General features: G+C 60.3%; 56 protein-coding genes and 1 pseudogene. 12 read left to right on the top strand and 45 right to left on the bottom strand.

Going from position 1 to position 42,713, the window contains the following annotated elements; translation table 11 throughout:
• Window positions 1-118: 118 nt before the first annotated feature.
• The 3 genes from ACKTSJ_RS08830 to lipB are packed head-to-tail and all read left to right on the top strand — an operon-like array spanning window position 119 to window position 1,930.
• Window positions 119-973: a D-amino acid aminotransferase gene (locus tag ACKTSJ_RS08830; protein ID WP_407899402.1), complete on the top strand. Its 855-nt coding sequence runs from the start codon at window positions 119-121 to the stop codon at window positions 971-973.
• A complete protein-coding gene (locus ACKTSJ_RS08825; RefSeq protein WP_407899401.1) occupies window positions 970-1,239 on the top strand; it encodes a YbeD family protein in 270 nt (89 codons plus the stop codon). Before ACKTSJ_RS08830 ends, ACKTSJ_RS08825 begins: the two co-directional genes overlap by 4 nt.
• A gap of 40 nt (window positions 1,240-1,279) precedes the next feature.
• Window positions 1,280-1,930: a lipoyl(octanoyl) transferase LipB gene (gene lipB / locus ACKTSJ_RS08820; RefSeq protein WP_407899399.1), complete on the top strand. Its 651-nt coding sequence runs from the start codon at window positions 1,280-1,282 to the stop codon at window positions 1,928-1,930.
• Here the strand turns inward: lipB and motD are convergent.
• The 7 genes from motD to ACKTSJ_RS08785 form a co-directional block, all read right to left on the bottom strand.
• Entirely contained in the window at window positions 1,913-2,680 is a 768-nt protein-coding gene (gene motD / locus ACKTSJ_RS08815; protein WP_407899397.1) for a flagellar motor protein MotD, read from the bottom strand. The two genes, lipB and motD, sit on opposite strands and share 18 nt — an antisense overlap.
• 1 nt (window position 2,681) lies before the next feature.
• Window positions 2,682-3,422 (bottom strand): flagellar motor protein, encoded by a 741-nt coding sequence (locus ACKTSJ_RS08810; RefSeq protein ID WP_407899395.1) that lies wholly within the window; start codon window positions 3,420-3,422, stop codon window positions 2,682-2,684.
• Window positions 3,422-4,132 carry an RNA polymerase sigma factor FliA gene (locus ACKTSJ_RS08805; RefSeq protein ID WP_407899393.1) on the bottom strand — a complete coding sequence of 237 codons (711 nt, stop codon included), beginning with the start codon at window positions 4,130-4,132 and terminating at the stop codon, window positions 3,422-3,424. The genes ACKTSJ_RS08810 and ACKTSJ_RS08805 overlap by 1 nt, the downstream gene beginning before the upstream one ends.
• Window positions 4,133-4,227: 95 nt before the next feature.
• A complete protein-coding gene (locus ACKTSJ_RS08800) occupies window positions 4,228-5,424 on the bottom strand; it encodes a MinD/ParA family protein (RefSeq protein WP_407899392.1) in 1,197 nt (398 codons plus the stop codon).
• A gap of 45 nt (window positions 5,425-5,469) precedes the next feature.
• Window positions 5,470-6,732 (bottom strand): flagellar biosynthesis protein FlhF, encoded by a 1,263-nt coding sequence (gene flhF, locus ACKTSJ_RS08795; protein ID WP_407899390.1) that lies wholly within the window; start codon window positions 6,730-6,732, stop codon window positions 5,470-5,472.
• Window positions 6,729-8,813: a flagellar biosynthesis protein FlhA gene (flhA, locus tag ACKTSJ_RS08790; RefSeq protein ID WP_407899388.1), complete on the bottom strand. Its 2,085-nt coding sequence runs from the start codon at window positions 8,811-8,813 to the stop codon at window positions 6,729-6,731. Before flhA ends, flhF begins: the two co-directional genes overlap by 4 nt.
• Window positions 8,814-8,991: 178 nt before the next feature.
• Window positions 8,992-10,971: a putative bifunctional diguanylate cyclase/phosphodiesterase gene (locus ACKTSJ_RS08785; protein ID WP_407899386.1), complete on the bottom strand. Its 1,980-nt coding sequence runs from the start codon at window positions 10,969-10,971 to the stop codon at window positions 8,992-8,994.
• Window positions 10,972-11,083: 112 nt separating this feature from the next.
• Here ACKTSJ_RS08785 and ACKTSJ_RS08780 point away from each other — a divergent pair, with 112 nt between their 5' ends.
• The gene (locus tag ACKTSJ_RS08780; RefSeq protein WP_407899384.1) at window positions 11,084-11,965 is read left to right on the top strand and encodes a tetratricopeptide repeat protein; all 882 of its coding nucleotides are present in this window, start codon (window positions 11,084-11,086) and stop codon (window positions 11,963-11,965) included.
• Here ACKTSJ_RS08780 and ACKTSJ_RS08775 read toward each other — a convergent pair.
• On the bottom strand, window positions 11,846-12,439 hold the full coding sequence (locus ACKTSJ_RS08775) for a bacteriohemerythrin (RefSeq protein WP_407899382.1): 594 nt from the start codon (window positions 12,437-12,439) through the stop codon (window positions 11,846-11,848). The two genes, ACKTSJ_RS08780 and ACKTSJ_RS08775, sit on opposite strands and share 120 nt — an antisense overlap.
• Window positions 12,440-12,558: 119 nt before the next feature.
• Complete coding sequence (gene flhB, locus ACKTSJ_RS08770; protein ID WP_407899380.1) at window positions 12,559-13,746, bottom strand: flagellar biosynthesis protein FlhB; 1,188 nt, start codon at window positions 13,744-13,746, stop codon at window positions 12,559-12,561.
• A 203-nt stretch (window positions 13,747-13,949) separates the two neighbouring features.
• Between flhB and ACKTSJ_RS08765 the strand changes: the two genes are divergently transcribed.
• From ACKTSJ_RS08765 to ACKTSJ_RS08755, 3 genes and pseudogenes are all read left to right on the top strand, one after another.
• Complete coding sequence (locus ACKTSJ_RS08765) at window positions 13,950-14,468, top strand: PAS domain-containing protein (protein WP_407899379.1); 519 nt, start codon at window positions 13,950-13,952, stop codon at window positions 14,466-14,468.
• Window positions 14,443-15,387: pseudogene (locus ACKTSJ_RS08760) on the top strand (methyl-accepting chemotaxis protein); the annotation flags it as partial. The gene ACKTSJ_RS08765 and the pseudogene ACKTSJ_RS08760, both read left to right, overlap by 26 nt.
• Entirely contained in the window at window positions 15,364-15,912 is a 549-nt protein-coding gene (locus tag ACKTSJ_RS08755) for a CZB domain-containing protein (RefSeq protein WP_407899404.1), read from the top strand. The pseudogene ACKTSJ_RS08760 and the gene ACKTSJ_RS08755, both read left to right, overlap by 24 nt.
• Window positions 15,913-15,969: 57 nt before the next feature.
• Here ACKTSJ_RS08755 and hda read toward each other — a convergent pair whose 3' ends face one another.
• Window positions 15,970-16,659 (bottom strand): DnaA regulatory inactivator Hda, encoded by a 690-nt coding sequence (gene hda, locus ACKTSJ_RS08750; protein ID WP_407899377.1) that lies wholly within the window; start codon window positions 16,657-16,659, stop codon window positions 15,970-15,972.
• Window positions 16,656-17,714, bottom strand: coding sequence for an AI-2E family transporter (locus ACKTSJ_RS08745; RefSeq protein ID WP_407899375.1), 1,059 nt, complete (start codon window positions 17,712-17,714; stop codon window positions 16,656-16,658). Before ACKTSJ_RS08745 ends, hda begins: the two co-directional genes overlap by 4 nt.
• 63 nt (window positions 17,715-17,777) lie before the next feature.
• On the opposite strand from ACKTSJ_RS08745, the gene purM reads away from it, so the two are divergent.
• The 4 genes from purM (at window position 17,778) to ACKTSJ_RS08725 (ending at window position 21,532) form a co-directional block, all read left to right on the top strand.
• A complete protein-coding gene (gene purM / locus ACKTSJ_RS08740; protein WP_407899373.1) occupies window positions 17,778-18,818 on the top strand; it encodes a phosphoribosylformylglycinamidine cyclo-ligase in 1,041 nt (346 codons plus the stop codon).
• Entirely contained in the window at window positions 18,819-19,466 is a 648-nt protein-coding gene (purN, locus tag ACKTSJ_RS08735) for a phosphoribosylglycinamide formyltransferase (RefSeq protein WP_407899371.1), read from the top strand. It begins immediately after the preceding gene.
• Between the two features lie 4 nt (window positions 19,467-19,470).
• A complete protein-coding gene (locus ACKTSJ_RS08730) occupies window positions 19,471-20,169 on the top strand; it encodes a DUF3108 domain-containing protein (protein ID WP_407899369.1) in 699 nt (232 codons plus the stop codon).
• 94 nt (window positions 20,170-20,263) lie between these two features.
• Window positions 20,264-21,532: an RsmB/NOP family class I SAM-dependent RNA methyltransferase gene (locus ACKTSJ_RS08725; protein WP_407899367.1), complete on the top strand. Its 1,269-nt coding sequence runs from the start codon at window positions 20,264-20,266 to the stop codon at window positions 21,530-21,532.
• A gap of 14 nt (window positions 21,533-21,546) precedes the next feature.
• Here the strand turns inward: ACKTSJ_RS08725 and ACKTSJ_RS08720 are convergent, their stop codons facing one another.
• The 4 genes from ACKTSJ_RS08720 to ACKTSJ_RS08705 all read right to left on the bottom strand — a co-directional run bounded on the left by ACKTSJ_RS08720 (window position 21,547) and on the right by ACKTSJ_RS08705 (window position 25,170).
• Window positions 21,547-22,623, bottom strand: a complete 1,077-nt coding sequence (locus tag ACKTSJ_RS08720) for a calcium:proton antiporter (RefSeq protein WP_407899366.1) — start codon at window positions 22,621-22,623, stop codon at window positions 21,547-21,549.
• Window positions 22,624-22,633: 10 nt separating this feature from the next.
• Window positions 22,634-23,203 (bottom strand): transcription elongation factor GreB, encoded by a 570-nt coding sequence (gene greB / locus ACKTSJ_RS08715; protein ID WP_407899364.1) that lies wholly within the window; start codon window positions 23,201-23,203, stop codon window positions 22,634-22,636.
• A 71-nt stretch (window positions 23,204-23,274) separates the two neighbouring features.
• Window positions 23,275-23,733, bottom strand: coding sequence for a single-stranded DNA-binding protein (locus ACKTSJ_RS08710; RefSeq protein ID WP_407899362.1), 459 nt, complete (start codon window positions 23,731-23,733; stop codon window positions 23,275-23,277).
• 78 nt (window positions 23,734-23,811) lie between these two features.
• Window positions 23,812-25,170 carry an MFS transporter gene (locus ACKTSJ_RS08705; RefSeq protein WP_407899360.1) on the bottom strand — a complete coding sequence of 453 codons (1,359 nt, stop codon included), beginning with the start codon at window positions 25,168-25,170 and terminating at the stop codon, window positions 23,812-23,814.
• 88 nt (window positions 25,171-25,258) lie between these two features.
• Between ACKTSJ_RS08705 and uvrA the strand changes: the two genes are divergently transcribed.
• Entirely contained in the window at window positions 25,259-28,075 is a 2,817-nt protein-coding gene (gene uvrA, locus ACKTSJ_RS08700) for an excinuclease ABC subunit UvrA (protein ID WP_407899358.1), read from the top strand.
• 80 nt (window positions 28,076-28,155) lie between these two features.
• On the opposite strand, the gene rplQ is transcribed toward uvrA, so the two are convergent.
• The 30 genes from rplQ to ACKTSJ_RS08550 form a co-directional block, all read right to left on the bottom strand.
• On the bottom strand, window positions 28,156-28,548 hold the full coding sequence (rplQ, locus tag ACKTSJ_RS08695; protein WP_407899356.1) for a 50S ribosomal protein L17: 393 nt from the start codon (window positions 28,546-28,548) through the stop codon (window positions 28,156-28,158).
• 45 nt (window positions 28,549-28,593) lie between these two features.
• On the bottom strand, window positions 28,594-29,565 hold the full coding sequence (locus ACKTSJ_RS08690) for a DNA-directed RNA polymerase subunit alpha (RefSeq protein WP_407899354.1): 972 nt from the start codon (window positions 29,563-29,565) through the stop codon (window positions 28,594-28,596).
• Between the two features lie 17 nt (window positions 29,566-29,582).
• A complete protein-coding gene (rpsD, locus tag ACKTSJ_RS08685) occupies window positions 29,583-30,212 on the bottom strand; it encodes a 30S ribosomal protein S4 (RefSeq protein ID WP_407899352.1) in 630 nt (209 codons plus the stop codon).
• 12 nt (window positions 30,213-30,224) lie between these two features.
• Entirely contained in the window at window positions 30,225-30,614 is a 390-nt protein-coding gene (gene rpsK / locus ACKTSJ_RS08680; RefSeq protein WP_407899350.1) for a 30S ribosomal protein S11, read from the bottom strand.
• Between the two features lie 20 nt (window positions 30,615-30,634).
• Window positions 30,635-31,000 carry a 30S ribosomal protein S13 gene (gene rpsM, locus ACKTSJ_RS08675; RefSeq protein WP_407899348.1) on the bottom strand — a complete coding sequence of 122 codons (366 nt, stop codon included), beginning with the start codon at window positions 30,998-31,000 and terminating at the stop codon, window positions 30,635-30,637.
• A 59-nt stretch (window positions 31,001-31,059) separates the two neighbouring features.
• Complete coding sequence (rpmJ, locus tag ACKTSJ_RS08670) at window positions 31,060-31,176, bottom strand: 50S ribosomal protein L36 (RefSeq protein ID WP_407899347.1); 117 nt, start codon at window positions 31,174-31,176, stop codon at window positions 31,060-31,062.
• Between the two features lie 31 nt (window positions 31,177-31,207).
• Window positions 31,208-31,426 carry a translation initiation factor IF-1 gene (gene infA, locus ACKTSJ_RS08665; protein ID WP_407899346.1) on the bottom strand — a complete coding sequence of 73 codons (219 nt, stop codon included), beginning with the start codon at window positions 31,424-31,426 and terminating at the stop codon, window positions 31,208-31,210.
• A gap of 7 nt (window positions 31,427-31,433) precedes the next feature.
• Entirely contained in the window at window positions 31,434-32,732 is a 1,299-nt protein-coding gene (gene secY, locus ACKTSJ_RS08660; protein ID WP_407899344.1) for a preprotein translocase subunit SecY, read from the bottom strand.
• A 9-nt stretch (window positions 32,733-32,741) separates the two neighbouring features.
• Window positions 32,742-33,176 carry a 50S ribosomal protein L15 gene (rplO, locus tag ACKTSJ_RS08655; protein ID WP_407899342.1) on the bottom strand — a complete coding sequence of 145 codons (435 nt, stop codon included), beginning with the start codon at window positions 33,174-33,176 and terminating at the stop codon, window positions 32,742-32,744.
• The gene (gene rpmD / locus ACKTSJ_RS08650) at window positions 33,177-33,362 is read right to left on the bottom strand and encodes a 50S ribosomal protein L30 (RefSeq protein ID WP_407899340.1); all 186 of its coding nucleotides are present in this window, start codon (window positions 33,360-33,362) and stop codon (window positions 33,177-33,179) included.
• Window positions 33,363-33,364: 2 nt separating this feature from the next.
• Complete coding sequence (gene rpsE, locus ACKTSJ_RS08645; protein WP_407899338.1) at window positions 33,365-33,889, bottom strand: 30S ribosomal protein S5; 525 nt, start codon at window positions 33,887-33,889, stop codon at window positions 33,365-33,367.
• A 14-nt stretch (window positions 33,890-33,903) separates the two neighbouring features.
• Window positions 33,904-34,260, bottom strand: coding sequence for a 50S ribosomal protein L18 (gene rplR, locus ACKTSJ_RS08640; protein ID WP_407899336.1), 357 nt, complete (start codon window positions 34,258-34,260; stop codon window positions 33,904-33,906).
• 11 nt (window positions 34,261-34,271) lie between these two features.
• A complete protein-coding gene (gene rplF, locus ACKTSJ_RS08635; protein WP_407899334.1) occupies window positions 34,272-34,805 on the bottom strand; it encodes a 50S ribosomal protein L6 in 534 nt (177 codons plus the stop codon).
• 10 nt (window positions 34,806-34,815) lie between these two features.
• Window positions 34,816-35,211, bottom strand: coding sequence for a 30S ribosomal protein S8 (gene rpsH / locus ACKTSJ_RS08630; protein WP_407899332.1), 396 nt, complete (start codon window positions 35,209-35,211; stop codon window positions 34,816-34,818).
• Window positions 35,212-35,221: 10 nt separating this feature from the next.
• Complete coding sequence (rpsN, locus tag ACKTSJ_RS08625) at window positions 35,222-35,527, bottom strand: 30S ribosomal protein S14 (RefSeq protein WP_407899330.1); 306 nt, start codon at window positions 35,525-35,527, stop codon at window positions 35,222-35,224.
• A 7-nt stretch (window positions 35,528-35,534) separates the two neighbouring features.
• Window positions 35,535-36,074, bottom strand: coding sequence for a 50S ribosomal protein L5 (rplE, locus tag ACKTSJ_RS08620; RefSeq protein ID WP_407899328.1), 540 nt, complete (start codon window positions 36,072-36,074; stop codon window positions 35,535-35,537).
• Between the two features lie 10 nt (window positions 36,075-36,084).
• Entirely contained in the window at window positions 36,085-36,396 is a 312-nt protein-coding gene (gene rplX / locus ACKTSJ_RS08615; RefSeq protein WP_407899326.1) for a 50S ribosomal protein L24, read from the bottom strand.
• Window positions 36,397-36,416: 20 nt separating this feature from the next.
• The gene (gene rplN / locus ACKTSJ_RS08610; RefSeq protein ID WP_407899324.1) at window positions 36,417-36,785 is read right to left on the bottom strand and encodes a 50S ribosomal protein L14; all 369 of its coding nucleotides are present in this window, start codon (window positions 36,783-36,785) and stop codon (window positions 36,417-36,419) included.
• Window positions 36,786-36,938: 153 nt separating this feature from the next.
• Window positions 36,939-37,184, bottom strand: coding sequence for a 30S ribosomal protein S17 (gene rpsQ / locus ACKTSJ_RS08605; RefSeq protein ID WP_407899322.1), 246 nt, complete (start codon window positions 37,182-37,184; stop codon window positions 36,939-36,941).
• Window positions 37,181-37,375: a 50S ribosomal protein L29 gene (rpmC, locus tag ACKTSJ_RS08600; RefSeq protein ID WP_407899320.1), complete on the bottom strand. Its 195-nt coding sequence runs from the start codon at window positions 37,373-37,375 to the stop codon at window positions 37,181-37,183. The genes rpsQ and rpmC overlap by 4 nt, the downstream gene beginning before the upstream one ends.
• A 2-nt stretch (window positions 37,376-37,377) precedes the next feature.
• On the bottom strand, window positions 37,378-37,794 hold the full coding sequence (gene rplP / locus ACKTSJ_RS08595) for a 50S ribosomal protein L16 (protein ID WP_407899318.1): 417 nt from the start codon (window positions 37,792-37,794) through the stop codon (window positions 37,378-37,380).
• Window positions 37,778-38,491, bottom strand: coding sequence for a 30S ribosomal protein S3 (gene rpsC, locus ACKTSJ_RS08590; protein ID WP_407899316.1), 714 nt, complete (start codon window positions 38,489-38,491; stop codon window positions 37,778-37,780). Before rpsC ends, rplP begins: the two co-directional genes overlap by 17 nt.
• Window positions 38,492-38,495: 4 nt before the next feature.
• A complete protein-coding gene (gene rplV / locus ACKTSJ_RS08585; RefSeq protein ID WP_407899314.1) occupies window positions 38,496-38,825 on the bottom strand; it encodes a 50S ribosomal protein L22 in 330 nt (109 codons plus the stop codon).
• A gap of 9 nt (window positions 38,826-38,834) precedes the next feature.
• Window positions 38,835-39,116, bottom strand: coding sequence for a 30S ribosomal protein S19 (gene rpsS, locus ACKTSJ_RS08580; protein ID WP_407899312.1), 282 nt, complete (start codon window positions 39,114-39,116; stop codon window positions 38,835-38,837).
• Between the two features lie 13 nt (window positions 39,117-39,129).
• Complete coding sequence (gene rplB / locus ACKTSJ_RS08575; RefSeq protein WP_407899310.1) at window positions 39,130-39,957, bottom strand: 50S ribosomal protein L2; 828 nt, start codon at window positions 39,955-39,957, stop codon at window positions 39,130-39,132.
• A 3-nt stretch (window positions 39,958-39,960) separates the two neighbouring features.
• On the bottom strand, window positions 39,961-40,278 hold the full coding sequence (gene rplW, locus ACKTSJ_RS08570; RefSeq protein WP_407899308.1) for a 50S ribosomal protein L23: 318 nt from the start codon (window positions 40,276-40,278) through the stop codon (window positions 39,961-39,963).
• A complete protein-coding gene (gene rplD, locus ACKTSJ_RS08565; RefSeq protein WP_407899306.1) occupies window positions 40,275-40,901 on the bottom strand; it encodes a 50S ribosomal protein L4 in 627 nt (208 codons plus the stop codon). Before rplD ends, rplW begins: the two co-directional genes overlap by 4 nt.
• Entirely contained in the window at window positions 40,901-41,545 is a 645-nt protein-coding gene (rplC, locus tag ACKTSJ_RS08560; protein ID WP_407899304.1) for a 50S ribosomal protein L3, read from the bottom strand. Before rplC ends, rplD begins: the two co-directional genes overlap by 1 nt.
• A 64-nt stretch (window positions 41,546-41,609) precedes the next feature.
• Window positions 41,610-41,921: a 30S ribosomal protein S10 gene (gene rpsJ, locus ACKTSJ_RS08555; RefSeq protein WP_407899302.1), complete on the bottom strand. Its 312-nt coding sequence runs from the start codon at window positions 41,919-41,921 to the stop codon at window positions 41,610-41,612.
• A gap of 188 nt (window positions 41,922-42,109) precedes the next feature.
• Window positions 42,110-42,713 (bottom strand): EF-Tu/IF-2/RF-3 family GTPase (locus tag ACKTSJ_RS08550; RefSeq protein WP_407899300.1); only part of this gene is annotated, 604 nt, incomplete at its 5' end.

Genomic DNA, 42,713 nt, shown 5'->3' with positions numbered 1-42,713 from the left:
GCCCGCAGGCAGAAGTCCAGCTTGCAACAAGGCCGGATATAAGACTGCAGCCGATTTCTGGTTTTACCAAAACACGACAAATCTCTTGCTAAACCGGGAGGCGTCCATATAGGAAATCATGACGATCTATTTCAACGGCAGTTTCATGCCGCTCGAACAGGCGAAGGTGCCGGTGCTGGATCGCGGTTTCATTTTCGGCGACGGCGTGTACGAGGTCATCCCGGTCTATTCGCGCCACGCCTTCCGGATGCGCGAACACCTGACACGGCTGCAACACAGCATGGACGGCATCCAGTTGCCCAATCCGCACAGCATGGACGCGTGGGTCGCCATCCTCACCGAACTGATCGCGCGCAACGCGCCGGAAGACCAATACTTGTATCTGCATATCACGCGCGGGGTGGCGCCGCGCGATCACGCCTTTCCCAAACCGCCGGTGGCGCCCACCGTGTTTGCCATGAGCAATCCGCTCGTCCACCCGCCCGCCGCGCTGTTGCACAGCGGCGTCGCCTGCATCACCGCCACCGACAACCGCTGGCTGCGCTGCGACATCAAATCCATCGCCCTGCTGCCCAATGTGCTGTTGCGCCAGTCCGCCGTTGCCGCCGGCTGCGCCGAAGCCATCCTGATCCGCGACGACGCCTTCCTGACCGAGGGTGCGGCGAGCAACATTTTCGTGGTCAAGGACGGCGTGCTGCTCGCCCCGCCGAAAGACAACCTGATGCTGCCGGGCATCACCTACGACGTCCTGCTCGAACTCGCCGCCGCCAACGGCATCCCGCACCAGGTGCGCCGGATCCTGAAGGCTGAATTGTTCGCGGCGGACGAACTGCTGCTCACCTCTTCCACGCGCGAGGTTCTGGCCGTCACCACCCTCGACGGCAAGACGGTGGGCGACGGCAAACCGGGGGCGATGTTTGCGCGCCTGCACGAGCTGTATCAGACCTTCAAGCGCGAGGTGATGCGCAAATGAGCGAACCCAAGGAATCCCTGATCGATTATCCCTGCGACTTCCCGCTCAAGATCTTCGGCGAAGCGCAGCAGGGTTTCGCGCAGGCCATGGCCGCCGTGGTGCAGGCGCACGCGCCGGATTTCGATGCCGCCCGCCTCACCCTGCGCGCGAGCAGCAATGCCCGCTATCTCTGCCTCACCTGCACCATCCGCGCCACCTCGCGTGAACAACTGGACAATCTCTACCGCGACCTGTCCAGCCATCCGCTGGTGAAGATGGTGCTATGAACGTGCCGCGCACTGACTGCCGAGTGCCGAGGGCTGAACCGTGACCACGCCGACCCTCCACATCCGCGCCCTCGGTCTGGTCGAATACGAACCGACCTGGCACGCGATGCAGCGTTTCACCGCCGAACGCACGCGCGACACCCAGGACGAGCTCTGGCTGGTGCAGCATCCGCCGACCTACACCCTGGGGCAGGCCGGCAAGCCGGAACACCTGCTGCACCAAACACCCATTCCGGTCGTGCAAATCGACCGCGGCGGCCAGATCACCTATCACGGCCCCGGCCAGATCGTCGCCTATCTGCTGCTCGACCTGCGCCGCTGGCGGATCAACGTGCGCGAACTGGTCTGCCTCATGGAACAGGCGGTGATCGACCTGCTGGCGGGATACGGCGTGGCGGCGGTCGCGCGCCGCGACGCGCCCGGCGTGTATGTCGGCGGGGCCAAGATCGCCGCGCTCGGACTCAAAATAAAAAACGGCTGCAGTTACCACGGCCTTGCCCTCAACGTGGACATGGACCTCGCGCCGTTCGGCAACATCAATCCCTGCGGCTATCATGGACTGCGCGTCACGCAGTGCGTGGAACAGGGTATCGCGCCTGAATTCGAGGCGTTGCAGGCGGAACTGACGCAGAACCTGGTGCACGGTTTGCAGCGGCATCTGCTGGAGAAGGGATCAGTCAGCGCCGGTTGAGGTGGCCGCTTCCGGTGGCGCGGCCAGCACGGTGACCGTGACGCGGCGGTTGCGCGCGCGACCTTCCGCCGTGTCGTTGGACGCGAGCGGGGCATTGTCGGCGTGCCCGATCGCTTTCAGGCGGTCGGCGCCAATGCCCTGCTCGATGAACAGGCGTACCACGCTGCTGGCGCGCGCCGAGGACAGCTCCCAGTTGGACGGAAACTGCACGGTGCTGATCGGCAGATCATCGGTGTAACCCTCGACCTCGACCGGCAATGCTTCGTTCACCAGAATCTGCGCGACCTCCTTCAGCGTCGCCACCGCGGCGGCTTGCAGCGCGGCATCGCCCGGCAGAAACAACAGGCTGGCATTGATGTCCAGCGTTACCCCGCGCTCGCTCTGGCTGACGCTCATCGCCCCTTTGTTGACGAAACCCGCCAGTTTGTCGGTCAGTCGCCGGCTCAAATTCTGCAGGCGCTCGTTCTGCTTGCGCTGCTTTTCCGCCAGGCGCGCGTTGCGCTTGTCCACCAACGCCTTGAAATACATTTCGTCTTCTGTCAGACGGATCGCGCCATCTTCCGCCGCCATCCCGTTCTGGCCGAATACTTGGCTCATCGACACGCTGAAATCCTGGTACTTGCCCTCGTTCACCGAGGAGATGCCGTACATCACCACGAAGAAGGCGAACAGCAGCGTGATGAAGTCGGCGTAGGACACCATCCAGCGCTCGTGATTGTCCGGCCCCTGTCTTTTTGCGCGGCGTGCCATGTCAGGAAATGTAACCCTTCAATTTGTTTTCGATGAAGTGCGGATTTTCCGCGTTGGCGATCATGCACAGGCCGTCGATCGCCATCTCGCGCAGCACCACTTCCCGGGCAATGAGGATCTTCAGTTTGCCCGCGATGGGCAGGAACACCAGATTGGCGAACCCCACACCGTAGATGGTGGCGATGAACGCGACGGCGATGCCCGCACCCAGTTTGGCCGGCTCGCCCAGGCTCTGCATCACGTGCACCAGCCCCAGCACCGCGCCGAGGATGCCGATGGTCGGCGCATAACCGGCAGCGGCTTCCCACACCCGCGCCGCCTGCCAGCGCAGGGTTTCATAGGTATTGAGGTCGATGTCGAGCACAGCGCGAATCTTCTCCGCGCTGTTGCCGTCCACCAGCAGTTGCAGGCCCTTTTGCACAAACGGATCGCCCGCCGTCTTGATCTGCCCCTCCAGCGCCAGGATGCCGTCCTTGCGCGCGACATTGCCCCAGGCGGTCATGCGGTAGAGCAACTGCTGCTTGTCGATTTTCGGCGTGACGAACACCCAGCGCGCCATTTTTATTCCGGTCAGGAATATGTTCAGCGGGTGCTGCACCATCACCGCGCCGAGGGTACCGCCGATCACGATCAGAAAGGCCGCCAGTTGCAGCAGCACATTGATCGAGCCGCCTTCCAGAAACTGGCCGCCGAGGATGCCGGCGACGGCGACGACCAGGCCGAGCATGCTCAGAATGTCCATCAATATCCCCGCAGATAGGTGCGCAGCCGCGCCACCGCCTGGCTGTGCACCTGGCACACGCGCGATTCCGACACCCCCATCACTTCGCCAATCTCGCGCAGGTTCATGTCCTGCTCGTAGTGCATACCCATCAGTTGCCGCTCGCGCTCGGGCAGACGCTCGATGGCCGCCACCAGTGCCGCGCGGAAGCGTTCGTCCTGCAGCATCTCCAGCGGATTCGCCGCGTCGCTCAAGTCGTGCCGGTCGAAGAAACTCTCCTGTTCCTCGTTGCGGAAATCCTCGTAATACATCAACTGCGAACCGCGCGCTTCCTGCAACATCTGCTGGTAGTCCGGCAGGCTGATGCCCATCTCACGGGCGATCTCGGACTCGACCGGCGCGTGCCCCAGTTTCTGTTGCAGGCGGCTGATCGCGTTCTCGATGCGGCGCGCGTCGCGGCGCAAACTGCGCGGCAGCCAGTCCGCCCCGCGCAACTCGTCCAGCATCGCGCCGCGGATGCGTTGCGCGGCATAGGTTTCGAACTGCGCCCCGCGCAATTCATCATAGCGGCTGGCCGCGTCGAGCAGGCCGATCATGCCGGCCTGGATCAGGTCGTCCACTTCCACGCTGTTCGGCAGCTTGAGCATCATGTGATGCGCAATGCGTTTCACCAGCGGCGCATGCTCCTGCAGGCACTGGTTCTTGTCGGTCAATCCGTTGGCGGTGTACATGGTTCTTGTTGTGCCGGAACTCGCTGCGTTCGTTTTTCCATTGCTGTCTGCGGGCGACCGGGACCGCGATTCGCTGCGCGCGGCAAGGGCGGTATTCATGCCAGGGATACCCGCCCGCAGTGCGGGTCGGGCGTGTTTGTCAGACTGAAGTCCGACCCACCCAGCCACGCCGCTTCCCGTGGGTCGGGTTTCAACCCGACAAGTTGCCGTCCGATTTCGGGCACGCTCGTCGGACTGAAGTCCGACCCACCTAGCCACGCCGCTTCCCGTGGGTCGGGTTTCAACCCGACAGGTTGCCGTCCGGTTTCAGGCGCCCTTGTCGGACTGAAGTCCGACCCACCTAGCCACGCTGCTTCCCGTGGGTCGGGTTTCAACCCGACAGGTTGCCGTCCGGTTTCAGGCGCCCTTGTCGGACTGAAGTCCGACCCACCAAACGTCCGCTGCCCCATCAAAAGCCCAATCACGCCATCCAGCCCGTCCGGTCCGGGTGCTGCCGGTGCGTGAAGCAGTCCCTGCGCGACTTCGCGCAACGCCAGCGACGACGCGGCTGCAGGGAAGGAATCCACCACAGGGCGGCGCAATTGTGTCGCACGCTTCAGTTTTTCATCAAGCGGAATATAGCCCAGATAGTCGAGGCGCACCTGCAAATGATGATGCGCCACCCGCGCCATGTTATCGAACACGGTCAACGCTTCACGTTCGCCAGTGACCCGGTTCACCACGATGGCAAATGCCTGACGGCCATTCTGCTGCGCCATCTGTTTCAGCAGCGCATAGCTTTCGGTGATGCCGCTGGCGGTCGGATTCAGCACCAGCAGCAGCGGCTCGTCGCCGGACAAACCTGCGCACAGCGAAGCGCCAACGCGCGCCGCATCGACCAGCACCACATCGCGCCCGGCCGTTGCCGCCAGCAGCGATTCGAGCAGGCGCGTCCGTTCCGCGACCGCCAGTTGCGGCAATTTTTCCATCGCGCGCGCCAGCGGCAGCAGCGCCACCCCGGCGTCATCCTGCAGCAGCACATCGTGCCAGGTCTTGTCCCCGCGCGCCGCCTGCAGCAGGTCGTAGCGCGCGCGCAAGCCCAGCGTCTGCGCCACATTAGCAGGTGACAGGTTTTCGTCCAGCACCAGCACCTGCTTTCCGATCCGCGCAAATATCGCCGCCAGATTGGTGACCAGGCTGGTCGCCCCCAGCCCGTCGCGCGCGCCAAGCACCGTGATCACCCGCGCCCGGCTGCGCGTCAGCAACGCGCGCAAGCCTGCTGCCTGATCGTGAGAATGAAAATTGTTTTTCACGTTTACCGCCTCTTCCGCCAGGGGAGGATTGAGGCGGGGAAGATATTAGAGCGCATATTCCCTCCCCGTCGCCGCGCCGCTGGCCACGCCCGCCATGAAGGCCGGGAATTCCATGTCCTGCAAGGCAAAGGCGGACGGCTTGCCGATCTCCTTGAACGCGCGGTGCAACAGATAGTCCACGTTCACTTCGTGCAGGTCCTCCGGCACGCGCTGGCCGCTGGCGATGTAGTGCAGCAGCAGCTTGTGCCGCGCCACCACATCCAGCACGGTGCCGAGCTGCACCGCCTCGTCCAGCTTGGTCGGGATGCAGCCGATCACGCCCGCCCCGCCATACCGCTTCACCACATCGTCCAGCGTGCCGCCGGCGCTGGTCGCGTTCAGCAACAGCAAACGGCGCACGCCAACCTCGTCGAACATGCGCGTCTGTTCCGCCACGCGGCTGTCGCGCTGGCCGACGCCCATGGTATCGATCAGCACCAGATGCTTGTGCTTCAGCCCGGACAAGGTCAGCCGCAGGTCGTTGGCATCGCGCACCGCGTGCACGCTGACGCCGAGAATATTGGCGTAGATGCGCAACTGCTCGAACGCGCCGACGCGGTAACTGTCGGTGGTGACCAGCGCCACCTTGTCCGCGCCGTAGCGCACCACGGCGCGCGCCGCCAGCTTGGCGGTGGTGGTCGTTTTGCCGACGCCGGTGGGGCCGACCAGCGCCACCACGCCGCCGCGCACCACCACCTCTTCTCGTCCGCCGACCACGCCCAGGTTGTGCGCCAGGATCCGTTTCACCCAGGAAATATCGGCAGCGGGCGGCATCTTGTCCAGCAACAGGCGCGACAGTGCCGGGCTGAAGCCCGCATTGACCATGTCGCGCAACAGGCCGCTACGCTGCGGATCCTGCTGCTGCAAAGTGCTCCAGGCCATGCCGGCCATCTGCGCCTGCATCCGGTCATGCATGGACTTCAATTCCGCCATCAGGTGCTGCGCCTCGCGGTTCGCCGGCGGGGTTTCCGCGCGCGCCGGGGCTGCCCGTTCCGCCTGCGCCGCCAGCACTTTTGCGCCGAGGGCGTGCGCCTGGTTCAGCCCCCGCGCCGACACCGATTCGCGCGGCGCGGAACGCGGCTGCTCGGCGTGGTGCGACCGCATGCGCGTCTCGTTCAGGTGCGCCAGCTCGCTGCCCGCCATCGCCACGACCTCGACGCCCTCCGCCGACTTGCGGTTGGACAGGATCACGGCGTCCGCACCCAGTTCCGCGCGCACCAGTTGCAACGCCTCGCGCGAACTCGCGGCGATGAATTTTCTTGCGTTCATGCTCTACCTCCCACCATGGATGTCACCCGGATGGTCTTGAAGCCGGGCACTTCTTCCTGCGAAATCACCTTGAGCTGCGGCAGCGCGCGGCGAAGGAAACGCGCCAGCAGATCGCGGATGCCGCCCGGCACCAGCAGCACGGTGGGCAAGCCCAGCCGTTCCTGCTTCTCGGTGGCGGCGCGCGTCTCGTTCAGCAGCGTGTTGGCCAGCCCCGGCTCGATGGCGGAGCCGCCGGCCTGCAAGGCCTGCCCCAGCACGTATTCCAGCTCCTTGTCCATGCCGATGACCTGCAATTCCTGCGCCGCCGGATAGAACTGCTGCACGATGGCGGGGCCGAGGGCGACGCGCACCAGTGCGGTCAGCACGCCGGCGTCCTGCGTCTTCGGCGCATGCTCCGCCAGCGTCTCCAGAATGGTGCGCATGTCGCGGATGTGCATGCCCTCGTCGAGCAGGTTCTGCATGACTTTTTGTACCGTGGTCAGCGGCAGCAGATCGGGAATCAGCCCCTCCACCAGCTTGGGCGCGATCTTGGCCAGGTGATCGAGCAACTGTTGCAACTCCTGGCGCCCGAGCAGTTCCGCCGCGTTCTGGTGGATCAGATGACTCATGTGCGTCGCCACCACCGTGCCCGCATCGACCACGGTGTAGCCCATCGCCTGCGCCTGTTCGCGCAGCGCGCTATCGATCCAGAACGCGGGCAGGCCGAACGCCGGGTCCTTGGTCGGCGTGCCGGGCAGGGTGCCGCTCACATTGCCCGGATTGATCGCCAGCAACTGTTGCGCGTGCGCCTCCGCCGTGCCGATCTCGGCGCCCTTCAGGGTGATGCGATAGGCACTCGGCGGCAGATCGAGATTGTCGCGGATGTGCACCGCCGGCGGCAGGAAGCCCATGTCCTGGGTGAATTTCTTGCGGATGCCCTTGATCCGCCGCAGCAGGTCGCCGTCCTGCGCCTTGTCCACCAGCGGGATCAGGCGGTAGCCCACTTCCAGCCCCAGCACATCGACTTGCGCCACATCTTCCCAGCTTGCTTCGCCTCCGTCCGTGACCGGCGGCGCCACTACCTCTGCCTGTTGCGCGTTGGCGCTCGCCGCCTGCGCGCGCCGCAGCAGCGCATAGGCGAACCAGCCGAGCGCGCCCGCCAGCAACAGAAAAGCGAAATGCGGCATGCCGGGGATCATGCCCAGCATGCCGATGATGGCGGCGGTCAGAATGATCACCTGCGGACTGGACACCAGTTGCTTCGCCAGTTGCTGGCCGATGTTGTCTTCGCTGGCGACGCGGCTGACCACCATGCCGGCGGCGGTGGAAATCACCAGCGCCGGAATCTGCGCCACCAGCCCGTCGCCGATGGTGAGCAGCGTGTAGTTTTTGGCGGCGGTCGCCAGATCGAGGTCGTGTTGCAGCACCCCGACCACCAGTCCGCCCACGATGTTGATCAGCATGATCATGATGCCGGCCACGGCATCGCCGCGCACGAACTTGGAAGCACCGTCCATCGCCCCGTAGAACTCGGCCTCCTGCGCGATCTCGGCGCGCCGCTTGCGCGCCACGTCCTCGCCGATCAAGCCCGCGTTCAGATCGGCATCGATCGCCATCTGCTTGCCCGGCATCGCATCCAGGGTGAAGCGCGCGCCGACCTCGGCGATGCGTCCCGCGCCCTTGGTGATGACCACGAAGTTGATGATGACCAGGATGACGAACACCACCAGACCCACGGTGTAATTGCCGCCGACCAGAAAGTGGCCGAACGACTCGATCACCTTGCCCGCCGCGTCCGGCCCGGTGTGCCCTTGCAGCAGCACCACCCGGGTGGAGGCGACATTCAGCGACAGGCGCAGCAGGGTGGAGATCAGCAGCACGCTCGGGAACACGGCAAAATCCAGCGGCCGCGTGGTGTTCATCGCCACCAGCAACACCATGATTGCCAGCGCGATATTGAAGGTGAACAGGATGTCGAGCAGGATCGGCGGCAGCGGCAGCACCATCATCGACAGGATCATCACGATCAGCAGCGGCCCGGCGAGGCCGCGCACACCGCCGTGCAGCAACAAGTCCTTCAGAGTTTTCAGAATCCCGTTCATCTCGCGTCCCGATCTTTGCGCTTGCCGCCCTCCACAGGGATGGAGGGGCATGCGTATTATCGGAAACGCCGGTCAAAGCAAAGACGGGAATAGAGGGGGATTCGCGCGGCTATTCAGGGTGCGTCGGACGCAGACATTTTCCGGCGTCCGGCCCTGCGTCCGCAGGGGGGTGCCCCGTTCAGGCGGCGGCCAGCAGTTTCTCGAATTCGGCGGCGGGGACGGGTTGGCTGGTCAGATAGCCCTGGAACAGATCGCACCCCTGGTCCCGCAAAAAATCGAGCTGGCTCCGGTTCTCCACACCTTCGGCCAACACCTTCAACCGCAAGGAATGGCCCATCGCCACAATGGCGGCGACGATCTCCATGTCGTCGCGATGCAGGGGCACGTCATCGATGAAGCGCTTGTCGATCTTCAGGATATCCAGCGGGAACATCTTCAGATAAGCCAGCGAAGAATAGCCCGTGCCAAAATCGTCAATGGCCAGTTGCACGCCCAGGGTCTTGAGCCGGTTCAGGATCCCGATGGATTCGACCTCGCGCTGCATCAGCGCGCTCTCGGTCAGCTCCAGTTCGAGCTGCGACGCAGCGAATCCGGTTTCACTCAACACCCGGGCCACCGTGTCGCCAATATCGCCTTGCAGGAATTGATAGGCGGACAAATTGACCGCCAGCGTGAGCGGCGGCAACCCGGCCTCCCGCCAGCATTGCCCTTGCCTGCAGGTCTCCCGCAACACCCAGTCGTCAATGGCGCCGATCAAACCGCAGGATTCCGCAACATGAATGAAACGGGCGGGCGGAATCAGCCCCTCGGCGGGATCTTGCCAGCGCACCAGGGCCTCCGCGCCGACGATGCGGCCGCTGCCGATGTCCACCTGCGGCTGATAGTACACACGCAATTCCCCCTGGCTGACGGCGCGGCGCAAACGCACCTCGAGATCGATGCGTTCGCGCGCGGCGCTGGTCAGGCTCTCGGTAAAATATTCGAAGCGTCCACGCCCTTCGGTCTTGGCCTGGTACAGCGCGCTGTCCGCCTGCTGCAACATCTGCTCCGGGGTGGTGCCATAGCCGGGAAACAGACTGATGCCGATGCTGGCACCGATGCGCACTTCCACGCCGTTGGCCAGCCGGCACGGTTCACTCAAATCCTGGATGATGTCGCTCGCCACACGCGCGGCGTCCGCGGCATCGGCGACCTGTTCCAGCAACACGGCGAACTCGTCTCCCCCAAAACGGCAGACCATATCGATCTCGCGCGACTGGGACAGCAGTCTGACCGTAACCGTCCGCAACAATTCGTCACCCGCCAGATGACCAAAACTGTCATTCACATCCTTGAAACGGTCCAGGTCGATCATGAGCAGCGCCAGATTCTGTTTGTTGCGCTGGGCGATTTCCATGCTGTGCTGCAATCTGGACAGCAGCAGCGGGCGGTTGGGCAGCCCGGTCAAGGGATCGTGGTGGGCCAGAAAATCGAGTTCTGCCTGGGTGCTCTTCAATTTCGAAATGTCGGTGAAGACCGAAACGTAATTGCACACCGTGCCCGATTTATCCTTGATGACGTCGATACTCATCAATTCGGGATAAATCTCGCCATTCTTGCGGCGATTCCAGATCTCGCCCTGCCAATGTCCCGTCAGGTTGATGCTGGCCCACATGGCCGCGTAAAACTCAGGGTCGTGACGCCCCGAGCACAGCAATTCCGGTTTCTCCCCCAGCACCTCGGCTGCGCTATAACCGGTGATTTCGGTAAATGCGGGATTGACCCGGACGATGCGTTTTGCGGGATCGGTCACCATCAGTCCCTCGCGCGTGCTTTCGAACACGGCGGCCGCCTGGCGCAAGCCCAGCTCGTCTTTCTTCCTTGCCGTGATGTCGCGCACCGCCAGCACGATCGCCGGTTGCTTCTCCCAGACGATGGGCGCGGAACGCAATTCAGCCCAGCCCACACCGCTGGGCCGGATCAGGTTGATGTCCTGGCAAACGTCACTGGCATAGAGCGGAACACCCAGTTCCCGGCCCAACAAGGTACCGCGCTCGAAAATAGCCTCGGCACTGCGATTGGCGTACAACACGATGCCGCGCTGATCGACCACCACGACGCCGTCGGAAATCGTGGTCGGTAAGATGCAGTTCGGTCTGGCGCATGGCAAGCTCCTCATCATGGTGCGGGCATGCGACAGTATAATACATGTTTCGTTATTTATGCGTTTATATACTAGTGAGCTCGAATATATATTTAATCGAAAATCTCTATCTCCAGAAGGAACAAACATGACCTTTCAACATTTTCGCTTAGCCATATTTGCGGCGTTCATATATCCACTTCTTGCCACTTTTGCTTTCGCCAGCACTCCTGAACAGAATTCAGTTACTGGAATAAAGGAGCCGACCTATTGGCTTAGTCGCTCAACATCACTAGAGCGAGAAAAAGATTGGGAGGGATTGCTGAAGCTCTCTCAGCAGTGGGTTAAAGACCAACCAGAAAATGTGATGGCTTGGTTTAGTTTAGGCAATGCCTATAATATGCTCCAACAATACGAGCAAGTGATTGATCTCTATCGAAGGATGCTCTTCATCCACCCAGGATATGCGGATGCATGGTATGAATTGAGCATCGCCACTGCCAGACTTAACCGATATGAAGAATCAATTAAAGCGTGCCAAGAAGTAGTAAAGATACAGCCGGATAACTCTATAGCCTGGTACAACCTAGGTGTTGCTAATGCCAAGTTGAAACGTCATGAGCAAGCGGTTCATGCTTTTTTGTTTGCGTTGCGCATACAACCAGATGCCGACACTTGGTATAACCTAGGTTTAACCTACAGCAGAGACCTTAAGCAATACGACAAAGCAATTCAAGCTTTTCGTGAAGCGCTACGCATCCAGCCAAAGGCCGCTGACATCTGGAATAACTTAGGGGCAACCTATAGTTATCTCAAACAATACGATCAGGCAATTCAGGCAATTCAAGAATCACTTCGCTTACGTCCGGAAAGTGCCATTTCTTGGTACAACTTGGGTACTGCCTATCACCTAAAAAGAGATAACGACAAGGTTGTAGAGGTTTATCAAATCCTGCGAAAACTCGACCCTGAAATGGCTGGTAAATATTTCGATACTCTGCTTTCGAATAATGCAAAACGCCAAAATTAATTCTATTAACTTAGTCAAGTCATAAGTCATGCGCGGACAATGGTATTCCGATAGACGTGACCTAGTTAAGTGGTCAGTTTGCAGGATCGGTTTCATCAGCAAATCTTCCCTGACGACATGATTGATCAGCCAGTCCCGCAGGAACTGGGTGAAATGTTCGACCGTTTCCGCAGACCAGTCGTGTCCCATCGCATCAAACTCGCCCCGGATGTGATCGAGTTGCGCCAACAACTCGCGGTGCGACTGGTTGAGATGCGGGATCAGGGTATATCCGACGGCCTCGGCAATTTTTTCTTCACGCTCAAAATGCAGGCGCGAATACTGGTCCAGGCTTTCCAGAACCTCAACCAGCTCGCGGTGGTTCCTTGCGCGCAAACTGTGCTCGGCCCTGTTGATGATCTCGATCAGATACTTGTGATCGGCATCGATCACATCATTGCCAACACTTAACTGGTCACGCCATACCAGACTCATCTGCAGGTTCCTCCTTGAGGTCGGTCAATGATACGCTTCACCAGATGCTGCAACAGCGTTACGTTGATCTGGGCATCGTCAATGATCACAACTTGCATGAGAACTCCGTTCAACCGGATTTAAGGCACATGAGACTGGCTATCGGCCGGTGGCGGAATTTCTTGAATGTTTTTTTGCGCCGGGTCGAGTTCCGGCGGCACCGGCAGGTCATGCGGCCGGCGCGGCCTGGCACCGCCCGTTTTCTGATAGCGCCGCAGTTGATAGACATAGGCCATCACTTCGGCCACGGCGGTATAAAGCGCTTCCGGGATGGCGCCGCCCAGTTCGCAATGCTGGTGCAGGGCGCGCGCCAGCGGCGGGGCTTCGAGGATGGGTACGTTGTGCTCTGTGGCGATCTCCTTGATCTTCGCGGCCAGCAGATGCGAGCCTTTGGCAACGACGGTCGGCGCGCGCATCCTGTTTTCGCTGTATTTCAGCGCCACCGCGTAGTGGGTCGGGTTGGTCACCACCACGTCGGCGCTCGGGATGGCGGACATCATACGGCGGCGCGCGATCTCGCGCTGCATGCTGCGGATGCGGCCCTTCACCTGCGGGTCGCCCTCGGTCTCTTTCGCTTCCTGGCGCACTTCTTCCTTGGTCATCTTCAGTTTCTTGTTGTGCTCGTACAACTGGAACGGCACGTCGATCGCCACGATCAGCAGCATGCCGAGCATGATGGCGGCAAAGCTCCACCCGATCAGGCCGCTCATATGCGGGATGGATTGCACCGCGGGCTCGCTCACCAGTTGCAGCACGGCCTCGCGGTTGTGCCACACCACCCAGGCGCCGATGCCGCCGACGATGATGGATTTGCCGATCGCCTTGACCAGTTCCATCAGGCTGTTGCCGGAGAACATGCGGCCGATGCCCTTGAGCGGGTCGAGCTTGCCGAAATTGGGTTGCAGGGGTTTGAGCGAGAACAGCCAGCCGTTCAGCAGCAGCGGCGAGAACAGGGCGACCAGCAGCAGCAAAACGAGGAAGGGCAAAAAGGTCAGCAGCACCGCACTGCTCAATTCCTGCAGGCGTGGCAACAGCTGCTCGGTCTGGAAGGCCAGCCGCCGGTCCAGCGTCAATCCCTCGTGCAGCAGGCGCAGCAGCCCCTGGCCGAGGGCGGTTCCCATCACCCACAGTCCGGCACCGCCGGCCAGCAACACCATGAAGGTGGACAGCTCGCGCGAGCGCGCGACCTGGCCCTCCTCGCGCGACTTGTCCAGTTTGCGCTGCGAGGGGGATTCGGTTTTTTCGAGATCGCTGTCTTCTTCGGCCATGCCCGGCTTTCCGGTGGGATGCGCCGATTATGCGCAGCCGATGCCTAACCCAAGCGGCGAATTGAAACGGTTTCCCCCGTCTTTTGCCGCCATGCCCCGGCCCGACGCCGGCGCAACATGCGTGGCGTGAAAACTCCGGCTCAAGTCCGGATGGAAGCTGCCGATAGTCAAGCCACGGGCAGCATTTCAACGGGAGCATTTTCATGAAAAGAGACATCACCCCCACCGCGATCGAGCGCGTGATGCGCGAGGACGATTTCATCGTGTCGATGACCGATCTCAAGGGTCGCATCACCTACGGCAACCGCATCTTCATCGAGTTCTCCGGTTACTCCGAGAAGGAGTTGCTCGGCTCGCAACACAATATCGTGCGCCACCCGGACATGCCGCGCGCCGTGTTCAAGCTGTTGTGGGACAAGATTTCCAACAAGGAAGAATGCTTCGCCTACGTCAAGAACATGTCGAAAGACGGCGGCTTCTACTGGGTGTTCACCAATGTGACGCCGACCTTCGATACCGCGGGCAACATCACCGGCTATTTCTCGGTGCGGCGCAAACCGAAGTTGAGCGGCATCGAGGCCGTGACCCCGCTGTATGCCGCGATGCTGGAGGCGGAGCAGAAAGCCGGTCCGGCGAACGCCATCGCGGCCTCGAACCAGTTGCTGGCGAGCGTACTGAAAGAGAAAGGAATGAGCTATGACGAACTGGTCCTTGCAATTTAAGTTCAGCGCCCTGCTGTGGGCCTTTTCCTTCGGTACGCTGGTCATCATCCTCACCAGTTTTGCCCGCCACGGCGTGGATCTGTTCATGCTGGTCTTCCTGGTCGTCGGCGTTGCCGTGTCGGCCTGGGGGCAATGGCAGGTCCGGCAATGGCTGGCCGCCCTGCCAAAACTGGAAACGGTCGTGCGCGAAGTCGCGGCGGGCCGCTTCAATACCCGTGTCACCGGGATCTCCGAGGCCCGCGACGAGATCAGTCTGCTGTGCTGGGATGTCAACGACATGCTGGACCAGTTGGCCACCTTCTTCCGCGAACAGGAAACCACGTTCCGCGCCAACCTGAAGGGCGATTTTTCGCGCCGCGTGATGGACGGCGGCATGCACGGCGGCTTCAAGAAGGGGCTGTCCAACCAGAATGTGCTGCTGGACGGTTTGAAACAGCAGCAGTTGCTGGGCATGCGCAACCGCATGCTGTCGCGCGCGCACGGCCTGAATACCGAAAACCTGCTGCAAAACATGGTGTCCAGCCAGACCGACCTGAAGACCATCACCGACAACATGGAAAAACTCGCGGGGGTGTCGCGGCGCACGCGCGAGGACGCGGAAGAAAGCCGTGCTTCGGTGAGCGATGTGGTGCGGCGGCTGGCCGGCATCGTGGACCGGGTCAATCACGCCAACGAGGCGATCACCCAGCTCAACGCGCGCAGCACGGAAATCCGCAAGGCGGTGGGACTGATCACCTCCATCGCCGACCAGACCAATCTGCTCGCGCTGAACGCGGCGATCGAGGCCGCGCGCGCGGGTGAGGCGGGACGCGGCTTCGCCGTGGTGGCGGACGAGGTGCGCAAGCTGGCGGAAAATACCAAGAACGCCTCCGAGTCGATCGGGCGCATCATGCAGATGCTGCAGGACGAGGCGGCAAAAATGCTGACCGACTCGCAGCAGATGCACGAAATCGCCAACTCGTCGCAAGGCGTCATCGCCAAGCTGGAACAGAAATTCGGGCAGTTCTACGAATCCGCCGTGACCACCCTGGCCGGCACGCGTTACGCGCAGGACTTGAGCTTTGCCTCGCTGGTCAAGGTCGATCACATGATCTACAAGCAGCGCGCCTATGTGCTGGTGAATGACAGCAGCCGGGATGATTTCAAGAAGGCGGTGGGCGTCGATCATCACAATTGCCGCCTGGGCAAATGGTACGAGGGACAGGGTAAAGAGGTGTTCGGCGACGCGCCTTCCTACCGCCAGTTGCTGCAACCGCACAGCCAGGTCCACGAATCGGTGCACCGCATGCTGGTCCTGCTCGAACAAGGCTGGGAGGCCGACGAAAAGATCCAGGACCAGATCTTCGAGGCCTTGCAGGAAGCCGAAGCCGGCAGCCAGAGCGTGATGCAGGTGATCGACCGCGTGGTCGCGGAGAAGCATCCCGAGGTGTCGCGCGCGGCCTGAAAAATCCGCCGCATCCGCTGCCGCGCCACAGAAGGCGCATGAGCCATGCCAATCCGCTTATTCCACCGGCGAAATGGCGCTCCCCCTGACTGCGCCAACACCCGCCATTACTTCCTTCAGCAACGGCACCGATGCCGGACGTTGCAGACGCAGGCAGTGCTCGTCGAGGGCATTCACGACCGCCAGTAGCGAAGGCAGGTCGCGCCGCCCGTGGCGCAGCAAATAGGTCACGACCTCGGGTGACAGGACAAACCCGCGTGCCTGCGCGTGCTGGCGCAACGCTTGTGCTTTCTCGATGTCGTCCAGGGCGTGTACCTGGTACACCAGCCCCCAACCGAGGCGGGTGCGCAGATCATCGCGTAGCGCCATCTGTGCCGGCGCCTGCGTTCCCGCCACCAGCAACAGGCCGCCGCTGTCTCGCATCTGGTTGTAGAGGGCGAACAGTTCAATCTGCGCCGCCTCGTCCAGCGTTTCGACTGTGTCCACTGCCACCACTTGCGCCGGCGGCGGCACGGCGTTGACGGCATAGTGCGCACTCCTTCCGCCTGCCCGCGCCTGCCCCGCCACCGCCTGCAACAAATGGCTCTTGCCGCTGCCCGATGCGCCCCACAGGCAGAATGCCTGCCCGCTGTGCTCCTCTTTCAGCGCATGGCGCAGGGCGGACAGCAATTCGACATTGCGCCCGGCGACGAAGTTGTCCAGCGTCGGCACCCATTCGGGGACGATCCCCAGCAATAGTTGGGTCATGGCTGTTTATACATCGCGCTGGCGAGATAGGACTGGCGCAGATGGCGCAGCGCCACCAGCGCGATGGCGGCCAGCGGCAGCGCCAGCAGGAGACCGAAGAAACCGAACAACTGGCCAAAGGCAAGCAGGGCGAAGATTACCGCCAGCGGGTGCAGGCCGATGCGGTCGCCCACCAGCCGGGGCGTGACGACGAAGCCTTCAAGGAATTGCCCCAGCCCGAACATCATCCACACCAGCAGCAGGCTGCCGAATGCGGTGAACTGCATCGCGGCCGCCAGCGTGGCCAGCAATAGTCCGAGGATCATGCCCAAATAGGGCACGAATACCAGCATGCCGGCCACGAGGCCGATCGGCAGGGCAAACTCCAGTCCGACCAGCCAAAGCGCCACCACGTAGAACGCGCTCATCAGCAGCATGACGGATATCTGCCCGCGCAGGAACTCCGCCAGAACGCGGTCCACATCACCGGCGATGGCGCGCACTTTGCCCTGCCACCGGCGGGGAATCATCTCGTCCAGCCGGGCGAGCATCGTTTCCCAGTCCCGCAGAAAATAGAACATCGCCAGCGGGATCAACAGCAGATTGGCCAGCACGCCCACGATCGCCCCGCCGCCGCTCCCGAGCCAAGGCAGCAGCCTTCCCGCAACCCCGTCCGCGCCCTGCCAGGAATCTAGAAGCAGGCGTTTGGCGGTCTGGCTGTCCCATTCCACACCCGCGCCGAGCCATTGCTGCAAATACGGCAACCAATGGACGCGCACCGATTCGATCCAGTCCGGCACACGCTGTACGAACAGACCGAACTGCTTTTCCAGCAAGGGCAGAATGATCAACAGCAGCAGAACGGCCAGCAACAGCAACCCTCCCATCACCAGCAGCGTCGCCAGCGTGCGCGACAGCTTCCAGCCGCGCAGCCGCTGCGCCAGCGGATTGCAGATGTAAGCCAGGACGGCGGCCGCGACGAACGGCGTCAGGATCGGCCCGAGCAGATAAAGCAGGGCGGCAATGACGACCGCGACGGTCAGCCATTGCACGGCAGCAAAGCGGGACAAGGTCATTTCGGGTAAAATCCGCGGCGAAAAACGTGCTGCACTTTACCTGCCAGAAAGCGAGAACTCAACTTGAGCCAGAATTCCTCCCTCTCCTATCGTGATGCCGGTGTCGATATCGACGCGGGCGACCAACTGGTCGAGAACATCAAGCCTTACGCCAAGCGCACCCTGCGCCCGGAAGTCCTGTCCGGCATCGGCGGTTTTGGCGGACTGGTCGAGATTTCGAAGAAATATAAAGAGCCTGTGCTGGTCTCCGGCACCGATGGCGTAGGTACCAAACTCAAGCTGGCTTTCGAGCTGAACCGCCACGACACCGTCGGCATCGACCTGGTCGCCATGAGCGTGAACGATATTCTGGTGCAGGGTGCCGAGCCGTTGTTCTTCCTCGACTACTTCGCCTGCGGCAAGCTGGACGTGTCCGCTGCCACCGCAGTCATCAAGGGCATCGCCAAGGGCTGTGAAGATTCCGGTTGCGCATTGATCGGCGGCGAGACTGCCGAGATGCCCGGCATGTACCCGGTGGGCGAATACGACCTGGCTGGTTTCGCGGTCGGCGTGGTGGAAAAATCCAAGATCATCACCGGCGAGCATATCGTCGCCGGCGACGCGGTGCTGGGACTGGCTTCCAACGGCGCGCACTCCAACGGCTACTCATTGGTGCGCAAGATCATCGAACGTTCGCATCCCGATCTGAACGCCAAATTCGACGGCGACCGCACGCTGGCCGATTGCATCATGGCGCCCACCCGTTTGTACGTGAAGCCGCTGCTGTCGCTCATGCAGTCCCTCACCGTCAAGGGCATGGCGCACATCACCGGCGGCGGCATCACCGAGAACGTGCCGCGCGTCTTGCCCGCCAACGTAGTGGCCGACATCGACAGCAAAACCTGGCAGATGCCCAGGCTGTTCCACTGGTTGCGCGAAGGCGGCAACGTCGAGGCGCAGGAAATGTTACGCACCTTCAACTGCGGCATCGGCATGGTGGTGATCGTAGCCGCTGCCGATGCGGACGCTGCCATCAAACATCTGCAGGGTGCGGGCGAAACCGTAGCGCGCATCGGCGTCATCCGCGCGCGCGCGGGCTCCGAGCATCAGACGCAAGTCAAATAAATGCCTGCACAGAAGAACATCGTCATCCTCATTTCAGGTCGCGGCAGCAACATGGAAGCGTTGCTGCATGCCAAGCTGCCGTGCCGCATTGCCGCCGTGATCAGCAACAAGACGGATGCGCAGGGACTGGAGACGGCACGCGCGCACGGCATAGCGACCGCCGTGGTGTCGCATCTCGACTACGCCGACCGCGAATGCTTCGATACCGCGCTGGCGGCGGAAATCGACCGGCACACGCCTGATCTGGTGGTGCTGGCAGGTTTTATGCGGATTCTGACTCCCGCCTTCGTCGCGCGTTACACGGGTCGCCTGATCAACATCCATCCTTCGCTGTTGCCCGCCTATGCCGGGCTGCATACGCATGAGCAGGCATTGCGGGACGGAGTGAGGGTGCATGGGTGCACGGTGCATTTCGTCACCGCCGATCTTGACCACGGCCCCATCATCATCCAGGCCGCCGTGCCGGTATCGCAGAACGATACCGCAGCAACCTTGGCCGCCCGGGTCCTGCACGAAGAACACCGTATCTACCCGCAGGCGATCCGCTGGTTGTGCCACGATCGGGTGAGACTGAACCCGCAGGGTCGCGTCAGCATCGCGCCCCCGGAACAAATGGGCGGCCCCCTGATTTCTCCCGGACTTGATTGAGCCGATGCGCGTCTCGTCTCTCCTCATCCTGTACTGCCTGTCTTGTGCCGCCCATGCGGGGACGCCGACCCGCATCGAAGCCGAATATGATGTTTTGGTTCGGGGCATAAAAATGCACGATGTGCATGAAGTGTTTGTGCGCCGCGACAACCAGTACCGCATCCAGAGCGTGATCAAACCGGTCGGCCTGCTCGCCCTGTTCCAGCCCGAGACCACGGTAATCACCAGTGAAGGCGAGGTTGCCGACGACGGTTTGCGGCCACACAAATTCACCCAAAGCCGCACCAAATCCCCGGAAAAGAATACCCGGGCCGACTTCGACTGGGAGCATCACACCCTGACCGTGAGCGACCGCGCAGGGTTCCGCCGGATGCCGCTCCCGGCGCATACCCAGGACCGCCTGAGCGCGATGTATCAGTTCGTCATTGTGCCGCCCCGTGCCCGGCTGAAACTCGATTTGCAGGTGACCAACGGCAGTAAATTGCAGCCGTATGACTACCTGCTCGATCCGACCCGGACCGTGAAAGTGCCCTTCGGCGAGGTACGCAGCTACTACCTGCACACGCCGCCGCAAGCCACCCCGTGGAAATCCGAAATCTGGCTCGCCATCGACCATGATTTCTTTCCCGCGAAAATGGCCTTGACCGAAGACAACGGCAGCCAGGTCATGCAAATGTTGCGCAAACTCGACATCGAGCCGTGATCTCGTCCGCGCCTATCGCGACACAACCGGAGGGTCTTGAACGCGGCACTGCCGCCGGTCAATCCGTCCGCCCACCGAACACTCAAGGATCCCCATGCTGCTGACCGAATACCGGCTCGACCTCGTGGTGCAGGCCGTGCGCGCCGCACTCAAAATGGACCATCCGGCCGATGCCGTGCTGCGCCACTTCTTTCAGGAAGAGCGCATCGGCTCCAACGAACGCAAGCTGGTGGCGGAAACGCTGTTCGGCGTGTTGCGCCACCGCCTCCTGCTGGAACACGCCTGCACCACAGACGGCAAAGGTCAGGCCACCGCGCGCCGCATGGCGCTGGCGTACTGGATGCGCTTTGGCGGCTACAACCTGCGCGAGCTGCAACCGCTGTTGCGCCCGCAGGAAGCGGAATGGCTGCGCGGCGTGAAGGCGATCCGCGCCGAAGAACTACTGCTCCCGCTGCAGGCCGAACTACCGCAATGGATCGTCGACAAGTTGCGCCTTCACCACAGCGACGAAGAAATCCTCGCGCTGGGCGAGTCGATGCAACACCCGGCCCCGCTCGACCTGCGCGTGAACAGCCTGCTCGCCAATCGCGACGAGGTGCTGCAATCGCTTCAGGCCGAAGGATTGAGCGCAACCGCCACGCCCTACTCACCCTACGGCATTCGCCTCAAGGACAAACCGGCATTGAACAAACACGCGCTGTTCCTGACCGGAAAATTCGAAGTGCAGGACGAGGGCAGCCAGTTGCTGGGCCTGCTGCTCGCGCCGAAACGCAACGACATGGTGGTGGATTTCTGCGCCGGCGCGGGCGGCAAGACGCTGATGCTGGGCGCGCTGATGAATTCGCAGGGACGCTTGTATGCGTGGGATATTTCGGAGAAACGCCTGACCAACCTGAAGCAGCGCCTGAAGCGCTCGGGCCTGTCCAATGTGCAACCGCAACTGATTGCGCACGAGAACGACCAGAAAGTGAAACGTCTTGCGGGCAAGATCGACCGCGTCCTGGTGGATGCGCCGTGCAGCGGACTCGGCACCCTGCGCCGCAATCCCGACCTGAAGTTCCGCCAGTCGCCGCAGAGCGTGGCCGAACTGAACGGGAAGCAGCGCGCGATCCTGGATTCCGCCGCGCGTCTGCTGAAGAAAGGCGGCCGCCTGGTGTATGCGACGTGCAGTCTGTTGCAGGAAGAAAATCAGGACATCGTGACCGCCTTCCTCTCGTCCCATCCCGAGTTTTCACTGCTCCCCGCGGGCGAAGTCCTGAAGCAGCAACACATCGACCTGCCGATGGGCGATTACCTGCAGCTCACGCCACGGCAACATGACACCGACGGCTTCTTCGCCGCCGTGCTGGAACGCGCGACCTGACTTCCTTCCCCGCGCTACAGCAGTCCCAGCGCCACCAGCGCAACGAACGCGCCGAACAGGGCAAAATGGCTGACCCCCTCGATGGCATTCGTCTCGCCATCGTGCAGATTGTTCATCACCGACAGGAAAGTCAGCAACAGCAAGCCGGCCTGCAGCGGCGTCAGCGCCATCACGATGCGCTCACCGCTGATCAGCGCGATCGCTTCGATCACCGGCAGCGTGAGTAACACCGTGGCCAGCGAGGCACCGAGCGCGATGTTGACCGTGGTCTGCATGCGATTCTGCTGCGCCGCCTTGAGTGCGGTGAGAATCTCCGGACTGGCGGAGATCAGCGCCACCAGCACCGCCGGAATCGCCTTGGGCAAACCGCTGCCGGCCAGCCCGGCATCCAGCAGCACCGACAACACTTCGGACAGCAATCCGACCAGCACGATGGCGGCCAGCAACACGCCAACGTGCAGCGCATTCGGACTGTGCGCCACGTCATGCACCTCGTCCCCGGTCATTGCGGAGTATTCAAAGAAGGTTCGGTGCTCTACCGTTTGCAGGCGCAGGAAAGCGGCGTACATCAAGGCCATCACGAGCACGGAAAACACGGAATAGACCTTCCATTGCGCATCGGGGACGAAATCCGGAATGAACATGCCGATGCCGATCGCGACCAGCAGCATGGCGATGAAGGAATTGGCCGAAGAGATGTTGTACTTGGTCTGCCCGTGCCTGAGTCCGCCGACGATGGCCGCCAATCCGAGAATCCCGTTGATATCGAACATCACTGCGGCGAACACTGTGTCGCGCGCCAGCGTCGGATTCGGCGCCCCCTGCAACAGCACGACCAGGATCACCACTTCGACCGACACCGCCGCCAAGGTCAGAATCAGCGTACCGTAGGGCTCCCCGAGGCGCACCGCCAGCACTTCGGCATGGTGCGCGATGCGGAAGGCGACGCCGATGATCGCCGCCAGGATTCCCAGCAACAGGCCCCACAACAGAGCTCCGCCACTGGCCACCGCAGCGTGCTCGATCATCAGCCCCACCCCCAGCACCACCAGCGCCCACGCAATGGGAAATTCCGCCTTGAATAGTTTCATGTTCATCCCTTCAGTCCGCATCGATCTCGCAATACGCCACTTCAATCACCGTCACCTCATCCACTCCGCCGGGCAACGGCAAAGGCACCGTGTCGTCCACGCGCGCCTTGAGCAGCACCCGCGCCAGCGGCGACACCCAGCTGATGTGGCCGCGTGCCGGATTCGCCTCGTCGATGCCGACGATGGAATAGGTGCGCTCGCTGCCATCGCCGTGCAGCACGGTCACGGTGGCGCCGAAGAAAACCTGCTCGCATGCCCCGCGTTGCGCGGGATCAATCACCTGCGAATGCTCCAGGCGCTTGGCCAAAAAACGCAGGCGACGGTCGATTTCGCGCAGACGCTTCTTGCCGTAGATGTAATCTCCGTTCTCCGAGCGGTCGCCGTTGGAAGCGGCCCAAGACACCGTCTGCACCAGTGCCGGGCGCTCCACGTTGAGCAAGTGCAGGTATTCATTCTTCAGCTTGGCGTAGCCGGCCGGCGTCAGGTAATTTTTTGCGCCCACCGGCAATGCGGGCAGCGACGCACCTTCGTCGTCGTCATCCCCGGCTGCATCGTTCTCGCGCGTGAAGGCTTTGCTCATGGTTCCTCAAAATCAAGAAAGGCCGCAAACCGGCGACCTTTCAGGGTGATGGCATGGGTGAAATTGGAATCTCAGAACGGAATGTCGTCGTCGAAGTTGTCGAAGCTGCTCTTGTCCGCAGGTGCGGCGGGCTTGGCCGCCGGAGCGCTGCGTGCCGGTGCGGGCGAAGCGTTTTCGACCACTTCGAAACTGCCGCCGCCGGACTTGCTGCCCAGCATTTTCATTTCGTTGACCACGATCTCGGAGATGTAGCGGTCGCGGCCTTCCTTGTCCTGATATTTGCGGTTCTGGATGCGGCCTTCGACATAAATCAGTGAACCTTTTTTCAGATATTCGCCCGCAATCTCGGCCAGGCGGCGGTAGAACACCAGGTTGTGCCACTCGGTACGCTCCTGTTTCTCGCCGCTCTTGTCCTTGTAGTTCTCGGAGGTCGCCAGCGAGACATTGGTCACCGCCTCGCCGTTGGTCATGTAACGGGTCTCCGGGTCCTTGCCCAGACGCCCGATCAGGATTGCCTTGTTCACCGACATGTCATGCTCCCATATTAAGTATTTAGATTTTTCGCAATGGCCCCTCGCCACCGGAAAAGCGGGGGACGGGGGAACGCGCTATGCGCGCCGCTTCACCCTTTGTTCAACCGCGTCCTCGTCGAACCCGCTCATCTCGACCTTGAGACACGCAACCTGTTCGTTCGCCAGGACCAGCACTTCGCGCACGCCGCGCAATTGTGCCAGAGACTGCCGCAATGTGCTTGCCGCCGTCTCGTCCAGTTCCGGCAGGTGGTACATCTTGGTCATCAGCGCCTGCGGCGGGCGCATGGACGAGGCCACCCACAGCCAGAGCAGCAGCATGAACACCGCGAACACCAGTACCGCGTTGCCCCCGTAGAACTGCATCAACAGCCCGCCCATGGCCGAGCCGAAGAACGCGCCCAGGAACTGCACACTGCTGAACACTCCCATCGCCGTACCCTTGGCGGCCAGCGGCGCGATCTTGCTGACAATGGAAGGTTGCGTCGCTTCCAGCACGTTGAACGCGGTGAAGAACACCAGCAATGAAAGCGCCACGCCCCACACGCTATGCTGAAAGAACAGGATGCCCAGTTGCGCCACCGCGGCCAATCCGATCGCCAGCATGAACACCTGCTTCATCTTCGCTTTCTTCTCCGCGATGATGATGGGCGGCACCATGAGCGCAAAGGCGATGAGCATCACCGGCAGATAGACCTGCCACTGGTGCTGCGCATCCAGCCCGTCGGCGCGCAAAATGAACGGCACCTGCATGAACACCGACATCAGGATCGCGTGCAGGGTGAATACGCCGAAGTCCATGCGCAGCAGATCCGCATTGTGCAAAACCTCTTTCAGTTTCCCGGTGTTGGCCTCGGTGTCGGAATGGAAGCGGGTGATTGCCGGCCTGGGAATGAACCAGATCACGACCGCGATGGAGACGAAGGCCAGGATGCCGACCAGCGCGAACATCCCCGACATGCCAATCAGCCGGTACAAGATCGGCGACAGCACCATCGACAGCGAGAACGTCACGCCGATGGTCATGCCGATCAGCGCCATCGCCTTGGTGCGATGTTCCTCGCGCGTGAGATCGGCCGTCAGCGCCATCACCGCCGCGTTGATCGCCCCCGCGCCCTGGATCACGCGCCCGGCAATGATCCAGTAGATGTCGTCCGCCGACGCTGCGATGAAACTGCCCGCCGCGAACAGCAGCAGCCCGACGATGATGACCGGCTTGCGCCCGTAACGGTCGGACAGCCATCCCGCCGGGATCTGCAAAATTGCCTGCGTCAACCCGTAGGCCCCCAGCGCGACTCCGATCAGGAAATGGCTTTCCCCGCCCGGCAGTTGCTCGGCATACAGCGCAAAGATCGGCAGGATGATGAACAACCCCAGCATGCGCAGGCCATAGATGCCTGCCAAGCCAATGCTGGCGCGGCGTTCGATTGGTGTCATTGCGGAAGATGAAACGGGCATGAATGCACTTTGGAATCTTTTTCGAAGTCGCGTATATTAGCAGGTCGCCCAACCCGACGCATGATCCATGGAATACATCAAAATCCGCGGTGCACGCACCCACAATCTCAAGAACATCAGCCTCGATCTGCCGCGCAACCAGCTGGTGGTGATCACCGGACTTTCCGGTTCGGGCAAGTCCTCACTCGCATTCGATACCCTGTATGCCGAGGGGCAGCGGCGTTATGTGGAGTCGCTCTCGGCCTATGCGCGCCAGTTTTTGCAGTTGATGGAAAAGCCGGATGTGGACCTGATCGAGGGGCTCTCGCCTGCCATCGCCATCGAGCAGAAGGCCACTTCGCACAACCCGCGTTCCACTGTGGGTACCGTCACCGAGATTCACGATTATCTGCGTCTGCTGTTCGCGCGTGCGGGTGATCCGTATTGTCCTCAGCACGACATCGTGTTGCAGGCGCAATCGGTGGGGCAGATGGTGGACTCGGTTCTCGCGTTGCCGGAAGGTACAAAGGTGATGATCCTGTCGCCCATCGTGGTGGAGCGCAAGGGCGAACAGGCTGATCTGTTCGACGAGTTGCGCGCGCAGGGCTTCGTGCGTCTGCGCGTGAACGGCAAGGTGTGCGAGATGGATGCGCTGCCCAAGCTGGCGAAGAACTCGAAGCACACCATCGAGATCGTGGTGGACCGGCTGAAAGTTTCGCCGGACATCAAACAGCGGCTGGCGGAGTCCTTTGAAACGGCGTTGCGCCATGCCGACGGCCGCGCGCTGGCGGTGGAGATGGATACCGGCAAGGAACACCTGTTCTCGGCCAAGTTCGCCTGCCCGGTGTGCAACTACTCGCTGCAGGAACTGGAGCCGCGCCTGTTCTCGTTCAACAGTCCGATGGGCGCATGCCCGAAGTGCGACGGCCTGGGCGTGATCTCGTTCTTTGATCCGGCGCGCATCGTGGCTTTCCCCAATCTGTCTTTGAGCGGCGGCGCGATCAAGGGCTGGGACCGGCGCAACCAGTTCTATTTCCAGATGCTGGACAGTCTGGCGAAGCATTACGACTTCGACCTGGAGCGTCCGTTCGAGAGCCTGCCGGAGAAGATCCAGAAAGTTGTGCTGTACGGCAGCGGGCGCGATGAAATCGCTTTCACCTATATGAACGAGCGCGGCAAGAAGATGCTGCGCGAGCATGCCTTCGAGGGCATCGTGAACAATCTGGAACGGCGCTACACGGAGACGGAATCGCCGACCGTGCGCGAGGAGCTGGCGAAGTACCTGAACTCGTGTTCGTGTCCGGAGTGCAAGGGCACGCGCCTGCGCGAGGAAGCGCGCCATGTGCGCGTCGCAGAAAAGACCATTTATGAATTGAGCGCACTGCCACTGAAGCAGGCGCTGACTTTTTTCAGCGAGGTGAAGCTGCCTGGCAACAAGCAGGCCATCGCCGAGAAGATCGTGCAGGAGATCGCCAGCCGCCTGACCTTCCTGAACAACGTGGGACTGGAATACCTGTCGCTGGAACGCTCTGCCGAGACACTCTCCGGCGGCGAGGCGCAGCGCATCCGCCTGGCTTCGCAGATCGGTTCCGGGCTGACCGGCGTAATGTATGTGCTGGACGAACCCTCCATCGGTCTGCACCAGCGCGACAACGATCGTTTGCTGGATACGCTGAAGCGCCTGCGCGACATGGGCAACAGCGTGATCGTGGTGGAGCATGACGAAGACGCGATCCGTACCGCCGATTATGTGGTCGATATGGGGCCGGGTGCGGGCGAGCATGGCGGCACCGTGGTGGCGCAAGGCACGCCAAAGGAAGTGGTCGCCAACCCGCAGTCGCTGACCGGCGATTACCTCTCGGGACGCAAGCGCATCCAGCCACCGAAGACTTATCGCAAGCCCGACCCGGAACGCAGGTTGAAAATCATCGGCGCTTCAGGCAACAATCTAAAAGAGGTGACGCTGGATCTGCCGGTAGGCCTGCTCACCTGCATCACCGGCGTTTCCGGTTCCGGCAAGTCAACGCTCATCAACGACACGCTTTACAACGCCGTGGCACAGCATCTGTACGGCAGCAATGCCGAGCCCTCAGCGTACCGAGAGATGACCGGACTGGAATTCTTCGACAAAGTCATCAACGTGGACCAGTCGCCGATCGGACGCACGCCGCGCTCCAATCCGGCGACTTATACCGGGCTGTTCACCCCGATCCGCGACCTGTTCGCCGGCGTGCCGACCTCGCGCGAACGCGGCTACGGCCCGGGACGCTTCTCGTTCAACGTGAAGGGCGGACGTTGCGAATCGTGCCAGGGCGACGGCGTGATCAAGGTGGAGATGCACTTCCTGCCCGACGTGTATGTACCGTGCGACGTATGCCACGGCCAGCGCTACAACCGCGAGACGCTGGAGGTGCAATACAAAGGAGCCAACATCCACAAAGTGCTGAACATGACGGTGGAACAGGCGTACGAGTTCTTCAAACCCGTGCCCGTCATCGCGCGCAAGTTGAAGACCCTGCTCGACGTCGGCCTGGGTTACATCACCTTGGGACAGAGTGCCACGACCCTTTCCGGCGGCGAAGCGCAGCGCGTAAAGCTGTCGCTGGAGCTCTCCAAACGCGACACCGGGCGCACGCTCTACATTCTCGACGAACCGACCACCGGACTGCATTTCCACGATATCGACATGCTGCTGAAAGTGGTCCACAAACTGCGCGATCAGGGGAATACCGTGGTGGTGATCGAACACAACCTGGATGTGATCAAGACCGCCGACTGGGTGATCGATCTGGGACCGGAAGGCGGCGACGGCGGCGGCCGCATCGTGGCGCAGGGTTCGCCCAGGACGATCGCGGCCAACAAGGATAGCGTGACCGGGCCGTACCTGAAGAAACTGCTTGGATAGGTTGGCAGCGGGGGATGAAAGGGCGAAAACAACAAGACCGGGATAACCCGGCCTTGTTCGTTGCTTGCTTGCGGCGAAAATTACTCGCCGGCGACTTCGACCGGCTGCGCTTCTGCCGGGCGGTCCAGCAGTTCGACCAGCGCCATCGGGGCGTTGTCGCCCTTGCGGAAACCGAATTTGAGGATGCGCGAGTAGCCGCCGTTGCGGGCTGCATAGCGCGGGCCAAGTTCGTCGAACAGCTTGCTCACCATCTCGCGGTCGCGCAGACGGGCGAACGCCAGACGGCGGTTGGCCAGGCTCGGATTCTTGCCCAGGGTCAGGATCGGTTCTGCCACGCGGCGCAGTTCCTTTGCCTTGGGCAAGGTGGTCTTGATGACTTCGTGACGCAGCAGCGAAACGGTCATGTTGCGCAACATCGCCAAACGATGGCTGCTGGTGCGATTGAGTTTTCTAAGTCCTAAACGATGACGCATGATTTTCCTCTTTTGCTTTCTGAACCGGCTTCAACCAGTCAGGCTTTATTTCTCGGACACTGCCGCCCAGTTTTCCAGCTTCATGCCCAGCGACAGATCATGCTCGGCCAGAATTTGCTTGATCTCGTTGAGCGATTTGCGGCCCAGGTTCGGCGTGCGCAACAGATCGGCTTCGGTGTACTGGATCAGGTCGCCGATGTAATGAATGCTCTGCGCTTTCAGACAGTTGGAAGAGCGCGGAGTCAGTTCAAGATCGTCCACCGGACGCAGCAGCATCGGATCGACTTTCGGCGCCTGCGGTTTTTCAACCGGGGCAGGGGTGCCTTCCAAAGCGGCAAACACGGAGAATTGCTCAACCAGAATCCGCGCGGCATAACGGATCGACTCTTCCGGATCAATGGCGCTATTGGTCTCGATATCGATGATCAGCTTGTCCAGGTCTGTGCGCTGCTCGACGCGGGCGCTTTCGACCGCATAGCTGACGCGCAGGATCGGGCTGAAGGAGGCATCCAGGGCGATATGGCCGACCGATTTGGTCGCACCCGGTTGCTGGCGCGAAATGGCGGACACGTAACCGCGGCCCTGTTCGATCTTGATTTCCATGTCCAGCTTGCCGCCGGCGGTCAAATGCGCAATGACGTGATCCGGATTGATCACTTCGGTATCGGCATCGACCTCGATGTCTGCGGCGGTCACGACTCCGGCACCTGCTTTCTTCAGGTGCAGCGTGGCTTCCTGCTTGCCATGCAATTTGAGCACAAGACCTTTCAGGTTCAGCAGAATCTCGACCACGTCTTCCTGCACGCCGTCGATCGGCGAGTATTCGTGCAGCACGCCGGCGATCTTGACTTCGGTCACCGCATAGCCGGGCATCGAGGACAGCAGGATGCGACGCAGGGCATTGCCCAGCGTATGGCCATAGCCGCGCTCGAAGGGCTCCATCACCACCCGGGCCTTGGTCGCCGAGATGTTCTGCACATCGATAATGCGCGGCTTCAACAAATTATTGGTAGGCATATTCGACTCCGCGTTGATTACTTGGAATACAACTCGACAACGAGGTGCTCATTGATGGTTGCCGGCAGTTCGGACCGTTGCGGCAATGCCTTGAACGTGCCCTTGAACGCTTTGCTGTCCACTTCAAGCCACTCCGGGAAACCGCGTTGTTCTGCTGCTTCCAGGGCAGATTTCAGGCGCAACTGATTCCTGGATTTATCGGCGACTTCGACGACGTCCCCCGGCTTGACCTGGTATGAAGGAATGTTTACGCGCTTGCCGTTGACCAGGATGCTGTTATGGCGCACGGTCTGACGCGCTTCGGCACGGGAACCGCCAAAACCCATACGGTAGGCGACGTTGTCCAGCCGCGATTCAAGAATCTGCAGCAGGCTTTCGCCGGTGATGCCGCGCGATCTTTCTGCACGCTTGTAGGTCAGGCGGAATTGGCCTTCCAGCACGCCGTAAATGCGGCGCAGTTTTTGTTTTTCGCGCAGTTGCCCGCCGTATTCTGAAACCCGCTGGTTACGGCGCTGGCCATGCTGGCCGGGCGGATAGGCGCGGCGCTCGACCGCACACTTGTCGGTGAAGCATTTTTCAGCTTTCAGAAACAGCTTCTCGCCTTCGCGGCGGCACTGACGGCACTTTGCATCAAGATTTCTAGCCAAGATCCATACTCCTTAAATACGGCGCTTTTTCGGGGGACGGCAACCGTTGTGCGGCACCGGCGTAATGTCCGAAATGCTGGTGATTTTGAAGCCGGCTGCGTTCAGGGCGCGCACGGCGGACTCGCGTCCGGGGCCGGGGCCCTTGATGCGCACTTCCAGATTCTTGACCCCGCACTCAACAGCGGATTTACCCACTGTTTCGGCAGCGATCTGCGCCGCGAACGGCGTGCTCTTGCGCGAGCCCTTGAACCCCTGCGCGCCACTGGTGGACCAAGCCAAGGTGTTACCCTGACGGTCGGTGATGGTCACGATGGTGTTGTTGAAGGAAGCGTGAACGTGGGCGATGCCTTCGGCAACGTTCTTCTTAACTTTCTTGCGCACTTTCGTGCTGGTCTTTGCCATGGTTGCTGTCCTCTACTAAATTACTTTTTCGCGCCGGCGATGGATTTGCGCGGACCTTTGCGGGTGCGAGCATTGGTGCGGGTGCGTTGGCCGCGGCAGGGCAAGCCGCGACGGTGGCGCAAGCCGCGGTAGCAGCCCATGTCCATCAGCCGCTTGATATTCATCGTCACTTCACGACGCAGGTCGCCCTCAACCGTGAACTTGGCAACTGCATCGCGCAGCCTTTCCATTTCGGAATCGCTAATGTCCTTGATTTTGGTCGAGACCGTGACACCGGCTGCAGCACAAATTTGCTGCGCGCGGGTCCGTCCGATGCCATAAATGGCGGTCAACGCAATTTCAGCGTGTTGGTGGTTTGGAATGTTTACACCGGCAATACGAGCCATGCAGCTACCCTATCGTTCAAAAGTTGCGAATTCTAACATCCAGCGGCGATTAAACTCAATCAACCCTGGCGCTGTTTGTGGCGCGGATCACTGCTGCAGATCACACGAACCACACCTTTGCGCCGCACAATCTTGCAGTTGCGGCACACTTTTTTCACGGACGCTTGGACTTTCATTTGCTTCTCCTTGCTTCTCTCTCAATTTCGACTACTTGCTACGGAACACGATGCGCGCCCTGGTCAAGTCGTAAGGCGACACATCAACCGTCACCTTGTCTCCGGGCAAAATCCGGATGTAATGCATTCGCATCTTGCCGGAGATATGTCCCAATACCTCAAAACCGTTTTCCAACTTCACTTTGAAAGTTGCATTGGGCAGGGCCTCCACAATCTCGCCCTGCATCTGAATGACATCTTCCTTTGCCATCCGCGAATCAACTCGCTTTGAAATTGGCCTTTTTCAACAGGTTTTCATACTGGTGCGTCATCAGGTACGACTGCACTTGCGCCATGAAATCCATGGTTACCACCACCAGAATCAGCAACGAGGTCCCGCCAAAATAGAAGGGTACATTCCACTTGACCACCAGAAATTCCGGCAACAGACATACCAGCGTTATATAAACCGCACCGACCATGGTCAGGCGCAACATGATTTTCTCGATGTAACGGGCGGTCTGTTCTCCGGGACGAATCCCGGGCAGGAACGCTCCGCTCTTCTTCAAATTGTCGGCCGTATCTTTCGGGCTGAACACCAGCGCGGTGTAAAAGAAGCAGAAGAATATGATCGCTGCCGCGTAAAACATCACATAGATCGGCTGCCCCGGGGCGAGTTTGTCGCTCACGTCCCGCAACCACAGCATGCTCCCGCCGGAACCGAACCAGCCGGCAAGGGTGGCGGGAAACAAAATAATACTCGAAGCAAAAATCGGAGGAATCACACCCGCCATGTTCAGCTTCAGCGGCAGGTGCGAACTCTGTCCGCCATAGATTTTGTTTCCGACCTGGCGCTTCGCATAGTTGACCAGGACCTTGCGCTGGCCGCGCTCAACGAAAACCACCAGCGCGGTGACCAGGATGGCGCCAAAAAACAAGGCCAGCACCAACGGCACGGAAAATGCGCCGGTTCGCGCCATTTCCAGAGTCTTGCCGATCGCGCTGGGCAAGCCCGCCGCAATCCCGGCAAAAATGATCAGCGAAATGCCGTTACCCAAGCCACGTTCGGTAATCTGCTCGCCCAGCCACATCAAAAACATGGTGCCCGTAACCAGCGTGACGACCGTAGTCAATTGAAACATGACGCCGGGATGCAACACCAGATCCTTTTGGGACTGCAGCATCACCGCGATCCCGAACGACTGGAACAAGGCCAGCACCAGGGTGCCGTAGCGCGTGTACTGGGTAATCTTGCGCCGCCCGGCTTCGCCTTCTTTTTTCAACTGTTCCAGATGCGGCACTGCAATCGCGGCCAATTGCATGATGATCGAAGCCGAGATGTACGGCATGATTCCCAACGCAAGAATGGTAAAGCGCTCCAGTGCGCCACCCGAAAACATGTTGAACATGCCGAGAATGCCGCCTTGCTGCTGCTTGAACAAATCCGCCAACACATTGGGGTCGATACCAGGCACTGGGATATGCGCGCCGATGCGATAGACCACCAGCGCCCCCAGCAGGAACCACAGCCGGGTACCCAGGTCACCATATCTCGCTTTGACTGCCGGTTTACTCACCATGCATCCTTATTCCGCAACCGAACCGCCAGCCGCTTCGACTGCGGCGCGCGCGCCCTTGGTCAGCACCAAGCCTTGCAGCTTGACGGCACGGGTTATCTCTCCGGACAAAATCACCTTGGCCGTCAGCGCATTGGCAGAAATGACGCCCGCCTGTTTCAGCACCAGCAGATCGATCGTGTCAACCGGCAACTTTTCCAGATCGGACAGGCGTACCTGGGCCGTGTCGTTGCGCGTCAACGAAACAAAGCCGCGCTTGGGCAGACGGCGCTGCAAAGGCATCTGACCGCCTTCGAAACCGACCTTATGAAAACCGCCGGCACGGGATTTTTGCCCCTTGTGGCCGCGACCCGCCGTTTTGCCGAGTCCGGAACCGATGCCGCGTCCGACGCGACGCTTGGCGTGCTTGGAACCTTGTTCAGGTTTGATTTGATTGAGTTGCATTTATGCCTCGCACTTGACCAGGTAATACACTTTGTTAATCATGCCGCGCACCGCCGGGGTGTCTTCCACCACAACCGTGTGATTGATGCGGCGCAGACCGAGGCCGCGCACCGTGTCGCGATGCGACTGCTTGGTGCCGATGACGCTCTTGATCTGCGTAACTTTCAATGTTTTTGCTTGAGCCATGGTTACCCCGCGATCTCTTCTACGCTTTTGCCGCGTTTGGCGGCGATCTCTGCCGGAGAATTCAAAGCCAGCAGCCCGTTCAAGGTGGCACGAACAACGTTATACGGGTTGCTGGAGCCGATGCACTTGGCCAGCACGTTGCGCACGCCGACCGCCTCGAACACCGCGCGCATCGCACCGCCGGCGATAATCCCGGTACCGTCCGACGCCGGAAGCATGACAACCTTGGCGGCGCCGTGACGCCCAACGACAGCATGGTGCAGCGTCCCGTCCTTGAGATTGACCTTGACCAGCTTGCGACGGCATTCTTCCATCGCCTTCTGTACGGCAACCGGAACTTCCTTCGATTTACCCTTGCCCATACCGACGCGGCCGTCACCGTCACCCACCACGGTCAGCGCGGCAAAACCCATGATGCGCCCGCCCTTGACCACCTTGGTGACGCGATTGACGTGAATCATCTTCTCGATGAGGCCGTCGCCCTTATCTTCTTGTTGCTGATTCTTGCCTTGTTGCGCTTTAGCCATGATTCACCCCAGATTTAGAACTGCAAGCCATTTTCGCGCGCGGCATCCGCCAGCGCCTTGATGCGACCATGGTACTTGTTACCGGAACGGTCAAACGCAACAGAAGTTACGCCTGCGCTCTTGGCCTTTTCTGCAATACGCTTGCCAACCGCCGCCGCGGCAGCGGTATTGCCGCCGTGGGCGAGCTCCTTCCGCAGTTCAGCTTCCAGCGTCGAGGCACTTGCCAGCACGGTGCTCCCGTCCGCAGAGATCACCTGTGCATAAATGTGCAGATTGGTGCGATGGATGGCCAGACGAACCGCCTTCTGCTGGGCGATCCTTGCACGGGTTTTACGGCCTCTGCGCTGACGCGCTTCGTTCTTGTTCAACATATCAACCTCGATTATTTCTTCTTGGTTTCTTTCAGGATCACCACCTCATCCGCGTATCGCACGCCCTTGCCCTTGTAAGGCTCGGGTTCACGGTAAGCGCGAATTTCGGCAGCAACTTGTCCGACCTGCTGCTTGTCCGCACCGGTCAGCACGATTTCGGTTTGCGACGGTGTCGCAACTTTTACCCCTTTGGGCATCTTGTGCACCACGGGATGCGAAAAGCCCAGGGTCAAATTCAGCGCATCGCCGGCAGCTTGCGCACGGTAACCGACACCCACCAGGGTCAGCTTGCGCTCGAAGCCTTTGCTCACTCCGGACACCATGTTCGCCAGCAAGGCACGCAGCGTTCCCGATTGGGCATCGGCTTGCTTGGATTCATCAGCCGCCTTGCACAACAGCGTATCGCCCTCGCGCTCGACTTTCACATCCCCCTTCAACACCTGGGTCAAAGTACCCAACGGACCCTTGACGGAGATTTTATCGGCTGCAACCGTCACTTCGACGCCGGACGGTACCAGCACAGGATTTTTAGCAACTCTAGACATGTTTCCCCCCTTAAGCGACGATGCAGAGAACTTCGCCGCCGATTCCATTGGCGCGCGCAATGCGATCAGTCATCAAACCTTTGGAGGTGGAAACGATCGCGATTCCCAGACCGTTCATCACGCGCGGAATATCCTCGCTGCCTTTATAGACACGCAAACCCGGACGGCTCACGCGCTGGATTTTTTCAATCACAGGACGATCGGCGTAGTACTTCAGACCGATTTCCAGGGAGGGTTTGCCGTCATGGTCCACGACCTTGAATCCCTCCACATATCCCTCGTCCTGCAGCACCTTGGCAATCGCCACCTTGATCTTGGAAGAAGGCATCGAAACCACTATTTTTTCCGCCATCTGCGCATTGCGAATGCGCGTCAACATGTCGGAGATCGGATCACTCATACTCATAAATTCACCCTTACCAGCTGGCCTTAACTACACCTGGAATTTCACCGCGCATCGCGTATTCGCGCAACTTGGTACGCCCCAAACCGAATTTACTGAACACTCCGCGCGGACGACCCGTCAGCGCGCAACGGTTGCGCAAACGCACCGGACTGGAGTCGCGCGGCAATGCCTGAAGTTTCTGGCGGGCCGCAAAGCGCTCCTCCTCGCTGATCGAAACATTGCTTGCGATCGCCAACAGCTCGGCGCGCTTGGCGGCGAATTTCTTGACGACCTCGCGGCGCTTCTGGTCGCGGTTAATTACAGCAGTTTTAGCCATATCACCCTCAATTCTTCAATGGGAATTTGAACGCCATGAGCAAAGCCCTGGCTTCCTCGTCACTTTTTGCGGTGGTCGTGATCGTGATGTTCATGCCGCGCAGTGCGTCGATCTTGTCGTACTCGACCTCGGGGAAAATGATCTGTTCCTTGATGCCCATGTTGTAATTGCCACGACCATCAAAAGACTTGCCGGAGATGCCACGGAAGTCACGGATACGCGGAATGGCAATCGTCACCAGGCGATCCATGAATTCGAACATGCGATCACGGCGCAGGGTCACCTTGCAGCCGACCGGATAATTTTCGCGAATCTTGAAACCGGCGATGGACTTCTTGGATTTGGTCACCACCGGCTTTTGCCCGGCGATTTTCTGCATGTCCGCAACCGCGTGATCCATGACCTTCTTGTCGGCAACCGCCTCGCCCACCCCCATATTGAGGGTGATTTTTTCGATGCGCGGCACTTCCATCACGGATTTGTAGCCAAACTGCTTCATCAGCTGAGGCGCCACCGTATTCTTGTAGTAGTCGTATAAACGAGCCATTTGTTACCCCTTACGCAATCACTTCGCCGCTGGACTTGAACACGCGCACTTTGCGCCCGTCTTCCAGTGACTTTACGCCCACGCGATCGGCTTTTTTGCTGCTCGCGTTGTAGATGGCGATATTGGAAACATGCACGGGCTTCTCGATTTCAACGATACCGCCAGCACTACCCTTCATTGGATTCGGCTTCTGGTGCTTCTTGACTTTGTTGATCCCCGCCACCAGCACCTGGTCGCCGCTGACGTTCAGCACGCTGCCGCGACTCCCCTTGTCTTTGCCGGCGATGACGATCACGTCATCATTTTTTCTGATTTTGCGCATGATTTATCCTCGACTATCGCTTACAGCACTTCCGGCGCCAGAGACACGATCTTCATGAAGCGCTCGGTGCGCAGTTCACGAGTGACCGGCCCGAAGATGCGCGTCCCGATCGGCTCCAGCTTGTTGTTGAGCAACACCGCGGCATTGCCGTCAAACTTGATCAGAGAACCATCGGAGCGGCGCACGCCCTTGGCGGTACGCACGACGACAGCGCTATACACTTCGCCTTTTTTAACGCGCGAACGCGGAGCGGAATCACGGATGCTGACCTTGATCACGTCGCCGACGCCGGCATAACGGCGCTTGGAACCGCCCAACACCTTGATGCACATGACAGAACGAGCACCGGTGTTGTCGGCTACATTCAAAACAGACTGCATTTGTATCATTTTTTAATCTCCAACTTTTTCCGCCTGCGGCGGCTAGTTTTGGAACCCGTTCGGGTTAGGCCGCCGCAAGCGACGGTGAAACGAAGCCGCGCATTCTAGTCAAACCTGCCAACCTGCGCAAGCACTATTTCTAATTTATGCTGCCAGCAGTGCTCAAGCCGTCTTGACCACGCGCCACGACTTGGTTTTGGACAGCGGCCGGGTTTCTTCGATCGTCACGACATCGCCATGGTTGCATTCGTTGTTCTCGTCGTGCGCGTGGTATTTCTTGGAAACACGCACCACCTTGCCCAGCACCGGGTGTTTGACCTTGCGCTCCACCAGCACGGTGACCGTCTTGTCCATCTTGTCGCTCACAACCGTGCCCGTCAGCGCACGCTTCAGATTCGTCGCACTCATTGCTGCACACCTTTTTCTGTCAATACTGTTTTAATCCGGGCGATGTTGCGGCGCACCGTGTTCAATTGGCTGGTATTGCTCAGTTGCTGGGTCGCCAACTGCATGCGCAGACCGAATTGAGCCTTGCCCAGGGAGAGCAACTCCTGCTGCAAGTCAGCCACCGATTTTTTCTTCAGTTCGTTCGCCTTCATGATCACATCCCCACCTGTCTGACGACAAAGGTCGTCTCGATCGGCAACTTCGCGGTTGCCAGCTTGAACGCTTCGCGCGCCAACGACTCCGGCACACCGTCCATTTCGTACAACATTTTGCCGGGACGAATCTCGGCGACGTAGTACTCGGGATTGCCCTTGCCGTTACCCATCCGGACTTCAGCCGGTTTTTGCGAAATAGGCTTGTCCGGGAAGATGCGGATCCAGATCCGGCCGCCGCGCTTGATATGCCGCGTCATGGCGCGACGCGCCGCCTCGATCTGACGCGCAGTCAGGCGGCCGCGGCCTACGGCCTTGAGCCCGAATTCGCCGAAACTGACCTGGTTGCCGCGCGTTGCAACGCCGGTGTTGCGGCCTTTTTGTTCCTTGCGGTATTTTCTTCTAGCTGGCTGTAGCATGTTTCGCTCCCGACTTTCTTACTTTCTTTTCTGGCTCGGCAACAACGGGAGCAGCAACTTCCTGCTGACCAGTATGGTCACCCTTGTAAACCCACACCTTCACCCCAATGATGCCGTAGGTGGTTTTCGCTTCGGCAAAACCGTAGTCGATGTCGGCGCGCAGGGTGTGCAAAGGCACACGTCCTTCGCGATACCACTCGGTGCGGGCGATTTCGATGCCGTTGAGACGGCCGCCGCTCATGATCTTGATCCCCTGCGCCCCGAGACGCATCGCGTTCTGCATCGCGCGCTTCATGGCACGACGGAACATGATGCGTTTCTCCAGTTGCTGTGTAATCGATTCGGCAATCAGTTGCGCGTCGATTTCCGGCTTGCGCACCTCCTCGATGTTGAGCCCTACGTCCGGCAGCCCCATGCGGAGTCGTAACTCGGCACGCAGCTTCTCGATATCCTCGCCTTTTTTGCCAATCACCACCCCCGGTCGCGCCGTATAGATGGTGATCTTGGCATTCTTGGCAGGGCGCTCGATGACAATCTTGGAAACCCCGGCGCCTGCCAGTTTTTTCTTCAGATAATCGCGAACCTCGATGTCCTTGAGCAACAACTCCGAGAAATTCTTGCTATTCGAATACCACTTGGATGTCCAGTTTTTCTGGACGCTCAAACGGAACCCGATCGGATTAATTTTCTGACCCATGCTGTTAGCTCCCGACGGTGATCGTAATGTGGCAGGTTTGCTTCTCGATGCCGGTCCCGCGCCCCTTGGCGCGCGGGATCATGCGTTTCAGAGAAGCGCCCTTGTCCACATAGATGGTGGAGACTTTCAATTCGTCGATGTCCGCGCCGTCGTTATGCTCAGCGTTGGCGATGGCGGAATCAAGCGCCTTCTTGAGGATGGCGCCACCCTTCTTCGGGCTGAAAGTTAGAATGTTCAACGCTTGCGCCACGGGCAGGCCGCGAATCTGGTCTGCGACCAGGCGTGCTTTTTGTGCCGACAAACGAACACCACGAATGACTGCTGTTGTACTCATCATGTCTCCTTATTTCTTGGCGACTGCTTTTTTATCGGCAGCATGACCTTTGAAGGTGCGAGTCAAAGAGAATTCGCCAAGTTTGTGCCCCACCATATTTTCGGAGACATAGACCGGAACGTGCTGTTTGCCGTTGTGCACCGCGATGGTCAGGCCCACAAACTCGGGCAAGACCACGGAACGACGCGACCAGGTCTTGACCGGGCGCTTGTCGCTGGTGGCGCGCACCGTCTCGACTTTTTTGAGCAGATGCAGGTCAACGAACGGACCCTTTTTGATAGAACGTGCCATATCCTGTTACCCCTTAAACCTGAAAGCGGCGGCGCACGATCATGCCGCTCGTCCGCTTGTTGCTACGAGTGCGATACCCCTTGGCTGGAACACCCCAGGGACTGACCGGATGCCGACCGGCGGCGGTCTTGCCTTCGCCACCACCGTGCGGGTGATCCACCGGGTTCATCGCCACACCGCGCACTGTCGGGCGGATGCCGCGCCAGCGATTTGCGCCGGCCTTGCCGATCGAACGCAGCAAGTGCTCACCGTTGCCGACCTCGCCCAGCGTGGCGCGACAATCAATGTGCACCTTGCGGATTTCACCGGAACGCAAGCGCAATTGAGCATAGCTGCCTTCACGCGCCAAAAGCTGAACCGATGTACCGGCAGAGCGCGCCAACTGCGCCCCTTTGCCAGGCAGCATTTCGATGGCATGGATGGTCGAACCCACCGGCATGTTGCGCAACGGCAAGGTGTTGCCAGTCTTGATTGGCGCTTCCGAGCCGCTCATCAGTTCCGCCCCGGCCGCAATTCCCTTGGGCGCAAGGATGTAGCGACGCTCGCCATCCGCGTACAACAACAAGGCCAGATGGGCGCTGCGGTTCGGATCGTATTCCAAACGCTCGACAACAGCCGGAATCCCATCCTTGTTGCGCTTGAAATCCACCAGGCGATAGTGTTTCTTGTGCCCGCCGCCCATATGGCGCACGGTAATGTGGCCGTTGTGATTGCGTCCCGCTGTGCGCGTTTTTTTCTCCAACAGCGCAGCGACCGGCTTGCCATTGTGCAGCTCCTTATTGACCACGCGCACGACGGCACGTGTGCCCGGCGAGGTTGGTTTGAGTTTGATCAGTGCCATGTTTTACCCCTGCTCACTTGCGGCAAAGTTGATTTCCTGGCCAGCGGCGAGGCTGACGTAGGCCTTTTTCCAGTCTTTGCGACTCCCCATGAAACGGCCGAAGCGTTTCTGCTTGCCCTTCACGTTGCTGACCTGCACGCCCTCAACGGTCACCTTGAACAGCTTTTCCACGGCCGCCTTGATTTCCGGCTTGGTCGCATCGCTTGCCACGTGAAAGATGACCTGCCCGCTCTTCTCCGCAACGAAAGTTGCCTTTTCGGAAATCTGCGGTGCCAGCAACACGTTCAGCAAACGCTCTTCATTGAATTTGGTCGTAGTCATGCCAGCAACTCCTCGATTTTTGCGATCGCATTGCGCGTAACGAGCACATTGGAGAAACGAACCAGACTGACCGGGTCGGCCTGATGCGCCTCGACCACCAGCACGTTGGGCAGGTTGCGCGCCGACAGGTACAGATTCTCGTCGATGCTGTCGGTGATGATCAGCAGACGCGCATCCTGCAAACCTATCCCCTTGATCTTGTCCGCCAGCAGCTTGGTCTTGGGGGCCGAAACCGACAAAGCCTCGATCACGCTCAAGCGACCATCGCTAACCAGCTTGGAGAAGATGGAAGCCAGACCGGCGCGGTACATCTTGCGGTTGATCTTGTGGCTGTAGTTCTGGTCCGGGCTGTTCGGAAAAATCTTGCCGCCGCCTCGCCACAGCGGGCTGGAGGCCATACCGGCGCGCGCACGGCCAGTACCCTTTTGTGCGAACGGCTTGCGCGTGGACTTGGCAATCTCGCTGCGCCCTTTTTGCTTGCTGTTGGCGGAACGCGCGTTGGCCTGGTAAGCCACGACCAGCTGGTGCACCAGCGCTTCGTTGTATTCACGACCGAACAGGTCATCGGAAGCCTTGATGCTCGCACCCGGCTTGCCGTTTTCATTGATTACTTTAAGTTCCATCATGCCCCCGCTTTCACTGCCGGGCGCACGATCACGTCGCCACCAGGCGCACCGGGAACGGCACCACGCACCAACAGCAACTGGCGCTCGGCGTCGATACGAACGATTTGGAGATTTTGCACGGTGCGCTGCACATCGCCGAGATGACCGGTCATGCGCTTGCCCGGGAACACACGGCCCGGATCCTGCGCCATGCCGATGGAACCCGGCACGTTGTGCGACTTGGAGTTACCGTGCGAAGCGCGACCCGATTTGAAGTGGTGACGTTTGATGGTACCAGCATAGCCCTTACCGATCGTCACGCCGGTCACATCGACTTTTTGCCCGACCTGGAACAAGTCCACGCCGACATAGCCGCCCAGCGTCAGCGCAGCGAGCTGCTCCGGCGTGGCGGTGAATTCTTTCAATACGCTACCCGCTTCGACACCCGCTTTGGCAAAATGCCCTGCAGCAGCCTTGGTCACGCGGCTGGCACGGCGCGTCCCATACGCGACCTGCACTGCGCTGTAGCCATCGACGGGAGCGGTTTTGATCTGGGTAACACGATTATTGGACACGTCCAGCACGGTCACCGGCAACGATGTTCCGTCGTCGGTAAAGATGCGGGTCATGCCAATCTTGCGACCGACAAGTCCTAAACTCATTTTTATTTCCTTTATTAAGGGGCCGACTTCAATTGGTCGGCCGATTCGGATACTGCAACCACGGTTACTGCAACTTGATCTCCACATCCACGCCAGCCGGCAGATCCAGCTTCATCAACGCGTCAACCGTCTTGTCGGTCGGGTCGATGATGTCCATCAGGCGCAGGTGGGTGCGAATTTCGAACTGATCACGCGAAGTCTTGTTCACGTGCGGCGAACGCAGCACGTCGAAACGCTCGATCTTGGTCGGCAGGGGAACCGGCCCCTTGACTACCGCGCCGGTGCGCTTGGCAGTGTCCACAATCTGCAATGCAGACTGGTCGATCAAACGGTAGTCGAACGCCTTCAGGCGAATGCGAATTTTTTGACTTTGCATAATCTTCTCTGGCTTCTATGCGGCATTGCCGCTGGTTTAAAGAACGAAAACGCGGGACTACAGCCACGCGAGGGCGCGCATTGTATCCAGTGTCCCGAAACGATGCAACCCAAAGTTGCGCAACATCGGACTTAAAACACGGAACGGGATGATTTAATCCCGTGCCCGCTATTTTCCCGGCGCGATTCTTACTCGATGATCTTGGCAACCACCCCGGCGCCGACGGTACGGCCGCCCTCGCGGATGGCGAAGCGCAGACCTTCTTCCATGGCGATCGGGTTGATCAGATTCACCGTAATGCTCACGTTGTCACCCGGCATCACCATCTCGGTGCCGGCCGGCAGTTCGACCGCTCCGGTCACGTCGGTGGTGCGGAAGTAGAACTGCGGGCGGTAGCCCTGGAAGAACGGGGTGTGGCGACCGCCTTCGTCCTTGCCCAGCACGTAGATTTCGGCAGTGAACTTGGTGTGCGGGGTGATGGAGCCGGGCTTGGCCAGAACCTGGCCACGCTCGACTTCTTCGCGCTTGGTGCCGCGCAGCAGCACGCCGACGTTGTCGCCCGCCTGACCCTGGTCCAGCAGCTTGCGGAACATTTCGACGCCGGTGCAGGTGGTCTTGAGGGTGGGCTTGATGCCGACGATCTCGAGTTCGTCGCCGACCTTGACGATGCCGCGCTCAATCCGGCCGGTCACCACGGTGCCGCGACCGGAGATGGAGAAGACGTCTTCCACCGGCATGATGAAGGCGCCGTCGATGGCGCGTTCCGGGGTCGGGATGTAGGTGTCCAGGGCT

The organism is Ferrigenium sp. UT5 (assembly GCF_045866295.1).
Taxonomy (GTDB): Bacteria; Pseudomonadota; Gammaproteobacteria; order Burkholderiales; family Gallionellaceae; genus Sideroxyarcus.
Note: the sequence above shows the minus strand (reverse complement) of the source record. Positions and strands in the feature narration are given on the sequence as shown.

Bases quoted from the DNA above. Each gene is read 5' to 3' on its own strand.
- rpsJ (WP_407899302.1), bottom strand. From the start codon at position 41,921: ATGCAAAGTCAAAAAATTCGCATTCGCCTGAAGGCGTTCGACTACCGT.
- rplE (WP_407899328.1), bottom strand. From the start codon at position 36,074: ATGGCTCGTTTATACGACTACTACAAGAATACGGTGGCGCCTCAGCTG.
- rpsK (WP_407899350.1), bottom strand. From the start codon at position 30,614: ATGGCAAAGACCAGCACGAAAGTGCGCAAGAAAGTTAAGAAGAACGTT.
- rplV (WP_407899314.1), bottom strand. From the start codon at position 38,825: ATGAGTACAACAGCAGTCATTCGTGGTGTTCGTTTGTCGGCACAAAAA.
- ACKTSJ_RS08745 (WP_407899375.1), bottom strand. From the start codon at position 17,714: ATGACCTTGTCCCGCTTTGCTGCCGTGCAATGGCTGACCGTCGCGGTC.
- rplP (WP_407899318.1), bottom strand. From the start codon at position 37,794: ATGCTACAGCCAGCTAGAAGAAAATACCGCAAGGAACAAAAAGGCCGC.
- ACKTSJ_RS08690 (WP_407899354.1), bottom strand. From the start codon at position 29,565: ATGCCTACCAATAATTTGTTGAAGCCGCGCATTATCGATGTGCAGAAC.
- motD (WP_407899397.1), bottom strand. From the start codon at position 2,680: ATGGCACGCCGCGCAAAAAGACAGGGGCCGGACAATCACGAGCGCTGG.
- rplX (WP_407899326.1), bottom strand. From the start codon at position 36,396: ATGCGCAAAATCAGAAAAAATGATGACGTGATCGTCATCGCCGGCAAA.
- ACKTSJ_RS08775 (WP_407899382.1), bottom strand. From the start codon at position 12,439: ATGAGTCTGGTATGGCGTGACCAGTTAAGTGTTGGCAATGATGTGATC.
- rplR (WP_407899336.1), bottom strand. From the start codon at position 34,260: ATGTTGAACAAGAACGAAGCGCGTCAGCGCAGAGGCCGTAAAACCCGT.
- uvrA (WP_407899358.1), top strand. From the start codon at position 25,259: ATGGAATACATCAAAATCCGCGGTGCACGCACCCACAATCTCAAGAAC.
- greB (WP_407899364.1), bottom strand. From the start codon at position 23,203: ATGAGCAAAGCCTTCACGCGCGAGAACGATGCAGCCGGGGATGACGAC.
- rplC (WP_407899304.1), bottom strand. From the start codon at position 41,545: ATGAGTTTAGGACTTGTCGGTCGCAAGATTGGCATGACCCGCATCTTT.
- rplF (WP_407899334.1), bottom strand. From the start codon at position 34,805: ATGTCTAGAGTTGCTAAAAATCCTGTGCTGGTACCGTCCGGCGTCGAA.
- rpmC (WP_407899320.1), bottom strand. From the start codon at position 37,375: ATGAAGGCGAACGAACTGAAGAAAAAATCGGTGGCTGACTTGCAGCAG.
- flhA (WP_407899388.1), bottom strand. From the start codon at position 8,813: ATGAACGGGATTCTGAAAACTCTGAAGGACTTGTTGCTGCACGGCGGT.
- ACKTSJ_RS08765 (WP_407899379.1), top strand. From the start codon at position 13,950: ATGAAAAGAGACATCACCCCCACCGCGATCGAGCGCGTGATGCGCGAG.
- rplN (WP_407899324.1), bottom strand. From the start codon at position 36,785: ATGATACAAATGCAGTCTGTTTTGAATGTAGCCGACAACACCGGTGCT.
- rplO (WP_407899342.1), bottom strand. From the start codon at position 33,176: ATGCAACTCAATCAAATCAAACCTGAACAAGGTTCCAAGCACGCCAAG.
- rpsC (WP_407899316.1), bottom strand. From the start codon at position 38,491: ATGGGTCAGAAAATTAATCCGATCGGGTTCCGTTTGAGCGTCCAGAAA.
- ACKTSJ_RS08780 (WP_407899384.1), top strand. From the start codon at position 11,084: ATGACCTTTCAACATTTTCGCTTAGCCATATTTGCGGCGTTCATATAT.
- ACKTSJ_RS08825 (WP_407899401.1), top strand. From the start codon at position 970: ATGAGCGAACCCAAGGAATCCCTGATCGATTATCCCTGCGACTTCCCG.
- rpsH (WP_407899332.1), bottom strand. From the start codon at position 35,211: ATGAGTATGAGTGATCCGATCTCCGACATGTTGACGCGCATTCGCAAT.
- ACKTSJ_RS08720 (WP_407899366.1), bottom strand. From the start codon at position 22,623: ATGAAACTATTCAAGGCGGAATTTCCCATTGCGTGGGCGCTGGTGGTG.
- purN (WP_407899371.1), top strand. From the start codon at position 18,819: ATGCCTGCACAGAAGAACATCGTCATCCTCATTTCAGGTCGCGGCAGC.
- ACKTSJ_RS08805 (WP_407899393.1), bottom strand. From the start codon at position 4,132: ATGTACACCGCCAACGGATTGACCGACAAGAACCAGTGCCTGCAGGAG.
- ACKTSJ_RS08785 (WP_407899386.1), bottom strand. From the start codon at position 10,971: ATGAGGAGCTTGCCATGCGCCAGACCGAACTGCATCTTACCGACCACG.
- rplD (WP_407899306.1), bottom strand. From the start codon at position 40,901: ATGGAACTTAAAGTAATCAATGAAAACGGCAAGCCGGGTGCGAGCATC.
- rpsS (WP_407899312.1), bottom strand. From the start codon at position 39,116: ATGGCACGTTCTATCAAAAAGGGTCCGTTCGTTGACCTGCATCTGCTC.
- rpsM (WP_407899348.1), bottom strand. From the start codon at position 31,000: ATGGCTCGTATTGCCGGTGTAAACATTCCAAACCACCAACACGCTGAA.
- ACKTSJ_RS08730 (WP_407899369.1), top strand. From the start codon at position 19,471: ATGCGCGTCTCGTCTCTCCTCATCCTGTACTGCCTGTCTTGTGCCGCC.
- ACKTSJ_RS08810 (WP_407899395.1), bottom strand. From the start codon at position 3,422: ATGGACATTCTGAGCATGCTCGGCCTGGTCGTCGCCGTCGCCGGCATC.
- rpsN (WP_407899330.1), bottom strand. From the start codon at position 35,527: ATGGCTAAAACTGCTGTAATTAACCGCGACCAGAAGCGCCGCGAGGTC.
- infA (WP_407899346.1), bottom strand. From the start codon at position 31,426: ATGGCAAAGGAAGATGTCATTCAGATGCAGGGCGAGATTGTGGAGGCC.
- rpmJ (WP_407899347.1), bottom strand. From the start codon at position 31,176: ATGAAAGTCCAAGCGTCCGTGAAAAAAGTGTGCCGCAACTGCAAGATT.
- ACKTSJ_RS08725 (WP_407899367.1), top strand. From the start codon at position 20,264: ATGCTGCTGACCGAATACCGGCTCGACCTCGTGGTGCAGGCCGTGCGC.
- ACKTSJ_RS08830 (WP_407899402.1), top strand. From the start codon at position 119: ATGACGATCTATTTCAACGGCAGTTTCATGCCGCTCGAACAGGCGAAG.
- flhB (WP_407899380.1), bottom strand. From the start codon at position 13,746: ATGGCCGAAGAAGACAGCGATCTCGAAAAAACCGAATCCCCCTCGCAG.
- rplW (WP_407899308.1), bottom strand. From the start codon at position 40,278: ATGACTACGACCAAATTCAATGAAGAGCGTTTGCTGAACGTGTTGCTG.
- flhF (WP_407899390.1), bottom strand. From the start codon at position 6,732: ATGAACGCAAGAAAATTCATCGCCGCGAGTTCGCGCGAGGCGTTGCAA.
- hda (WP_407899377.1), bottom strand. From the start codon at position 16,659: ATGACCCAACTATTGCTGGGGATCGTCCCCGAATGGGTGCCGACGCTG.
- ACKTSJ_RS08755 (WP_407899404.1), top strand. From the start codon at position 15,364: ATGCTGCAGGACGAGGCGGCAAAAATGCTGACCGACTCGCAGCAGATG.
- rpsE (WP_407899338.1), bottom strand. From the start codon at position 33,889: ATGGCTAAAGCGCAACAAGGCAAGAATCAGCAACAAGAAGATAAGGGC.
- ACKTSJ_RS08710 (WP_407899362.1), bottom strand. From the start codon at position 23,733: ATGTCGGTGAACAAGGCAATCCTGATCGGGCGTCTGGGCAAGGACCCG.
- rplB (WP_407899310.1), bottom strand. From the start codon at position 39,957: ATGGCACTGATCAAACTCAAACCAACCTCGCCGGGCACACGTGCCGTC.
- rpsQ (WP_407899322.1), bottom strand. From the start codon at position 37,184: ATGAGTGCGACGAATCTGAAGCGTGCGCTGACGGGCACGGTTGTGAGC.
- rplQ (WP_407899356.1), bottom strand. From the start codon at position 28,548: ATGCGTCATCGTTTAGGACTTAGAAAACTCAATCGCACCAGCAGCCAT.
- ACKTSJ_RS08705 (WP_407899360.1), bottom strand. From the start codon at position 25,170: ATGACACCAATCGAACGCCGCGCCAGCATTGGCTTGGCAGGCATCTAT.
- rpmD (WP_407899340.1), bottom strand. From the start codon at position 33,362: ATGGCTCAAGCAAAAACATTGAAAGTTACGCAGATCAAGAGCGTCATC.